Origin of the sequence: Pseudomonas sp., from assembly GCF_051660785.1 — a bacterium.
Classification (GTDB): domain Bacteria; phylum Pseudomonadota; class Gammaproteobacteria; order Pseudomonadales; family Pseudomonadaceae; genus Aquipseudomonas.
In genome coordinates, this window is sequence record NZ_JBOFQE010000094.1 from 1 (window position 1) to 40,599 (window position 40,599).

Consider the following 40,599-nt stretch of genomic DNA (forward strand, 5'->3'; position numbering starts at 1 on the left):
TCGCACCGTCACTCCCACATTTGGAATGTACTCCAAATGTGGGAGTGACGGTGCGACGATTCGACCTGCTCGCGATGGCGTCAGTGAGAGCAACACAATCAATCCTGATGCGCCCACGTCATGCGAAACGACGCCCCACCCCACGGCGAATCCGCCACTTCCACTTGCCCGCCATGGGATTGCGACACCCGCCGCACCAACGCCAACCCCAAGCCAAACCCGCCCGTGCGGCGATCACGGCTGGCGTCCAGCCGCGAGAACGGTTCGAAGATTTTCTCACGCCCGTTCACCGGCACGCCCGGGCCATCATCGTTCACCTGCACTTCGTAGCGATCACCGGTACGGACCAAGGACACCTCCACCCGCTCATCGGCATAGCGAATGGCATTGCGCAGCAAATTGATCACCGCGCGGGCCATGAAACGCGGTTCGATGCGCACCTCTTCGACCTGACACTCGACAATCAACAACTGCACCCCGGCGGCCTCCGCCTCCAGTGCCACGCTGCCCACCACGCTGTCCAGCCAACTGTTCGCCTGAATGTTTTCCCGAGTGATGACCGTGGCGCCGCGCTCCAGACTGGCGTAGGTCAGCAGCTCGGAAACCATTTCCTCCAGCTCGCCAAGGTCGGCGTACATGTCGGCAATCAGTTCGCGGTTCTGGGTCGGATCGGGTTGTTGCTTGAGCTGATCGAGTTCGAATGACAAGCGGGCAATCGGCGTGCGTAATTCATGGGACACCGCGTTGGTCAGCTCGCGCTGATTGGCGATCAAGCCCTCGATTCGCGCCGCCATCAGGTTGAAGTGCTCGGACAAATCACGAATGTTCGAACGCTTGGACAGCTGGATCCGCGACGCCAGGTCGTTATCGCCAAAACGCTCGGCCGCCAGGCGCAGCTTCTCCAGGTCGCGCCAATGCGGCCGGACCCAGAACATCAACACGAAACCGATCATCACCGCGATCATCAGGTACGCCGCGGCTATGTAGAACGGCATCAGGCTGGGCTCGGCCGGCAGCTTGATGCTGAGCAACTGAGAACCGTCGTCGATGCGCGAGATGAACTGCGTGTACTTGTCGCGAATCACCAGCAGCCCCTGGTCCAACTCGGCTTTCTCCTGCTCAGTCAGGGACAGTTGATTTTTCTCGACCAGGGTCAGGCCCAAACCATAGTGCGGGCGCACTGCCTCCAGTTGGCGCTCCCGGTCCGAGCCGTCCAGATCGCGCAACTGCTCGGACAGCGTCCAGGCCTGGCCACGCACGGCCTCACGGTTGTAGCTCTGCATCTGACCGTCGAGCAGCGCGTCGAACGTGCGCTCGACCGTTTGCAGGCCCAGCACCAGGCCAACCGTCATGACCAGAAACAGCCCAAGAAATAACCGCAGCATTTACAGCTCCCAAGCAAACGGATTGAACAGGTAACCCTTGCCCCAGATGGTCTTGATGCACACCGGTTCGCGTGGGTTGTCCTTGAGCTTGCCGCGCAACTTGCTGATGTAGACGTCAACACTGCGGTTGAGGCCGTCGAAGGCGATACCGCGCATGCGGTTGAGAATGTCGTCGCGGGACAGGATCTTGCCGGCGGCGCTGGCCAGCAACCACAGCAGTTCGAATTCCATGGTGGTCATTTCGATGACCTCACCTGCCAGCCGAACCTCGCGACAGCTGCGGTCGATGCTCAAGCTGCCGAATTCCAGAGCGCTGCACACGCTGCTGTCCGGCGCTTGGCGCCGTTGCAAGGCACGCAGGCGGGCCAGCAGCACCGGCGGTTTGATCGGTTTGATCACGTAGTCGTCGGCGCCCGATTCCAGGCCGAGGATGTGATCGAGATCATCTTCCTTGGCCGTGAGAATGACGATCGGCGTGTCCGACACGCTGCGGATCTCGCGGCACACGTGCAGGCCGCTCTGTCCCGGCAACATCAGGTCGAGCACGACAATTTTCGGTTTGAATTCGAGGAACGCAGCCAACGCGAGGTCGCCACGGTGCACCTGCCGGACCTCAAAACCGTGTTGGGACAGGAAATGCGCGATCAGCCCGGCGAGCTTCTCGTCGTCTTCCACCAGCAATACTTTGCCAAAACCCAGGTTGTCCATAACGACCGTCTGCTGCCCCTTGTGTGAAGTGGCCGGCATTATGGCGCCAATCGGTGACGGGACGGTGATGACGGGCAGCAAAAACCGGCCACACGGGCCGGTTTTGGGCGATGTTTCATACTCTTAAGAGTTTTTAACAATTCAGACGTAGAAGACGCAGCCTCGTTTCACTCGACAGCTGCTACAGGGGATACCCAGTTCTATGTAGCAGCTGTCGAGTAAAACGAGGCTGCGTTCTGTTGATCTTCACGCCGCTACCGGAACACCGCTGTGGAAACGGAACTCTACGTCCGGTGATTCAATCAATTCCTGCTCGGCAGCGCGAACCTTGTCGATCACCTGGGCAATATCCTTCGCGTCACCGTACTGATAAGCCAGTTTCAGGTAACCCTGGAAATGCCGCGCTTCGCTTTTCAGCAAGCCGAAATAGAACTTGCCCAGTTCTTCGTCCAGATGCGGCACCAATGCCTCAAAACGCTCGCAGCTGCGGGCCTCGATAAACGCGCCAACCACCAGCGTGTCCACCAGTTTGACCGGCTCGTGGCTGCGCACCACTTTGCGCAGGCCCGAGGCGTAACGCCCGGCGGACAGCTGACGCAGCTCGACCTTGCGCTTTTTCATCAGGCGCATGACCTGCTCGTGGTGCACCAGCTCTTCCCGGGCCAGGCGCGACATCAGGTTGATCAGGTCGACATGGGAGTGATACTTGGCGATCAGGCTCAACGCCGTGCTGGCCGCCTTGAACTCACAGTTCTTGTGGTCGATCAGCAGGGTTTCCTGATCGGCAAGCGCGGCCTGGACCCAGCCATCGGGGGTGCGGCAGCCGAGGAACTCGTGAATTTCGGGAAGGATCATGGGGCTCACGGAATAAAAGGTATAAATCGAAGGGCGCCGATTATACCGGCCTGCCGCCAGACCACCAGCCGCGACCGTTGATATGCATCAAGTACCGGGTTCGCGGCGAAGAACTATAGTTGTCCAACGCAGTATTTTTTACCTTCCTGGAGATCCCGATCATGCAAGCCATACGCAGCATTCTGGTGGTCATCGAACCCGAACACTCGGAAAGCCTGGCGCTCAAACGGGCCAAACTGATTGCTGGCGTGACCCAGGCGCATCTGCATCTGCTGGTGTGCGATCGCAAGCATGACCATAGCGGCATGTTGGGCGTGCTCAAGGCGGCCCTGATCGAGGACGGCTATAGCGTCACCACCGAGCAGGCCTGGAACGAAAGCCTGCACGAAACCATCGTCGATGTGCAGCAGGCGGAAGGTTGCGGGCTGGTGGTCAAACAGCACTTTCCCGACAGTTCGCTAAAAAAAGCACTGCTGACCCCTGGGGACTGGAAATTGCTGCGCCACTGCCCGACCCCGGTGCTGCTGGTCAAAACCTCAAAGCCCTGGACGGGTGGCGTGATTCTGGCGGCGATCGATGTCGGTAATACCGATATCGAACACCGCCACCTGCACAACACCATCATCGATCACGGTTACGACATCGCCAGCCTGGCCAAGGCTCATCTGCACGTGGTCAGCGCCCACCCGTCACCGATGCTGTCGGCGGCCGACCCGACGTTGCAGCTCAGCGAAACCATCGAGGCGCGCTATCGCGAACAGTGCAAGGCGTTTCAGGCCGAGTTCGACATTGACGATGAGCACCTGCATATCGCCGAAGGTCCGGCGGATGTGTTGATTCCGTACATGGTCCACAAATTGGGCGCATCGGTGACGGTGATTGGCACGGTGGCGCGCAGCGGGTTGTCCGGGACGTTGATCGGGAATACGGCAGAAGTCGTACTGGATGCAGTGGAAAGCGATGTGCTGGTGCTCAAGCCGCAGGAGATTGAGGATCATCTGGAGGAGATTGCCGGCAAGCATTGAGATCTGTGGCGAGGGGATTTATCCCCGTTGGGTTGCGAAGCGACCCCAAGATCAGGCGACCCAGATGAATGAGACATACCGCGTGCGCCGGTTTTGCGGCGACTGCGTCGCCGAACGGGGCGGTGCGACGTTTCGATAAATCCCCTCGCCACACGTTATGTGCTCAACCGCCGAAGGCGTCTCTCAGGAACCCCGGGGCGATGTAGCGCTGGTAATGCGCCTCCGACAGCAAAAAGAATTCCCGATCAATGGCATCGCGCAATTCCGGCAGGTTCCAGTCGCGAAACTCCGGCATCAGCACCATCCCGTAGGCTTCCAGGTTGTTGATCACCCGCGCCCCCCGGGCGATCAGCTGATAAGCCCAGCAATACTCGGACTGATGCGGCACAAAGCGGATTTTGCGCTGTTCCAGCTGCAAGCGCAGGCGCTGGGGATCAAACACTTCGAGCTTGCTGGCCATCACCTGGGACAACAGCTGCTCAAGACGCAGCCACACCGCGCGCTTTTCCTCCTCGTTGTAACCATTCCAGTTGATCACTTCATGGTGGAAACGCTTGCAGCCACGGCACACCAGATCACCGTAAACGGTGGAGCAGAGGCCGACGCAGGGAGTCTTGATGGTCTGATTGGGCATAGGTAGGCAAAACACGGGAAAGCAGGACAGGCCGGCATGTTAGCCCTTTGTCCGGCATTCATCACCCCTCAAAATGCAGGGGCTCAGCGTCTGTCGGGCTTAGGTGAAGACCGCGACGGGGCTCCGCGCCTTGCCGCGCACACGTTCGCCCGGCAACGCGGCTCGCCACCAAAGTCCAATAGCCCCCGACTTACCTTTAATTTTTTTTTGCCGTAGAATCAGCCAGCCTTTTTAAGGCGCCAATGTCCGTTAGAAGCTGTTTTCAAAGCGTCACGAGCACAGTCGTTCCTTCAGAGCGGTGTTGGCGATGGGTTTTTCCAGCGGGGAAAAGCCCAACGCCAACCCTCATCAGCTCCCCGTTCTGCAGGCGTAAAACTTTGAAAGCAGCTTCTGTAAGGAATTGTCGGTAATTCTGGCTAAGTGGCCCACAACGCCACGCAGCGCATGAGTACGGCAATTTCGGGATGAGCGTCCCGGACACCCATTTGGGACCACTGATGAGGGTAATAACTGTGCTTGAAGCCTACCGCAAACATATCGAAGAGCGCGCAGCACTGGGTATCGTTCCCCAGCCGCTAAACGCCGAACAAACTGCAGGCCTGGTCGAGCTGCTGAAGAATCCCCCGGCTGGCGAAGAAGCTTTCCTCGTTGACCTGATCACCAATCGCATTCCACCGGGTGTGGACGAAGCAGCCTATGTAAAGGCCGGTTTCCTCTCCGCCCTCGCCAAAGGCGAAGCAACCTCCCCTCTGATCGACAAGAAGCGCGCTGTTGAACTGCTCGGCACCATGCAGGGCGGCTACAACATCGTGACCCTGGTTGACCTGCTCGACAGCGCCGAACTGGCCCCTGTCGCTGCCGCTCAACTCAAGCACACCCTGCTGATGTTCGATGCGTTCCACGACGTCGCTGAAAAAGCCAAGAACGGTAACGTTCACGCTAAAGGCGTGCTGCAATCCTGGGCTGACGGCGAGTGGTTCAAAAACCGCCCTGTCCTGGCCGACAAGATCAGCCTGCGCGTGTTCAAGGTCACCGGCGAAACCAACACCGACGACCTGTCCCCTGCTCCGGACGCCTGGTCCCGCCCGGACATCCCGCTGCACGCCCTCGCCATGCTGAAAATGGCCCGTGAAGGCATCGTGCCTGACGTCCAGGGCGTCACCGGTCCGATGAAGCAGATCGAAGAAATGCGCGGTCAAGGTTTCCCTATCGCCTACGTCGGTGACGTGGTCGGTACCGGTTCTTCGCGTAAATCCGCCACCAACTCGGTGCTGTGGTTCTTCGGCGACGACGTTCCTTACGTGCCGAACAAGCGTGCCGGCGGTTTCTGCTTCGGCAGCAAGATCGCTCCGATCTTCTACAACACCATGGAAGATGCCGGCGCACTGCCAATCGAATTCGACGTGACCAACATGAACATGGGCGACGTGATCGACCTGTACCCGCATGCTGGCAAAGTCTGCAAACACGGCACCGACGAAGTCCTGACCACCTTCGAAATGAAGACCCCGGTGCTGTTGGACGAAGTGCGCGCCGGCGGCCGTATCCCGCTGATCATCGGCCGTGGCCTGACCGACAAGGCCCGTGCCGAACTGGGCCTGGGCCCTACCGATCTGTTCAAACTGCCTGAAGCACCTGTCGACACTGGCAAGGGCTACACCCTGGCACAGAAAATGGTCGGCAAGGCGTGCGGTCTGCCAGAAGGCAAAGGTGTTCGTCCAGGTACTTACTGCGAACCGAAAATGACCACCGTGGGTTCTCAGGACACCACCGGTCCGATGACCCGTGACGAACTGAAAGACCTGGCGTGCCTGGGCTTCTCGACCGATCTGGTGATGCAGTCCTTCTGCCACACCGCGGCTTACCCAAAGCCGATCGACGTGACCACCCACCACACCCTGCCAGACTTCATCATGACCCGCGGCGGCGTTTCCCTGCGTCCGGGCGACGGCATCATCCACAGCTGGCTGAACCGCATGCTGCTGCCGGACACCGTCGGTACCGGTGGTGACTCGCACACCCGTTTCCCGATGGGCATTTCGTTCCCGGCCGGTTCCGGTCTGGTAGCGTTCGCCGCAGCCACCGGCGTTATGCCGCTGGACATGCCGGAATCGATCCTGGTGCGCTTCAAAGGCAAGATGCAACCGGGCGTCACCCTGCGTGACCTGGTTCACGCCATTCCTTACTTCGCGATTCAGGCTGGCCTGTTGACCGTTGAGAAGAAAGGCAAGAAGAACGCATTCTCCGGCCGCATCCTGGAAATCGAAGGCCTGGACGACCTGAGCATCGAGCAGGCTTTCGAGCTGTCCGACGCCTCGGCTGAACGTTCCGCTGCCGGTTGCACGATCAAGCTGTCGAAAGATTCGATCACCGAGTACCTGAACTCCAACATCACCCTGCTGCGCTGGATGATCGGCGAAGGCTACGGCGATGCACGTACCCTGGAACGTCGCGCTCAAGCGATGGAAGCCTGGGTTGCCAACCCTGAGCTGATGGTTGCCGATGCTGACGCCGAATACGCTGAAATCATCGAAATCGACCTGGCCGACATCAAGGAGCCTGTGCTCTGCGCGCCGAACGATCCGGACGACGCCCGTCTGCTGTCCAGCGTTGCTGGCGAGAAGATTGACGAAGTGTTCATCGGTTCGTGCATGACCAACATCGGTCACTTCCGCGCTGCCGGTAAACTGCTGGATCAGGTCAAGGGCCAGCTTCCAACCCGTCTGTGGCTGTCGCCGCCGACCAAAATGGACGCTCACCAGCTGACCGAAGAAGGCTACTACGGCATCTACGGCAAGGCCGGCGCTCGCATGGAAATGCCGGGTTGCTCGCTGTGCATGGGTAACCAGGCACGTGTAGAGCCGAACTCGACTGTGGTGTCGACGTCGACCCGTAACTTCCCGAACCGTCTGGGTGACGGCGCGAACGTCTACCTGGCTTCGGCCGAGCTGGCGTCCGTTGCTTCCATCCTGGGTCGCCTGCCGACCGTCGAGGAGTACATGGAATACGCTGGCAAGATCGACAGCATGGCGGCCGATGTCTACCGCTACTTGTCCTTCGACCAGATCGCCGAGTTCCGTGAAGCTGCTGCGAACGCCAACATCCCGGTCGTTCAAGCCTAACGCTGCAACGCAATAAAAAACGCCGCCCATCGTGAGATGAGCGGCGTTTTTTTTATGCCTGAACAAATGGGGCGGCTCACTGCTCGGCTGACTTGAGGACCGAGTCGCTCCCATCGCGAGCAGGCTCGCTCCCACAGGTTCTGCGCGGTCCTTGTGGGAGCGAGTCTGCTCGCGATAGCGGACTCATGGCCGCAAAAGATCTATCAGGCCGTCAGGGAATAGATCAACGCCGTTATCGCCACCAGGCCCACCGCCGTCACGAAGACGTTAGAGGCTTGACCACGAAAACGCGCCATCGCCGGAACCTTGCGGATTGCATACATCGGCATCAGGAACAGGATGGCCGCGATAACCGGGCCGCCAAGGGTTTCGATCATGCCGAGGATGCTCGGGTTCAGGGTCGCGACAATCCAGCACACCACCAGCATGAACGCGGCCGTCATGCGGTCCAGGGTCTTCGGTGCCGGGCGTTTGCCACTTTTCACGATCAGGCCTTTGAGGCCCTCGCTGGCGCCGATGTAGTGCCCCAGGAACGACTTGGATATAGCCACAAAAGCAATCAACGGCGCCGCGAAGGCGATGGTCGGGTTGCTGAAGTGGTTGGCCAGGTACGACAGGATCGACAGGTTTTGTGCCTTGGCTTCGGCCAGTTGCGCTGGAGACAGGGTCAGCACGCAACTGAAGACGAAGAACAGCACCATCACCACCATCAAGGCGTGGGCGCGGGACAGGATTTGCGAGCTGCGTTCTTCGGCGTGTTCGCCGTAACGACGCTTCTGGTCCACCGCAAACGCCGAGATGATCGGCGAGTGGTTGAACGAGAACACCATCACCGGAATCGCCAGCCACAGCGTGTGCAGCAGCGCGGACGGTTCAGGCAGGGTCGACGCCGTGGCCAGGATGCCGCCGTTCCAGTGCGGAATCAGAAACACAGCGAGGAACAGCAGCGCCACAATGAACGGATACACCATCAGGCTCATGGCCTTGACGATCACCTGCTCGCCGCAGCGCACCACGGCCAGCAAGCCGAGGATCAGCACCAACGACAGCACGGCGCGCGGTGGCGGCATGATGTGCAGTTGATGCTCGAGGAAACTGCCCACGGTATTGGTCAGGGCCACGCTGTAGATCAGCAGGATCGGGAAGATCGCGAAGAAGTACAGCAAAGTGATCAGCGCACCGGCCTTGATGCCGAAGTGTTCTTCAACCACTTCGGTGATGTCCGCGCCTTCGCGTCCGGACAACACAAAGCGGGTCAGGCCACGGTGCGCATAAAAAGTCATGGGGAACGCCAGCACCGCGAGAATCAGCAACGGCCAGAAGCCGCCCAGGCCCGCGTTGATCGGCAAAAACAGGGTACCGGCTCCGATTGCCGTGCCAAACAGGCCCAGCATCCAGGTGGTGTCATGGCGATTCCAGCTTGTGAGAGTCGCTGGTGTCGCCGCTACATAGCGTTCGTCGACGCTATTGGCCTGATCATTCATCCGGTGGGATCTCCGCATTCCGGTCATTTGCTACCCGGTCAGGACGAGTCGAAAAATCCGACGGGCAGCGCCCTGGCCGAAACAGGGGCGCGATTGTCCGGGATTAATGAACAGAAGCAAAGACTTAGCTGAGGAATGGTTGTGCGGATCAGATTCTCCGACCCTCGCATTAAATAGATGTTTTGAAAAATCTATTTAACAAAAGAGTAGCGTCAGGTACTTTCGAGCCTGCTGCTGACCGGCAGCCTTCTTCTGCGGAGACCTTCCATGCCACTCGTTCGCGTCGACATTAAAAAGAACCAGGACCCGACCTTCGCCAAGCGCATCGGCAAACTGATCTACACTGCCATGCACGCCACCATAGGCGTCCCCGAGAACGACAACTTCCAGATCCTCGCCGAACACGACGAGAACCACTTCATTTTTGACCCCGTTTATATGGGCATCAATCGCACGGACAATCTGGTGATCATCCAGATCACCCTGCGGGAAGGCCGCACCCTCGAGCAGAAAAAACTGCTCTACAAAACCATCGCCGAAAGCCTCAACGCTGAACTGGCTATTCGCCTGGAAGATGTCTTCATCAATCTGGTGGAAGGCAAGCCCGAGAACTGGTCATTCGGCAATGGCATCGCTCAATACGCCAGCTGATGGTCACCACGCTGGGCGTTTTACAAGGTCCGGGGAGGACATCTCATGAGACAGGCCGCGTATATCGCGTTCGCTCTGCTCGGCCTGATCTGGGGCACCAACTTCATCTTCATGAAGTGGGCGGCCGAATGGATTACTCCCACCCAAATTGTGTTCTTGCGCGTGTTATTCGGGTTCTTGCCGATCCTGGCATTTGCCCTCGCGCGTCGAAGCCTGAGTTGGTCGCACCTGCGCTACAGCCATCATTTTCTGGTGATGGCGCTGCTGGCGACGGTGGTCTACTACTACGCCTTCGCCAAAGGCACCTCGTTATTGCTGTCCAGCGTGGCCGGGATGCTCAGCGGTGCGATTCCGCTGTTTTCCTTCATCACTGCGTGGCTTTTCCTGCGCGCCGAGCCGCTTAATTCCCGCACGGCTTTCGGCATTTTCCTTGGTTTTGTCGGGGTGATTCTGATTGCACGCCCCTGGAACAGCCTGGCCGCCGGTGTCGATGTCAGCGGCGTGCTGTACATGATCGCCGGCTCGCTGAGTGTCGGCTGCTCGTTTGTCTACGCTCGACGCTTCATCACACCACTGGGTTTGTCGCCACTGGCGCTGTCGACCTATCAGATCGGTTTCGCCTTGGTGCTCATCACGCTCGTTACCGACATGCACGGCATGGCGCGTATCTCGCTGGACCCGGTGGCGCTGGTGGGCGTGATATTGGGCCTGGGGCTGGCCGGAACCGGTGTCGCCTACATCCTTTATTACTTCATCGTGCAACGACTGGGCGCCCTCGCCGCTTCGGGCGTCACCTATGTTCCGCCGGTGATTGCCTTGCTGATCGGCACGTTGCTGGTCGGCGAGCCGATCAAGAGTCTCGACCTGCTCGCGATGCTGCTGATCCTCGGCGGCGTCTACGTGCTGCAATCGGGAAATAAAAACCCTGCCACGAAAGCCAAAGGTGCGGTGAAAGTGACGAACTGACAGAACACCGACAGTTCCCTATGATGCCGGTCATCTATAACCCTCTACACCTGAGAGCCAGCATGCCTCGAGTCTCCCGCAAACAAGCCGAACTCAACCGCGAGATTATCGTCGAAGCCGCCACGCGGCTGTTTCGCGAGCGCGGCCTGCACGGGATCAGCGTCGTCGATGTGATGGGCGCGGCCGGCCTCACCCATGGCGGGTTCTACGGTCATTTCGAGTCGAAGGAAGCGCTGGCGAAAGAGGCTTGTACCCGGGCGTTCACTCAGTCGATGGAACGCTGGAAACAAAAAATCGACACCACCGACGACAGCCTCTCCGCTCGCACGAGCATCATCGCGCCCTACCTGTCGGCGGCCAATCGCGACAATCCAGGCGAAAGCTGTCCGGTGACTGCGTTTGCCGGGGACATGTGTCATGAAACCGCCGAAAGCGGTTTGCACCAGACCTACACCCAAGGGCTGGAAGCCTTGCTGCAGATACTAATACCCTTGATGGGTGCCGATCACCCCGAAGCCAATCGCAAACAAGCCCTGGTGGATTATTCGTTGATGGTTGGCGCCCTGACCCTCGCCCGTGCGACCCGAGGGGACGGGTTATCCGATGAGATTCTCGACGCCGCCCGGCAGTTTCTGACATCACAAGGTAAAACAATCTGATCAACAGCGTGTGCATTCCTCCGGCATTGCTAAACTCCTCTGAAATCAGCACTCTGAAGCAACATTCGAGATCCGACATTCAATTCCACAGGAGCCCAGCATGCCTGCAACCGTTCTGGTACTGGTTGAAACCATCAATGACTACCTGCCGATTCTCGAACATCAGGGATTTCACCTGATTCTGGCCCCGACGCCTGCCGAGCGCGCCGAAGCCATCACACGGCACGGTGCTCAAATCGATGCGGTATTGACCCGCGGCCCGTTGGGTCTGTACGCCGACGAAATCGCCTCACTGCCCAATCTCAAAATCATCTGCGTGATCGGCGCCGGTTACGAGCACGTCGACCTGCAAGCCGCCGCCGACCGCGACATCACCGTCACCAATGGTGCCGGCGTCAATGCCTCGTCAGTCGCCGACCATGCCATGGCGATGCTGCTGGCACTGGTCCGCGACATTCCCCGCTGTGACGCCGCCGTACGCCGTGGCGAGTGGCCGAAGATCATGCGCCCTTCCCTGGCCGGCAAGCGCCTGGGGATTCTCGGCCTGGGCGCGGTCGGCATCGCCATCGCCAAACGCGCCTCCGCTGGCTTCGACATGAGCGTGTGCTACCACAACCGCCAGCACCGCAGCGACGTCCCTTATACCTTCTGCTCGACACCGACTGAACTGGCACGCGCCTCGGACTTTCTGGTCGTCGCCACGCCCGGTGGCCTGGGCACCAAACACCTGATCAACAAACAGGTGCTCGACGCCTTGGGTCCCAACGGCTTTGTCGTGAACATCGCCCGAGCCTCGGTGATTTCCACCACCGACCTGGTCAGCGCGCTTGAACAACGACGCATTGCCGGTGCCGCACTGGATGTATTCGATGCCGAGCCTCATGTGCCAGATGCTCTCAAGGCTCTGACCAACGTGATCCTGACGCCGCATGTCGCGGGGTTGTCCCCGGAAGCGACCCAAGGCACCGTTGAACTGGTGGGGAAAAACCTGGTGGCGTTCTTCACTGGGCAGCCGGTATTGACGCCCATTGAGTTACCCGCGCCGGCCACCGCCGTACTCGCTCGTTAACTAAAGGACGCTGAACAGAATAGCGTCCAGAGCCGGGGCGCCGGTCGCCCCCAGAGTAAGCCTGAAGGCCTGCTCGCGATGAGGCCTGGACATCCAGTAGCAATGTCCGAGGATGAGCATCTGCGTCTGCCTTGCGCACAGCCCATTTCACACCTCCTTTCTGGAAGCACCCTCTCCCCTTGAGCCACAGTCCACACTGCTGGTTCGCGCGCATCAGGAACGCTGATTATCCTGCAACACGCTAACCTATAAGACCGTGCCGCGCTTGTGGCGACTCCGGCGCACCATTAGATTAGCCAATGATGTCTGGCCTCCAAAATAAGCAGAAGGGATAAGCATGGCGCTTACTGACCAGTCCACCCGTATCCGTACCGGCGAAGAACTCGATGCCAGCCTGATCGATCCGTACCTCAAGGCCCACATTCCGGGCTTGAATGGCTTGCCTGTGATCAGCCAGTTTCCCGGCGGCGCGTCGAACCTGACCTACCTGCTGGAATACCCGGAGCAAGAGTTCGTCCTGCGTCGGCCGCCGTTTGGCCACAAGGCCAAGTCCGCACACGACATGGGCCGCGAATTTCGCATCCTCAATCAGCTGCGCGACGGTTTTCCGTATTGCCCCAAAGCCTATGTGCACTGCACCGACGAATCGGTGATCGGCGCCGAGTTCTATGTGATGGAACGGGTCAACGGGATCATCCTGCGCTCCGAACTGCCGCCGGAACTTGGCCTGGATTCAGCGCAAACCGAAGCCCTGTGCAAAAGCTTCATCGACAAGTTCGTTGAACTGCATCGGGTCGACTACAAGGCTTATGGCCTGGGCGACCTCGGCAAGCCCGAAGGCTATGTGGCACGGCAGATCAAGGGCTGGAGCGATCGCTACGAAAAAGCCCTGACCCCGGACGCGCCGAAGTGGGAAGCGGTCAAGGCCTGGCTCAACGACAAGATGCCGGCCGATCACCCGACCTCCAGCATCGTCCACAACGACTACCGCTTCGACAACGTGATCCTGGACCCCAACAACCCGATGCAAATCATCGGCGTGCTGGACTGGGAACTCACCACCCTCGGCGACCCGCTGATGGACCTCGGCAACACCCTCGCCTACTGGATCGAAGCCGCTGACCCCGCGCCGGTGCAACTGATGCGTCGTCAACCGAGCCACGCCCCGGGCATGCTCACCCGCCGCGAATTCGTCGATTATTACGCCGAGCGCTCGGGCATCCAGATCGACAATTTCGACTTCTACTACACCTATGGCCTGTTCCGCCTGGCCGGCATCGTGCAGCAGATCTACTACCGCTTCTTCCACGGGCAGACCCAGGACAAACGCTTCGCGCAGTTCATTCATATGAACAAGCTGCTGGAGCAGATGAGCCTGCAAGTCATCCAGAAATCTACGCTCTGATCGCGGCGCTGATTGCACCCATGGCCCCAATAACAATACTTTTTATAAGAGAATCCCATGTCCAAGACTCAGTTGTTCGACCTCGACGGCAAAATCGCATTCGTCTCCGGCGCCAGCCGCGGCATCGGTGAGGCCATCGCCAAACTCCTGGCCCAGCAAGGCGCCCACGTCATCGTCTCGAGCCGCAAGCTCGACGGCTGCCAACACGTGGCGGATGCGATCATCGCCGCCGGCGGCAAAGCCACCGCCGTCGCTTGCCACATCGGTGAAATGGAACAGATCAGCCAGGTCTTCGCCGGCATCAAGGAACAGTTCGGACGCCTGGACATCCTGGTCAACAACGCCGCGACCAACCCACAGTTCTGCAACGTGCTGGACACCGACCTCAGCGCCTTCCAGAAAACCGTCGACGTCAACATCCGCGGCTACTTCTTCATGTCGGTCGAAGCCGGCAAACTGATGCGCGAAAACGGCGGCGGCAGCATCATCAATGTCGCGTCGATCAATGGCATCTCGCCAGGCATCTTCCAGGGCATCTACTCGGTGACCAAGGCCGCCGTGATCAACATGACCAAGGTATTCGCCAAGGAATGCGCGCAGTTCAATATCCGCTGCAATGCCCTGCTGCCTGGCCTCACTGACACCAAATTCGCCTCGGCACTGGTGAAGAACGAGGCGATCCTGAACACCGCGTTGCAGCAGATTCCGCTCAAGCGCGTGGCGGATCCGAGCGAGATGGCCGGTGCGGTGCTGTATCTCGCCAGCGATGCGTCGAGCTACACCACCGGTGTTTCGTTGAACGTAGATGGCGGGTTCCTGTCCTGATTCAGTTCTGCGGATGAACAAAAGGCAGCCTTGGGGCTGCCTTTTTTGTTCACGCCAACCTGAAGCGTCTTGCGAGTTAATTCAGGGCTGATTTCAGAAACTACTGATCACGCACGAACTCAACTGGCTTCCCGGTCAAATCAAGAACTCTAAAATAGCCTTTGATACTCTTCACGTTACGGATCGCCAGCTGAACATGCGTTTCATGCATAAAATCCGTGCCGGGATAAAGACATTCTCCCTCCCAGAAGGGTGAACGAACAGAATCGTACGCAGGTGCTTCGGTAAGCTCCCGGAAAGTATGTAACGCATCGATGACCTGACAATCGAGACGACGTAGATAGGGCTTATTTTTCTTCAGGGGCTGACCGCCCTCTTCTTTTGAGGCTGCTTCAAGCCAGAGATAAGTCTGGCGGATCTCGCGTAATGCACTTTCGCTTGTGAAATCCAGGCAACGGCCCAAATCAATCACAGCCCCAATCACAAACGGATTTTTTATTGAACGCCGCTTTTGTGCGTTAGTCGCAAAACTGAGTGCGCGTTGTGGGTTGTTTTCCCAAAAGTAGGCGCCGCGGCCGAGCCAATCATAATCATTGGTGCTATCAAGAAGCGTCTCCTCACCCGCCAGCACACGCTCTCCAATGTCGCGCTCACACCCATGAAAACCGAGGACGAAGGAAGGAGAAATGCAATACATCAGCGAGCCTTGGCTTCCCCGTTCACACGTTTGAAAAACTCACGAACCTTGTGCGGATCCTTGAGCATCTCAGTTGCATATTCATCGATACGTACCGAGGCGCATGTGGCGGCCGATATCCTGGTTCCGTTTGAACCGACCATAATCCAGCTGCCCTCCGCTGAGGTTTTGAGTCCTTCACTGTCCATATCGAGCGTTACTCCTGATCCACTTTTTGCAACGGCGGCAGCGATAAGTCCGTATGTCTTATCGGGGTTTATTTTGGCAGCACTGGCCCGACCGCTAACAATTTTCCCGCTTGATAGCCGAATGATGCCTCCGTGCTGAAATCCGGCAGAATCACGCACAGCCTTCGCTTCGAGACGGTCACCCTCAACGAAAAGACAGATTGTTTTCTCGAAATCCTTCGACATGGCCACCTCTATTCGAGCGTCGTAGCATCGCTCAAATTTGATTAGTTAGTGGCCAATATAGTCTGCGGTGTATGTCCCGTCATCAAAGCCGGCGCTTTGTCGCTGATTTGCACACCAGAAACGATATAGGCACATGCCAGGAGGCTCAAGCCAGTGAATTCCTGCTTATTTGTAGGCAATGGCCTATGTCGCTGTAGCCATTTTGCCGATGGTTCGAATCATCAAAACAATGAATATTTTTTCTACTTATTGCGCAAGGGGAATTTTTATTCCATAAATAGCCATACCAAAACCACAATTCCAAAAGGCCCCCTGCTATGCGAGAACTCGGTATCGGACTTATCGGCACAGGTTTCATGGGCCGCGCCCACGCCCTGGCCTTTCGCAACGTCAGCGCGGTGTTCGAGCTCCCGCTGAAGCTCAAACTCGCCGCCCTCGCCGATGCCGATCCGCAGCGCGCGCGGCAATGTGCCGATGCCTGGGGCTTCGAAACAGCGCACACTGACTGGCAACAGCTTATCGATGACCCGAAGGTCAATCTGATCGCCATCACCACCCCCAATCACCTCCACTACCCCATGGCCATGGCCGCCCTCGCCGCTGGCAAACCGGTGTATTGCGAGAAGCCTTTGGCGGTGAATCTGCAGCAAGCCACTGCCATGCGCCAGGCCGCCAAGGCTGCGGGCGTGGTGACGCGGGTGGGTTACAACTATCAGCACAACCCGATGATCGGGCTGGCCCGGGAGCTGATCGACAGTGGCAAGCTGGGGCAGATCATCAGTTTTCAGGGTGAGTTCAGCGAAGACTTCATGGCCGATCCTGCGTCACCGTGGTCATGGCGTTGCGATGCCGATCACGCGGGCGGTGCGCTGGCGGATCTGGGCAGTCATTTGCTGGCGATGGCGCGCTATCTGGTGGGTGATGTCGAATCCGTATGTGCCGACACTCAGACCGTCCACCGGCAGCGTTCCGCCACGGTGGGCAGCCAGGAACAACTGCACATTGCGGTCGACGATCAAGTCCACGCGCTGCTGCGGTTTGCCAACGGCGCGCGCGGTACGTTCAGCAGCAGTTGGCTCAAGCAAGGTTACAAGAATCACCTGAGCTTCGAGATCAGCGGCACTGAAGGCACGCTGGCGTTCGACCAGGAACGCTTGAACGAGCTGCGGCTGTATCGCACCGGCCAGGACGGTTTCCAGCGTTTGCTCGCCGGGCCGAACCTGCCGGGTTACGCGGCGTTCAGTCCGGCGGCGGGTCATCAGCTGGGATACAACGAACTCAAGACCCTGGAGGTGCATGACCTGGTGATGGCGCTGGCCGGCCTTTCCCAGGGTGGCACTGACTTTGAGCAAGCGTGGGAAGTCGAGCGTCTGGCGACGGCCATCCGCGTGGCGGCAAACGAGTCACGCTGGGTCCGGATCGAGGAAGTCTGAGGTGCAGACGCACACGGCTCCCGGCACCTGTAATGGTGCCGGGCCGTTGCGCCATTCGACACGACGACGGTAACGATGCAGTCGCCTTGGCTTACTGCGTAACGCAACGGGTCAGCGTCGTCTCCCGCGTCACTTCCTCCGTCACCCTGGCGTCGCCCATCACTTCGGTTTGCTCAGAGGTTTCGCAGGTGCGCTGGGGAACAGGAGGTGGTGCGGCAGGCGGCGGAGGCGGCGGACTGGCGCACCCACTGATAATCGCTACGCAGAAGGCGAGCGACAATGGCGAAAAAACACATTTCCCAAGACTGTTCATAGGCTGTCCCGCGATAAGTAATCGACACTTTCCGCGACCCGACACACCTACCGCGAAGCCGCGGATTGGTCACAGAAAATAATACCCTCGCATTTCTTATAGTCTAGCCAGCCGCCAATGCCAGCAAACAAGGCACTTTGCTCCGTTTCAACCCGGAAAAACGACAGCTCCTACAAAACAGGATCGGGTCGATGCAAGCTGTTGCTTTCCAGCTCATATCGCAGTTCTTCAACCAGCGCCTCCACCGCTTCGGGAGTTCTGAGGTTCGTGACATTCAGCCCGCTGACCACCAGATCTACCTGTCCCGACACGGGGTGATAGAGCTTCACTGTGACCGAGTTGTCACCCGAGACACTGCATTCACAAGCCCGTGGAGAAAACTGCTGCTCCAGTTGCGCGCGCAATTGCGCCAAATGAATCATCGCGACTCACCAATGGGCTGGCTGGCAACCCCGTCGACTGAAACGGTGTGGAATGGGTGAAGCATGCGGCTGTTCCTTAAGCTGTTTCGTAGAGGACACGACACCGGCAAAAGACCCGTGTCGCACCCTCACAGATTAGGAATTGCCACCGTCCGCCAGAACATCCATTTGCACTGGCCGGCCTAGTGCATTTGCACCTTAGCTCTGCCCCTTCGGCCGCCACTCGCTGGAGAACAAACCGCGCTCCCGCGCCCACACAATCGCCTCGCTGCGACTGTGCACATCCAGCTTGGAATACACGGTCGACACATGGTTGCGCACAGTATTGGGTGCCAGTTTCAGGCGTGCTGCGATTTCCTTGTCCGCCAGGCCTTCGCAGATCAGGCCCAGCACATCGCGCTCGCGGGCGGTCAGGTCAGTGAAAGACACACTAGGCAACTGCGGCGAGTTGACGCTCTTCACATTGGCCAGTTTCTCAATGAGCGTTCGGCTGAACCAGGAGGCATCTTTCATCACCTCCTCGATCGCCGCCACCAACTCAAGCTCTGTGCGTTTACGTTCGGTGATATCCATCAACACCAACAGATAGCAGGGATTGTCTTGGATGTTAACGGTGTCGGCCGACACCGCGCAGTCGATCAGCGCCGTGTCTTTCTTGCGGATCCGGACATCGATGCGGTCCAGGCTTGCGGCCTTCTCCAGCGCCGCAAACAGTCGGCTGCGCGCGACTTTTTCCTCGATAAAATCGATTTCGGCGACGGTCTTGCCGAGCACTTCTTCACTGGGATACCCGAGGGTATCCAGGAAGGCTTCGTTGACGTCGATCACCACCTGATCCTGTGCATTGCAGATCAGGGTCGGCACCGGCATCAGGCGAAACGCCTTGGCAAAGCGCTCTTCGCTCTGGCGTAGAGCGGTTTCGGCCTTGCGCCGTGGTTCCATGTCGACGAAGGAAAACAGCATGCAGTCTTCCTCATTGAACTCCAGCGGTTGACCGGCGACGATCACCTGCTTGCTGCCGCCGTCAGCCATTTTCAGCTCTGCCTGCATCTGCGGGATCGTGTCGTGCTCGCGCAGGCGCTCGATCGCCAGGTCTTTTTTTTCGGCCCCCTCAAGGATGTCCAGCTCATAGGTCGATACCCCGATCACTTGATCGCGGGTGTAGCCGGTCATTTCCAGAAAACCCGAATTGACCTTGATGTAACGCAAGTCACTGAGACGACAGATCACTGCGGGCGCAGGGTTGGCGTTGAAGGTCCTTTCGAAACGCTGCTCGGCGCTCGCCCACTCGGTGACGTCGTCCATGATCAGCACCAGTGACTCAGGCTCGCCAGCACTGTCGGTCAGCACCAGACTGCGCACGTTGTGGACCCACATGCGTTCTTCGTCGTCGACCGGCGTGACCTCAACCAGCACATCGCTGAACGTCTCACCCTTGGCGACGCGGCTGATCGGGTAGTTGTCCGGCGGCACCGGGTGATTATTGCGATAGCGCAAGTTAAAGCGCTTGGCGTACGCCTGGACATTTACACCCAACTCGCCGATCCGAGTGACACCGTGCATGGCCAGCGCGGCCTCATTAGCCCACAGGATGGTCTGATCAAGCTCCAGCAAAATCACCCCATCGGACAAACCGGCGATGATCTGCTGCAACTGACGGCGATTGGTTTCGGTGGTCAGGACGTCCTGGCTCATTGCATCTCCAACGGTGCAGCGGCGCAGTTACGCGCCGCCCTGTGAAGATTACGACCGCAGGGGGTTGGGATAGTGCGAAGCAGGTGTAACCGCTGGATACGTGTAGCAGCTGTCGAGCCTGCGAGCCTGCGAGGCTGCGTTCGGCGACGCAGTCGTCGTAAATCCTGAATGCTGGGTCTGCCTGATACGCCGCTGTGCCTGATCGAGCGACGACTTCGTCGCCGAACGCAGCCTCGCAGGCTCGACAGCTGCTACGGGCGGTGTGAAGCATGACGATTGAGGCATCGGGTTTGTGACGGGCGCTGAAAGTTTCAGCGCACGTCACCGGTTTCAGGCTGCCAACTGACCGCTGGCAATCGCCGCCGACGCCGCCAGCATCGCCCGCAACAACACCGCACACCCGGCTGCCAGATCATCCGGCGCGGCGTTTTCGATTTCGTTGTGGCTGATGCCGCCTTCGCAGGGCACGAAGATCATTCCGGCCGGGCCAAGCTCGGCGAGGAAGATCGCGTCGTGCCCTGCTCCGCTGACGATGTCCATGTGTGACAGCCCCAGACCCTGGGCGGCGCCGCGTACCGCTTCAACGCAACCCTTGTCGAAATACAGCGGCGGAAAGTCGGCGGTGGGCGTGAGTTCGAAGGTCAGGCCGTGTTCCTCGCAGGTGGTTTCGATGACTTCGCGGACTTCGGCGATCATCGAATCCAGGCGCGCCGGTTCCAGATGACGGAAGTCCAGGGTCATGCGCACTTCGCCGGGGATGACATTGCGTGAGCCGGGATAGGCTTGCAGGCAACCGACGGTGCCGCAGGCATGAGGTTGATGGCCGAGGGCGGCGCGGTTGACGGCACCGACGATCACCGCGGCGCCAACCAGGGCGTCCTTGCGCAGGTGCATCGGCGTCGGGCCGGCGTGGGCCTCGACGCCGCGCAGTTTCAAGTCGAACCATTTCTGGCCGAGGGCGCCCATGACGACGCCGATGGTTTTGTGTTCGTCTTCGAGGATCGGGCCTTGCTCGATGTGCGCCTCGAAATAGGCACCGACGGCGTGGCCGCTGACCTTGCGCGGGCCGGCATAGCCGATGGCATTCAGCGCTTCGCCCACGGTGACGCCATCGGCATCGACTTTGGCCAGGGTTTCTTCGAGGGTGAATTTTTCCGCGAACACGCCGGAGCCCATCATGCACGGGGCGAAACGCGAGCCTTCTTCGTTGGTCCAGACCACCACTTCCAGCGGCGCTTCGGTTTCCACGCCGAGGTCATTGAGGGTGCGCAGTACTTCGACGCCGGCCAGCACGCCGAAGCAGCCATCGAACTTGCCGCCGGTGGGTTGAGTGTCGATGTGGCTGCCGGTCATGACGGGAGGCAAGTCCGGATTGCGTCCGGGGCGGCGGGCGAAGATGTTGCCGACGGCGTCGACGCTGACGGTGCAACCGGCCTCTTCGCACCAGTTGACGAAGATGTCACGGGCCTGGCGATCCAGATCGGTCAAGGCCAGGCGGCACACGCCGCCCTTGACCGTGGCGCCAAGCTTGGCGAGTTCCATGAGCGACTCCCACAGGCGGTCGCGGTTGATGTGCTGATGGGTGGACTGCAGAACGTCTACAGCAGCGTTCATGGTGATCTCCTCAGGCAGTTCTTATGGATTTCTTCAGGCATTTTCTTGGTGTTTCCAAGGCCGTCATCGCGAGCAGGCTCGCTCCCACAGGGGAATGCATTCCAAATGTGGGAGCGAGCCTGCTCGCGATGGCGCCAGTATTCACACCGCAGATTTCGCAACAGACGGGTCAGGCCGCATCGAACACAGCCCGTAATAAATCAACCCACCCAACGCCGAGCCGGTAAACCAGCCATAGCTGTAGAACCAGCTGAACGCATCGCTGCCCAACGACAGCAGCGTCAACGCCACCGGCACGCCAAACGCGATAAACCCGAACCAGTTCCACGCCGGGTACACGTCATCGCGGTACAACCCGGCCAGGTCCAGTTGCTGTTTCTTGATCAGGAAATAGTCCACCACCATGATCCCGGCGATCGGGCCCAACAGGCTCGAATAACCCAGCAACCAGTTGGAATACACCGTCTCCAGGCTTAAATCCGAGACGATCAATCCAAGCTTCTTCAACAGCTCGTGGGCCATCAACGCCAGACCGACCAGGCCGGTGAGCAACACCGCTGTGGTGCGGTTGATGAGTTTGGGCGCGACGTTCTGGAAGTCGTTGGTCGGCGACACGATGTTGGCCGCGGTGTTGGTCGACAGCGTGGCGATGATGATCAGCGCCATGGCCAATGCGACCCAGACCGGGCTCTGGATGTGGCCGATCAGGGTGACCGGATCGGAGACAGTGACGCCCACCAGTTTGACCGAGGCGGCGGTCATCACCACACCCAGCGAGGCGAACAGGAACATGGTCAGGGGCAAGCCGATGATCTGCCCGACGATCTGGTCCTTCTGGCTTTTTGCATAACGGCTGAAGTCCGGAATATTGAGCGACAACGTGGCCCAGAACCCGACCATGGCGGTCAGCCCGGCGGCAAAGTAACTGACCACACTGGCCCCTTCCGGACGCTTGGGCGGGATCGCCATCAATTCGGTCATTGATACGTTCGGCATGGCCCAGACCAGCAGCCCCACGCCCACCAGTACCAATAAAGGCGCGGAAAGGGTTTCGAGCCATTTGATCGAGTCCGCGCCGCGAATCACCACCCACAGGTTCAAGGCCCAGAACACCATGAAGCCGATCACTTCACCGGTCCCGCCGAGGGCTTTCCAGCCATCGAACACCGAGCCGAGGAACAAGTGAATGGCCAGCCCGCCGAACATCGTCTGAATGCCGAACCAGCCACACGCCACCAGCGCCCGGATCAGGCACGGAACGTTGGAGCCGAGGATGCCGAAGGACGAACGCAGCAACACCGGAAACGGAATGCCGTACTTGGTGCCGGGAAAGGCGTTGAGGGTCAGCGGGATCAGCACGATGATGTTGGCGAACAGAATCGCCAGCAGCGCTTCGCCGACGCTGAGGCCGAAATAGGCGGTGAGCACACCGCCGAGGGTGTAGGTCGGCACGCAGATCGCCATGCCAACCCACAACGCGGTGATGTGCCATTTGTTCCAGGTTCGTTCGCGCACCTTGGTCGGTGCCATGTCGTGGTTGTAACGGGGACTGTCGAGGACGTCGCTGCCGGCTTCGAGCTCGAACAAGCCGTCGCGCTCGGTCACTTGCGATCTGATCTGTTGCATGGCCGCTCCACTGTTCTTTGAATTATTTTTTGCTCATCAGGGGCTGGCGGCATCAATAAACGTGCCGGGCACTCCGTCTGCGCATCGGGCAGTTCCACAAAAACTTCGCAACCAACTGATGTTTATCAGTTTTTATATACAGTCCGGATAAGTCCTCGGTGACTTGCCTGTTCACTCAGGCCGAATGCCTGGCAAGTTGTCCGAACAGTCAGGGCTCAATCTGGTGCATACGTCTTTTTTTCAAAGTTGCGCATCAACCATAGACGATCCTCAAGCAGCTGATTTCACATAAGAAATCTCGTTCATTTTTAGAACCTGTCAAGTGCGTCAAAATGGTTCGAGGCCACACCATTTTGGTGATTTTCAGTTTTAATCGTTAATTTTCAATGTGTTAAAACAGTCATAAGCATATAAAAAATATTCTTGCTCATTCCATAAACTCAGACTAGCTTCTATTCCTGACAGCGTTGACAGGAATACACCTGTTTGCGTCGGCTTCATATAAAACATTTAGAACCGACATAAGTCGGTCATTGCCTGCGAGGAACTCGGAATGTCTCTGTTGATCCGTGGCGCCACCGTTATTACCCATGATGAAAGTTATCGCGCCGACGTCTATTGCGCCGACGGCGTGATTAAAGCCATCGGCGAAAATCTTGATGTTCCGGCCGGCGCCGAAGTGCTAGACGGCAGTGGCCAATACCTGATGCCCGGCGGCATCGACCCGCACACTCATATGCAACTACCGTTCATGGGCACCGTCGCCAGTGAAGACTTTTTCAGTGGCACGGCGGCAGGCCTTGCCGGTGGCACCACGTCGATCATCGATTTCGTGATTCCCAATCCGCAGCAATCTTTGATGGAAGCTTTTCATCAATGGCGCGGCTGGGCTGAGAAGTCGGCGTCGGATTACGGTTTCCACGTCGCCATTACCTGGTGGAGCGAACAGGTTCGCGAGGACATGGCGGAGCTGGTCAGCCAGCACGGGGTCAACAGCTTCAAGCATTTCATGGCGTACAAGAACGCGATCATGGCGGCCGATGACACCCTGGTGGCTAGTTTCGAGCGTTGCCTGGAATTGGGCGCAGTGCCGACGGTACACGCGGAAAACGGCGAACTGGTCTATCACCTGCAACGCAAGTTAATGGCTCAGGGCATGACCGGCCCTGAAGCCCATCCGCTGTCGCGGCCTTCTCAAGTGGAAGGCGAAGCCGCGAGCCGGGCCATCCGCATTGCCGAAACCCTGGGCACGCCGCTGTACCTGGTGCATGTCTCGACCAAGGAAGCGCTGGACGAAATCACCTATGCCCGCAGCAAGGGCCAGCAAGTCTACGGCGAAGTGCTGGCCGGGCATTTGCTGCTGGACGACAGCGTCTATCAACACCCGGACTGGCAGACTGCCGCCGGTTATGTGATGAGCCCGCCCTTCCGTCCTCGCGGCCATCAGGAAGCGCTTTGGCACGGTCTGCAATCCGGCAATCTGCACACCACCGCCACCGACCATTGCTGCTTCTGCGCCGAGCAGAAAGCCGCCGGCCGCGATGATTTCAGCAAGATCCCCAACGGCACCGCCGGTATCGAAGACCGCATGGCCGTGCTCTGGGATGAAGGGGTGAACACCGGGCGTTTGTCGATGCAGCACTTCGTCGCGCTGACCTCCACCAACACCGCGAAGATCTTCAACCTGTACCCGCGTAAAGGGGCGATTCGCGTGGGCGCGGATGCGGACCTGGTGCTGTGGGATCCGGAAGGGACGCGCACCATTTCGGCTAAAACTCACCACCAGCAGGTCGACTTCAACATCTTCGAAGGCAAGACCGTGCGCGGTGTACCGAGCCATACCGTGAGCCAGGGCCGTGTGGTGTGGGCGGACGGTGATCTGCGGGCGGAGCGTGGGGCCGGGCGGTATGTCGAACGGCCGGCGTATCCGGCGGTGTTTGATTTGCTGAGCAAGCGGGCTGAGTTGAACAGGCCGACGGCAGTGAAACGCTGAGATCGAGGCCTTCGGCCATCGCCAGCAGGCTGGCTCCCACAGGGGAATGCATTCCAAATGTGGGAGCCAGCCTGCTGGCGATGAGGCCCGCATAGGCAACACAAAATCAATGCCCACCAGAGGCATCACCTCAAATAACCGTGAGGCCAACACCGTGATCAAGACCCTGAACCACCTCCCGCACCCCTATGAGAATGCGGCCGCCCTCGCTGGCCATTTCACCGACCTGGCGCCGCCGCTCAACGACCGTCAGGCGCATCTGGAAGCCTCGCGCTGCCTGTATTGCTACGACGCGCCGTGCGTGAATGCCTGTCCGAGCGAGATCGATATTCCGTCGTTCATCCGCAATATCCATCAGGAAAACGTTCAGGGCGCCGCGCAGAAAATCCTCTCGGCGAATATCCTCGGCGGCAGCTGCGCCCGGGTATGCCCGACGGAAATCCTCTGCCAGCAAGCCTGCGTGCGCAACAACGATCACGAGTGCGCACCGGTGCTGATCGGTCTGTTGCAGCGTTACGCCGTCGACAACGCGCACTTCAGCGAACACCCCTTCCAGCGCGCCGCCGCCACCGGCAAACGCATCGCCGTGGTCGGTGCCGGCCCGGCTGGGTTGTCCTGCGCTCACCGCAGTGCCATGCATGGTCATGACGTGGTGATTTTCGAGGCCCGGGAAAAGGCTGGCGGCCTCAACGAATACGGGATCGCCAAGTACAAATTGGTGGATGACTACGCACAGAAGGAACTGGATTTTCTCTTGGCGATTGGCGGCATCGAAATCCGCCACGGGCAGAAACTCGGCGAGAACCTGACCCTCAGCGAACTGCATCAGCAATTCGACGCGGTGTTCCTCGGCCTCGGCCTGGCCGCCAGCAAACAACTCGGCTTGCCTCACGAAGATGCGCCCGGTCTGCTCGCTGCCACCGACTACATCCGTGAACTGCGTCAGGCGGATGACCTGAGCCAACTGCCGCTCGCGGATCATTGCATCGTCCTCGGCGCCGGCAACACGGCCATCGACATGGCTGTGCAAATGGCTCGCCTTGGGGCTCGCGACGTGAATCTGGTGTACCGCCGTGGTGTCGAGGACATGGGCGCCACCGGCCACGAACAGGACATCGCCAAAGCCAATCAAGTGCGCTTGCTGACCTGGGCACAGCCCGAAGAGCTGCTGCTCGACGACCAAGGCAACGTGCGCGGCATGCGTTTCGCCCGCACGCATCTGGTCGAGGGTCGCCTGCAAACCACTGGCGAAACCTTCGAGTTGGCCGCCGACGCAATTTTCAAAGCCATCGGCCAAGCCTTCGATGCCAGCGCCCTCACCGATCCTCTGGCGCGCGAACTCATGCGCCAGGGCGATCGAATCCAGGTCGATGAACAGCTGCGCACCAGCATCCCCGGCGTGTATGCCGGTGGTGACTGCACCAGCCTCGATCAGGACCTCACCGTGCAAGCCGTGCAGCATGGCAAACGGGCTGCCGAAGCCATCAACGCTCAACTGATGCTCAACGTGGAGGCTGCGTAAATGGCCGATCTCTCGATAGTCTTCGCCGGCATCAAATCCCCCAATCCATTTTGGCTAGCCTCTGCGCCGCCGACCGACAAGGCCTACAACGTGGTTCGCGCGTTCGAGGCCGGCTGGGGCGGCGTGGTCTGGAAAACCCTGGGTGAAGACCCGGCGGCAGTCAACGTGTCTTCGCGCTACTCCGCGCTCTTCGGTGCCAACCGTGAAGTGGTGGGTTTCAACAACATTGAGCTGATCACCGACCGTTCGCTGGAGATCAACCTGCGGGAAATCACCCAGGTCAAAAAGGACTGGCCGGACCGCGCACTGATCGTTTCGCTGATGGTGCCCTGCGTCGAAGAATCGTGGAAATTCATCCTGCCGCTGGTGGAAGCCACCGGCGCCGACGGCATCGAACTGAACTTCGGTTGCCCCCACGGCATGCCGGAACGCGGCATGGGCGCGGCGGTCGGCCAGGTGCCGGAGTACGTCGAGCAGGTCACACGCTGGTGCAAGACGTATTGTTCGTTGCCGGTGATCGTCAAACTCACGCCGAACATCACCGACATCCGCGTCGCTGCCCGTGCGGCCCATCGCGGCGGTGCCGATGCGGTGTCGCTGATCAACACCATCAACTCGATCACCAGCGTCAACCTGGAGCGCATGGTTGCCAACCCTGCCGTTGGCAGCCAAAGCACCCATGGCGGTTATTGCGGTTCGGCGGTGAAGCCGATTGCGCTGAACATGGTCGCTGAGATCGCCCGTGATCCGCAGACCCAAGGCCTGCCGATCTCCGGCATTGGCGGCATCGGCAGTTGGCGCGATGCGGCGGAATTCATCGCCCTGGGCAGCGGCTCGGTGCAGGTGTGCACAGCGGCGATGCTGCATGGCTTCCGGATTGTCGAGGAGATGAAGGACGGGTTGTCACGCTGGATGGACAGTCAGGGCTACGCCAGTATTTCGGAGTTTTCCGGGCGTGCGGTGGGCAACACCACGGACTGGAAGTACCTGGACATCAATTATCAGGTGATCGCTAAGATTGACCAGGAAGCGTGCATTGGCTGCGGGCGTTGCCATATCGCTTGCGAAGATACTTCACACCAGGCGGTGGCCAGCCTGAAGCAGGCGGACGGGACGCATAAGTATGAAGTGATTGATGACGAATGCGTGGGCTGCAACCTGTGCCAGATCACTTGCCCGGTGGAGGATTGCATTGAGATGGTGCCAATGGAGAATGGGAAGCCGTTTCTGGATTGGAATCATGATCCGAGGAATCCGTACCATGTCGCCCTTTAGATTGGGTACTGATCCTGAAACCGCCCCTCACCCTAACCCTCTCCCCAGGGGGTAGAGGGGACTGACCGATGTGTTTGTTCGAAAAACTGCGACCTGAGATACCGAGTCGAATTCAGGTTTTGAACAACATGGAGATCGGCCCCTCTCCCCACTGGGGCGGTCCGACGTTTCGGGAGGGCTGGGGTGAGGGGAAAGAACACCGATATTCTCAAGGCTCCAACCCGATCCCCCGCAATATCACACTCGTCACCGTCTGCACCGCCCGCTCGAACTGCATGTCCGACAGCGGCTGATGATCGTTGAGAATATTCACCTGATGATCAAAGTCAGCGTAATGCTGGGTCGACGCCCAGATCATGTACAGCAGGCTTGAAGGCTCCACCGGCAGAATGCGTCTGTCGTCCACCCACTGACGGATTTTCGCTTCCTTCATCTTGGCCCAGTCGTACAGGCTCGCGTCCAGCGCCACGCCCAACGTGGGGGCGCCGTGGATGATTTCGTTGGCCCAGACTTTCGAGCCATAAGGCCGGCTGCGGGAGTGGTTCATCTTGGCGCGGATGTAACTGCTGAGCACCACGCGCGGATCATCGAACATCTCAAAGCACAACGCGTCCTGCTTCCACACCTCCAGCAGATCGAACAACACCGCGCTGTACAGCTCGGTCTTGGTGCTGAAGTAGTAATGCAGATTGGAGCGCGGCAGTTGCACTTCGGCGGCAATGTCGGCCATGGCGGTGCCACCGAAGCCTTTTTCGGCGAAGACCTTCTCGGCCCCCAGCAAAATCTTCTCGACGTTACTGCGACGAATCTCGATCTTGTGATTGCCCATGAGGGCTCCCTGACAACTGCGAAGGCCCAGACTAGCATCCGCTCTACCTCGCGGCGACAAGGGAAAACGAAACTTCGTGCACCCAGGTTCTCGAAGGTAAACTGACGCGTCTTCGAACCTGCCTCCGAGGTCTTCACGATGCTGCTCAAGAAAGCCCTGACCACCGCCTCCCTGCTCGGCTCGCTGCTCGCCGCTTCGTCGGTATTTGCCCATGCCCATCTGAAAAGCCAGACCCCGGCTGCCGACAGCACCGTAGTCGCGCCAACGGAACTGCGCCTGGTGTTTTCCGAAGGCGTCGAAGCGACCTTCACCAAGGTCACCATCAGCAAGGACGGAACCGAGGCGCCGGTGAAAAACCTGGCCACCGAAGGCAGTGACAAGAAAACCCTGATCGTCACACCCGCCGCACCACTGGCGGCCGGTGCTTATAAAGTCGAATGGCATGCGGTGTCGGTCGATACCCACAAAAGTGAAGGCGCTTACAGCTTTAAGGTTGGCCAGTAATTCATGACCAGCGCGATGGTGCTGTGCCGCTTTCTGCATTTCGCCGTGGTGTTGATGCTGTTCGGGGCCTCGGTGTTCAGGCCTTTGCTGTTGGGCCGTGATATGGCGCTGGATCAACCGCTGGCGCGAGTGACCCGATTGCTCGCGGCGGTGGCGCTGGTCACTGGTGTCTGCTGGTTGCTGCTGATCACCGCCAGCATGGCCGGGGCCTGGGATGCGGCCTTCGATCCGTCGACCCTGGGGCTGGTGCTGGGCAATACGTTTTTCGGGCAGGTCTGGCGCTGGCATCTGCTGTTCAATGTTCTGTTAGTGGCGCTGCTACTGACGCCATTGCGTTCCAGCATGCCCCTGCGGTTCAGCCTTGCGAGCCTGCTGTTGGCGACCCTCGCCCCGGTCGGCCACGGTGCCATGCTCGACGGCGTACAAGGCCAATTGCTGATCCTCAATCAAATTATTCACCTGACCTGCGTCGGTGCCTGGCTCGGCGGTTTGATGCTGTTGGTGATGATCCTGCGGCAACCGACGGGCCCTGCCATCCGCGCAATATTGCTGCGATTCAGTGGCGTCGGTTACGCGTTGGTCGCGGGGTTGCTGGTGACCGGATTGATCAACGTTCGCGTCCTCACCGGGCAATTCTGGCCGACCCCGTTGCTGTCCGGGTTTGCGTTGATTTTGCTGATCAAAGTGGTGTTAGTGGCCATGATGCTGGGGTTGGCGTTGTTCAATCGGCTGCGGATCAAGGCGTGTGAGCAACGCCTGGTGACGCTGAGAACCAGCGTGATCGTGGAATGGTTACTGGGAATTGTCGCGGTCGCGGCGGTTTCCCTGCTGGGCACCCTGCCCCCGATGATCGTGAGCTAATACCGGATCCCCCTGTGGGAGCGAGCCTGCTCGCAATATCGGAGTGTCAGACACCTCAATATTGAATGTCAGGCCGCTATCGCGAGCAGGCTCGCTCCCACAGGGGATCGGGGCGCCTCGACAAGTCATCGTATAACTTCTGATTGACAATCCCTGAAAGCCCCGCAAATAATCGACCCAATGTTGTACGACGACGTATAACAAAAAATAAAAACAACAAGAAAAAAAGGGAGCGTCACTGTGAGCCAACTCGTCCGCAATTCCTTCGCCAGCACTCCTCGCCCGACCTTCGTACGCCGCCACACCCTGAGCCTGATCGGTTGCAGCAGCCTGGCCTTCGCCTTGCCCATGACCAGCAACGCAGAAGGGTTCGTCGATGACGCCAAAGCCACGCTGAACCTGCGCAACGCCTACTTCAATCGCAACTACACCAATCCGGCCTACCCACAGGGCAAGGCTGAAGAGTGGACGCAAAACTTCATCCTCGACGCCAGGTCCGGGTTCACGCCGGGGCCCGTCGGTTTCGGCGTGGACGTGCTGGGTCTGTACTCGCAAAAACTCGACGGTGGCAAAGGCACGGGCGGCACGCAGCTGCTGCCGATCCACGACGACGGCCGCCCTGCCGACAATTTCGGCCGCATGGGCGTGGCGCTCAAAGGCAAAATCTCGAAGACCGAATTGAAGGTCGGCGAATGGATGCCGGTGCTGCCGATCCTGCGCTCCGACGATGGTCGCTCGCTGCCGCAAACCTTCCGGGGCGGCCAGGTGACGTCCACCGAGATCAGCGGCCTGACGCTCTATGGCGGCCAGTTCCGCCAGAACAGCCCGCGCAACGATGCGAGCATGGAAGACATGTCAATGAACACCAAAGCCGCGTTTACCTCGGACCGCTTCAACTTCGGCGGCGGCGAATACGCTTTCAACGACAAGCGCACCCAGGTCGGCGTCTGGTACTCGGAACTCAGCGACATCTATCAGCAGCAGTATTTCAACCTGAGCCACAGCCAGCCCCTCGGCGACTGGACCCTGGGCGCCAACCTCGGCTACTTCATCGGCAAGGAAGACGGCAGCGCCTTCGCCGGCGACCTGGACAACAAAACCGCGTTCGCCATGCTCTCGGCCAAGTACGGCGGCAACACCTTCTACGTCGGCTTGCAGAAACTCAGCGGTGACGATGTCTGGATGCGCGTCAACGGCACCAGCGGCGGCACCCTGGCCAACGACAGCTACAACTCCAGCTACGACAACGCCAAGGAAAAATCCTGGCAGCTGCGCCACGACTACAACTTCGTCGCCCTTGGCGTTCCCGGTCTGACGATGATGAACCGCTACATCAGCGGCGATAACGTGCACACAGGGGTGATCACCGACGGCAAGGAATGGGGCCGCGAATCGGAACTGGCCTACACCGTGCAGAGCGGCCCGCTGAAGAACCTCAACGTCAAATGGCGCAATGCGACCATTCGCAAGAGCTTCAGCACCAACGAATTCGACGAAAACCGGATTTTCATCAGCTACCCGATCTCGTTGCTGTAAGGCGTTTTTTGCTGGCTGGCTCAAACCTGTTTTCAGGTCTTACCCAATCAATGTGGGAGCGAGCCTGCTCGCGAAAGCGGTGTACCAGACAACTTATATGTCGACTGACACTCCGTCTTCGCGAGCAGGCTCGCTCCTACAGGGTCGGTGTGATTCTCAGATAGACGTGTCACTGCGATGACCCTCCGTCATTTTCAACCAAAGTCGCGTTGACAAGACTCGGGAAGCCTTACGATACTTCGACAAAGTCATACGACAACCTACAACAATAATTGCGTATACAGGGACTTCCATGACGACCACTCCTACAGCCCCTTTCAATCGCCTGCTGCTGACCGGTGCGGCCGGTGGACTCGGGAAAGTCTTGCGCGAAAGCCTGCGCCCTTTTGCCAACGTCATTCGTCTGTCAGACATCGCCAACATGGCACCGGCCGTCGATGACCGCGAAGAAGTCGTCACCTGCGATCTGGCCGACAAACTGGCTGTGCACCAACTGGTCGAAGGCGTGGACGCGATCCTGCATTTTGGTGGCGTATCGACCGAGCACGCGTTTGAAGAAATCCTCGGTGCCAACATCTGCGGCATCTTCCACATCTACGAAGCCGCGCGCCGCCATGGCGTGAAGCGGGTGATCTTCGCCAGTTCCAACCATGTCATCGGTTTCTACAAGCAAGGCGAAATCATCGACGCCCACTGCCCTCGCCGCCCGGACGGCTACTACGGCCTGTCCAAGTCCTACGGTGAAGACATGGCCAGTTTCTATTTCGATCGCTACGGCATCGAGACCGTCAGCATCCGCATTGGCTCCTCGTTCCCGGAACCGCAAAACCGCCGAATGATGAGCACCTGGCTGAGCTTCGGCGACCTGACCCACTTGCTCGAACGCGCGCTGTACGCGCCGAACGTCGGCCACACCGTGGTCTACGGCATGTCCGACAACAAGAACGTCTGGTGGGACAACCGTTTCGCGACCGCCTTGGGCTTTGCGCCTCAGGACAGCTCCGAAGTGTTCCGCGAAAAAGTCGAAGCCCAGCCGATGCCCGCCGCTGACGACCCGGCCATGGTTTACCAGGGTGGCGCTTTTGTGGCCGCCGGCCCGTTCGGTGACTGAATCCGCTGACTTCACTTGATCCCCACAACAAAAACCCAAGGGAATGAGTTGCCATGCAAGCCGAATTGATTGTCGATGCCCGAAACGCGGTCGGTGAAAGCCCGGTCTGGGTCCCCGAGGAAAATGCCCTGTACTGGGTCGATATTCCAGCCGGTGGACTGCAGCGCTGGAGCGCCGACAGCGGTCATGTCCATGCCTGGACCGCCCCGGAAATGCTCGCCTGCATCGCCCGTCACAGCGATGGCGGCTGGGTGGCCGGGATGGAAAGCGGCTTCTTCCATTTGCAGCCACACAACGACGGCAGCCTTGACGCCGAACTGCTTGCGCACGTCGATCATGCCCGCGCTGACATGCGCCTGAACGACGGTCGCTGTGATCGTCAGGGGCGTTTCTGGGCTGGCAGCATGGTGCTGAACATGGGCGCCAACGCTGCCGACGGCACGTTGTATCGCTACAGCGCCGGGCAGCGTGGGCCGCTTGACGCACGACTCGACGGCTTCATCGTGCCCAACGGTCTGGGCTTCAGCCCGGATGGCCGGACGATGTACTTGTCGGATTCCCATCCCAACGTCCAGCAGATCTGGGCCTTCGATTACGACATCGACAGCGGCACACCGTCCAATCGGCGTCTGTTCGTCGACATGAATCAGTTCCCCGGCCGTCCCGACGGCGCCGCCGTTGATGCCGAAGGCGGTTACTGGATCTGTGCCAACGACGCCGGGCTGATTCACCGTTTCACCCCGGACGGTCGACTGGACCGTTCCCTCGCCGTCCCCGTGAAAAAACCCACCATGTGCGCCTTCGGTGGCAGTCGACTGGACACGCTGTTCGTGACCTCGATCCGCCCCGGTGACGACCATGACCCTCAGTCCTTGGCCGGCGGCGTGTTCGCCCTCGATCCCGGCGTCAAAGGTTTACCCGAACCGTTGTTCAACGATCTGCTTTAAACCGCTTCTGCTGCACCGCTGCGCCTTGAATACAAAAAAAATAACAAACTGGAGACACCCCCATGGACTTCAAACGCACCTTGCTCGCCGCTGCACTCCCCCTGGCCTTCACCCTCAGCAGCGCCGCCCAGGCGCTGGAAATCAAATTCGCCGACATCCACCCTGCCGGCTACCCGACCGTGGTCGCCGAAGAACAACTGGGCAAAACCCTGGTGGCCGACAGCAACGGCGCACTGACTTTCAAGATGTTCGCCGGCGGTGTGCTCGGCTCGGAAAAAGAAGTGGTTGAACAGGCCCAGGTCGGCGCCATTCAGATGGCCCGGGTCAGCCTTGGCATCGTCGGGCCGGTGGTGCCGGATGTGAACGTGTTCAACATGCCGTTCGTGTTCCGCGATCAGGCGCACATGCGCAAAGTCATCGATGGTGACGTCGGCGACGAGATCCTCGACAAGATCACCAACTCCGAATTCAACCTGGTAGCCCTGGCCTGGATGGACGGCGGCACGCGGAACATCTACACCAAGAAACCGGTGCGCAGCCTCGCTGACCTCAAGGGCATGAAAATCCGCGTGCAAGGCAACCCGATGTTCATCGAGACCATCAACGCCATGGGCGGCAACGGTATTGCTATGGACACTGGCGAGATCTTCAGCGCCTTGCAGACCGGCGTAATCGACGGCGCGGAAAACAACCCGCCGACCCTGCTTGAACACAACCACTACCAGAACGCCAAGTTCTACAGCCTGACCGGGCACCTGATCCTGCCTGAGCCGATCGTGATGTCGAAAATCACCTGGGACAAACTCACACCCGAGCAGCAAGTGCTGGTGAAGAAAACCGCCAAGGCCGCACAGGCGCAGGAGCGCACGTTGTGGGACGCGAAATCCGCCAGCAGCGAAGAGAAACTCAAGGCCGCGGGCGTCGAGTTCATCACCGTCGACAAGAAACCTTTCTATGAGGCCACCGCCTCGATCCGCGAAAAATACGGCGCGCCTTACGCCGACCTGATCAAGCGTATCGAAGCCGTTCAATAACCCTCCCTGCCCTCATGAAAGGCCCGGCGCCGTTGACGTTGGTGTATGTCAGCGCGCGCCCGGTTACGGTGGAACCCGATGAAGAATCTGCTGCTACGCATCAACGACCGGATTTACATGACCTGCATCTGGGTCGCCGGTCTGTCGGTCCTGACGATTTCCCTGATCATTCCCTGGGGTGTCTTCGCCCGTTACGTGCTCGGCACCGGCTCAAGCTGGCCTGAGCCCACCGCCATCTTGCTGATGATGGTCTTCACCTTCATCGGCGCCGCCGCCAGTTACCGTGCCGGTGCGCACATGGCGGTGGCGATGCTCACTGATCGCATGGCGCCCGAGTTGCGCAAAGCCATGAGTATTTTCTCCCAGCTGTTGATGGCGACCATTTGCCTGTTCATGGCGATCTGGGGCACAAAGCTGTGCCTGTCGACCTGGAATCAGTTCATGAGCGCGATGCCTGGATTGCGCGTCGGCATCACCTACATGCCGATTCCGATTGGCGGATTACTGACACTGATCTTTGTGCTGGAAAAACTCTTGCTCGGTGACCAGAGCAACCGTCGGGTCGTGCGTTTCGACCTGGTTGAAGAAAGCGAAGGGGCTGCCTGAATGGACGCGTTGATTCTGTTGGGCAGTTTTATTGCGTTGATCCTGATCGGCATGCCGGTTGCGTACGCACTGGGGCTTTCCGCCCTGATCGGCGCGTGGTGGATCGACATCCCGTTCCAGGCGCTGATGATTCAGGTCGCGGGCGGCGTGAACAAATTCTCCTTGCTGGCGATTCCGTTCTTTGTCCTGGCGGGCGCGATCATGGCCGAGGGTGGCATGTCCCGGCGGCTGGTGGCGTTTGCCGGCGTGTTGGTCGGGTTTGTCCGTGGCGGTTTGTCGCTGGTTAACATCATGGCCTCGACCTTCTTCGGCGCGATCTCGGGCTCTTCGGTGGCCGACACGGCCTCGGTCGGTTCGGTGCTGATTCCGGAAATGGAACGCCGTGGTTATCCCCGGGAATTCGCTACGGCGGTCACCGTCAGCGGCTCGGTACAAGCCCTGCTGACGCCCCCAAGCCACAACTCGGTGCTCTACTCGCTGGCGGCGGGCGGCACGGTGTCGATTGCGTCGCTATTCATGGCCGGCGTAGTGCCGGGCCTGTTGATGAGCGCGTGCCTGATGGTGCTGTGCCTGATCTTCGCGAAAAAGCGCAACTACCCCAAGGGCGAAGTCATTCCTCTCAAGCAAGCGCTGAAAATCTGCGGCGAAGCGATGTGGGGCCTGATGGCCATGGTCATCATTCTCGGCGGGATTCTCTCGGGCATTTTTACTGCCACTGAATCGGCGGCGATTGCGGTGCTGTGGTCGTTCTTTGTGACCATGTTCATCTACCGCGACTACAAGTGGAGCGAGCTGCCGAAACTGATGCACCGTACGGTGCGGACAATTTCGATCGTGATGATCCTGATCGGCTTCGCGGCGAGCTTCGGCTACATCATGACCCTGATGCAGATTCCGGCGAAGATCACCACGATGTTCCTGACCCTGTCGGACAACCGTTACGTGATCCTGATGTGCATCAACGTCATGCTGCTGTTGCTCGGCACTGTGATGGACATGGCGCCGCTGATCCTGATCCTGACACCGATCCTGATGCCTGTGATTCTGGGCATTGGCGTGGACCCGGTGCAGTTCGGCATGATCATGCTGGTGAACCTGGGGATTGGATTGATCACGCCGCCGGTGGGCGCGGTATTGTTTGTGGGGTCGGCCGTGGGCAAAGTCAGCATCGAAAAAACCGTGAAAGCGCTGCTGCCGTTCTACGGCGTGCTGTTCCTGGTGCTGATGGCCGTGACCTACATTCCGGCGCTGTCGCTGTGGTTGCCGCATTTGGTGTTGTAAAAGCGGTTGGTGAGCAAGACTCCCTGTGGCGAGGGAGCTTGCTCCCGCTGGGTCGCGCAGCGGCCCCCTGCAATTTTTCAGGAAGACCGAGTTGCCTGACTTTGCGACTGCTGCGCAGCCGAGCGGGAGCAAGCTCCCTCGCCACAAAAGCACTTTCACATTCCTTTGCAGAACGCCATGAAAACGACTCTCATCGAACTCAAAGACGATCTCACCCATCTCACCCTCGCCCCCGAGCTCGGCGGCAGCCTCGTCAACTGGACCGTTCGCAGCACCGGGCAGCCGCTGTTACGCCACAACGACGCCCACGCGCTGAACACCGGCCTGCCAGGCAAACTCGGCTGCTACCCGCTGGTGCCATGGTCAAACCGCATCGCCGCAGGAGGTTTCGACTGCCCCGAGGGCTGGCTCGCCTTGACGCCCAACAGCCTTACCGACCCACTGCCGATTCACGGCAGCGCCTGGCAACAACCGTGGCAGGTGGTGTCGCAGACCCAGGACGAAGTCGTCCTGCAACTCAATAGCAAAAGCCCCTTCGCCTATCGCGCCCGGCAGCGGTTTCATCTGAACGAGGGCCGATTGAGCATCGAATTGCACGTCACGCACCTGGCCAAACACCCCGCGTGGCATGGGCTCGGACTGCATCCGTACTTTCCGCGCACAGCGAACACCCGGCTACAGGCCAAAGCTGAAAAAACCTGGTTGTGCGACGGATCGAAGCTACCGACCGAGCTGATGGGGCTGCCCGCCGAGTGGGACTTTCGGCAACTCAAAGCGCTGCCCGACACACTGATCGATAACGGTTTCTGCGAATGGGACGGTCATTGCCTGATCCAGCAACCCGAGCTCGGTTATGAACTGGAATGCCAGGCCACTGGCAGCGATTACTACCTGCTCTACTGCCCGGTGGATTTAGGCTTTTTCTGCATCGAACCGGTGAGCCATCCCGTCAATGCACACCACTTGCCCGGCCGTCCGGGGTTGCGTTTGCTGGAGCAAGGTCAATCGGTCGAACTCGGCTTCAGCCTGCACTATCGCCCGCTTGATCAGCCCAGCATCTGACTCAACACCGCGCGCAATTTGCCGGGTTTCACCGGTTTGTTCAGCAGCGGCGCGTCGAGTCGCTGCAACGAACGCCGGCACTGGTCGGTGCGATCGGCGGTGATGATCACCGCTGGAATCGCCTGATTGAAATGCTCGCGCAAATGCCGCACCACATCACAGCCGACGATCCCGTGATCGAGGTGGTAATCCGCGAGAATCAATTCCGGCGCCCGCCCCTTCAAAGCGGCCAGCGCTGAGTGCTCATCCGTGGCGATGACCACCTCGCAGCCCCACTGCCCGAGCAGCGCGCTCATGCTCTCCAGAATGCTCACTTCGTTGTCCAGCACCAGCAGTCGCCGGCCCGGCAATGGATTGCCCGCGCCCGGCTGCGGCGCGGCCAGACTGATCGGCAGCGGAATCTCATGGGAAATTGGCACGTCGATGCTGAACACCGAGCCGTGCCCCGGCCGTGAGTGGACCTGGATCCGGTAGTTGAGGATCTTGGCGATCCGCTCAACGATGGCCAGCCCCAGCCCCACGCCCTTGCGGTCGGCGGCGCGCCCGACATCCAGCTGGTTGAACTCGAGGAAGATCGAATGCAGTCGATCCGCCGCGATCCCGCGCCCGGTGTCCCACACTTCCAGACGCAACATATCGCCACGCCGTCTGGCCCCCAGCAGAATGCTGCCCTCATCTGTATAACGGCAGGCATTGCTAAGGAAGTTGCGCAGGATCCGCGTCATCAAGCGCAAGTCGGTATGAATGGCGTAATCGCCCATGTGCACCCGCAGGTTCAACCCGGCGGCCTCGGCCACCGACTGGAATTCCGAGACCAGCGGCGCGAGCAATTCGTCGAGGCGGTACAACGCAACGTCCGGTTTGACCGCTGCTTGATCGAGTCGGGAAATATCCAGCAAATCGGTAAGTAGATCTTCTGCGCCTTCCAGAGCCTGATGCGTTCGCTCCACCAACACCTGCTCGACTTCCGGCAACTTGCGCTCGCGCAACGTCGAGATCAGCAAACGCGCGGCGTTGAGCGGCTGCAAGAGGTCATGACTGGCGGCGGCGAGGTATTTGTCCTTGCTGCGGTTGGCCGCCTCGGCGGCGTCCCGCGCATCGCGCAAGGCTTCGGCGATCTGTTTGCGCTGGGTGATCTGCTGTTGCAGGTTTCGGTTGGCTTCCAGCAATTCATTGGTGCGCGCGGTAACCCGCTGCTCCAGTTCGTCATTGAGTTGTTGCAGGCGTTGCTGGGCGAGTTTGCGTTCGGTGATGTCGGCGACAAAGCCCTCCACCAGCCCTTCCTGATCGGGTTTGAGCAGCAGGTTCATCAGCACGTCGAGGCTGCTGCCGTCCTTGCGCCGCAACTGGGTTTCATAGCCGTGCAAGCTGCCCTGGTGACGGAGGATTTCGCCGATGTTTTCCAGCTCCGGGGCACCGCCAATAAACAGGTTGCTCGCCAGGTCCGCCAGCGAAAACAGCACCTCTTGTGGGTCCTGGTAGCCGAGCATCCGTGCCAGCGCCGGGTTGGCGGCGCGCATGCCTTGCGTGAGGCTGGCCTGGAAGATCCCGTGCACGGCGTTTTCGAACAGCCACTTGTAGCGATTGCGCTCGGCTTCCAGCTCGTCCAGCCGTGCGGAGAGTTCCGGATAATGACTCTTGCGCGCCGAGTGGCTGCCTAATCCCAGTAGCCCGGCGAGCGCGCGCTGCTGCTCGTCAGAGGGCTTCGCCATAGACGACCTCGACATCGCGCTGGCTGGATTCGCGCGGGTTGGTGAGGATGCACGGGTCGTGCATGGCGTGTTGCGACAGGAACGGAATGTCTGCGGTGCTGACCCCGTGCAAACCGAGGGTTTCATGGAAGCCGATCGCATGTTTCAGGGCAATCAGGTGTTCGACCAGACGCCCGCAAATCTGCCGGTGATTGAGGCCACGGCAATCGATGCCGAAGGTCTCGGCGATCACCTTGAAGCGATCCGGTGCCGAGCTGTAGTTGAACGCCACCACGTGTTCCACCAGCACCGCGTTACACAATCCATGCGGTAGGTCGAGAAAGCCGCCGAGGCTGTGGGACATCGCGTGCACCGCGCCGAGGATCGCGTTGGAGAACGCCAGGCCGGCCTGCATGCTGCCGAGCATGATCTTCTCGCGCAGGGCAATGTCCGTAGGGTTGGCGATCATTTGCACCAGGTTGCCGTTGATCAAGCGCATGGCTTCCAGCGCATGCGGGTCGGTCAGCGGTCCGTGCCCGGTGGAGACGAACGCTTCGATGGCATGCACCAGCGCATCGATGCCGGTACAGGCCGACAGGAACGGGTCCATGCTCAGGGTGGTTTCCGGGTCAATCAGCGACACGTCCGGCACCACGGCCTTGCTGACGATGGAGAATTTCATGCGTTCTTGCTGGTTGGAAATGATCACGAATTGCGAGACATCGGCCGAGGTGCCGGCGGTGGTCGGAATCAGGATCAACGGCGGGCTGGGCACGCGGATCGTGTCAACGCCTTCGAACTCAAGGATGTTGCGTCCGTGGGCGACGACGATGCCGATGCCTTTGCCGCAATCCATCGGGCTACCACCGCCGACCGCGACGATCACATCGCAGTGGTTTTCCTTGTACAGCTCGGCACCGCGCATGACTTCCTCGACCCGCGGGTTGGGCGAAACGTCGCTATAGAGAAAGTAATCGATGCCCTGGGCTTGCAGGCTGGCTTCGACATCGGCCACCCAACCGGCGGCAATCACACCGGGGTCGCTGACCACCAGCACCTTGCGCGCACCAAAGGTCTTGGCGCAGTTGCCGACGTTATGCCGGCAACCGGCACCGAAGATGATTTCAGGCGAAACGAATTTACGCAGCTGGCTGAGACTCTGGCTCATTGGAAAGCCTGTTTTTATTGTTTTGGAAGGTAGAACCACACTAACCCATCCCGTCGCGAATGCAATCAGACCAATGGCTGGTCCCCATTCACCGCTGATTCCCTGTAGGAGCCGGCTTGCTGGCGATGGCGGCCGCACTGGCGACGTATGGCTCGCGGACCTCATCGCCAGCAAGCCG

The 40,599-nt window shown here is 59.5% G+C and carries 35 protein-coding genes; 21 read left to right on the forward strand and 14 right to left on the reverse strand.

The window, feature by feature from the left end; translation table 11 throughout:
* Positions 1–98 precede the first annotated feature (98 nt).
* The 3 genes from ACRC4F_RS27125 to ACRC4F_RS27135 all read right to left on the reverse strand — a co-directional run bounded on the left by ACRC4F_RS27125 (position 99) and on the right by ACRC4F_RS27135 (position 2,948).
* Complete coding sequence (locus ACRC4F_RS27125) at positions 99–1,385, reverse strand: ATP-binding protein (protein ID WP_438662116.1); 1,287 nt, start codon at positions 1,383–1,385, stop codon at positions 99–101.
* Positions 1,386–2,093 carry a response regulator gene (locus ACRC4F_RS27130; RefSeq protein ID WP_438662147.1) on the reverse strand — a complete coding sequence of 236 codons (708 nt, stop codon included), beginning with the start codon at positions 2,091–2,093 and terminating at the stop codon, positions 1,386–1,388. It lies immediately after the preceding gene.
* Between the two features lie 246 nt (positions 2,094–2,339).
* Entirely contained in the window at positions 2,340–2,948 is a 609-nt protein-coding gene (locus tag ACRC4F_RS27135) for a tRNA-(ms[2]io[6]A)-hydroxylase (RefSeq protein WP_438662117.1), read from the reverse strand.
* A 161-nt stretch (positions 2,949–3,109) separates the two neighbouring features.
* Here ACRC4F_RS27135 and ACRC4F_RS27140 point away from each other — a divergent pair, with 161 nt between their 5' ends.
* On the forward strand, positions 3,110–3,973 hold the full coding sequence (locus ACRC4F_RS27140) for a universal stress protein (protein ID WP_438662118.1): 864 nt from the start codon (positions 3,110–3,112) through the stop codon (positions 3,971–3,973).
* Between the two features lie 163 nt (positions 3,974–4,136).
* Here ACRC4F_RS27140 and ACRC4F_RS27145 read toward each other — a convergent pair whose 3' ends face one another.
* Complete coding sequence (locus ACRC4F_RS27145) at positions 4,137–4,607, reverse strand: DUF1289 domain-containing protein (RefSeq protein WP_109630366.1); 471 nt, start codon at positions 4,605–4,607, stop codon at positions 4,137–4,139.
* Between the two features lie 512 nt (positions 4,608–5,119).
* On the opposite strand from ACRC4F_RS27145, the gene acnB reads away from it, so the two are divergent.
* Positions 5,120–7,729 carry a bifunctional aconitate hydratase 2/2-methylisocitrate dehydratase gene (acnB, locus tag ACRC4F_RS27150; RefSeq protein WP_438662148.1) on the forward strand — a complete coding sequence of 870 codons (2,610 nt, stop codon included), beginning with the start codon at positions 5,120–5,122 and terminating at the stop codon, positions 7,727–7,729.
* A gap of 203 nt (positions 7,730–7,932) precedes the next feature.
* On the opposite strand, the gene ACRC4F_RS27155 is transcribed toward acnB, so the two are convergent.
* On the reverse strand, positions 7,933–9,213 hold the full coding sequence (locus ACRC4F_RS27155; RefSeq protein ID WP_438662119.1) for a serine/threonine transporter: 1,281 nt from the start codon (positions 9,211–9,213) through the stop codon (positions 7,933–7,935).
* A 267-nt stretch (positions 9,214–9,480) separates the two neighbouring features.
* Here ACRC4F_RS27155 and ACRC4F_RS27160 point away from each other — a divergent pair, with 267 nt between their 5' ends.
* The 6 genes from ACRC4F_RS27160 (at position 9,481) to ACRC4F_RS27185 (ending at position 14,788) form a co-directional block, all read left to right on the forward strand.
* On the forward strand, positions 9,481–9,864 hold the full coding sequence (locus tag ACRC4F_RS27160) for a tautomerase family protein (RefSeq protein ID WP_438662120.1): 384 nt from the start codon (positions 9,481–9,483) through the stop codon (positions 9,862–9,864).
* Between the two features lie 45 nt (positions 9,865–9,909).
* Positions 9,910–10,830 carry a DMT family transporter gene (locus ACRC4F_RS27165; protein WP_438662121.1) on the forward strand — a complete coding sequence of 307 codons (921 nt, stop codon included), beginning with the start codon at positions 9,910–9,912 and terminating at the stop codon, positions 10,828–10,830.
* Between the two features lie 62 nt (positions 10,831–10,892).
* Positions 10,893–11,489, forward strand: coding sequence for a TetR/AcrR family transcriptional regulator (locus ACRC4F_RS27170; protein WP_438662122.1), 597 nt, complete (start codon positions 10,893–10,895; stop codon positions 11,487–11,489).
* Between the two features lie 100 nt (positions 11,490–11,589).
* Positions 11,590–12,558: a 2-hydroxyacid dehydrogenase gene (locus ACRC4F_RS27175; protein ID WP_438662123.1), complete on the forward strand. Its 969-nt coding sequence runs from the start codon at positions 11,590–11,592 to the stop codon at positions 12,556–12,558.
* Between the two features lie 337 nt (positions 12,559–12,895).
* A complete protein-coding gene (locus ACRC4F_RS27180) occupies positions 12,896–13,963 on the forward strand; it encodes a phosphotransferase family protein (RefSeq protein WP_438662124.1) in 1,068 nt (355 codons plus the stop codon).
* A 57-nt stretch (positions 13,964–14,020) separates the two neighbouring features.
* Complete coding sequence (locus tag ACRC4F_RS27185) at positions 14,021–14,788, forward strand: SDR family oxidoreductase (protein ID WP_438662125.1); 768 nt, start codon at positions 14,021–14,023, stop codon at positions 14,786–14,788.
* Positions 14,789–14,888: 100 nt separating this feature from the next.
* Here ACRC4F_RS27185 and ACRC4F_RS27190 read toward each other — a convergent pair whose 3' ends face one another.
* Together ACRC4F_RS27190 and ACRC4F_RS27195 are read right to left on the reverse strand one after the other, a co-directional pair.
* The gene (locus tag ACRC4F_RS27190; RefSeq protein ID WP_438662126.1) at positions 14,889–15,485 is read right to left on the reverse strand and encodes a hypothetical protein; all 597 of its coding nucleotides are present in this window, start codon (positions 15,483–15,485) and stop codon (positions 14,889–14,891) included.
* Positions 15,485–15,898 carry a hypothetical protein gene (locus ACRC4F_RS27195; protein ID WP_438662127.1) on the reverse strand — a complete coding sequence of 138 codons (414 nt, stop codon included), beginning with the start codon at positions 15,896–15,898 and terminating at the stop codon, positions 15,485–15,487. Before ACRC4F_RS27195 ends, ACRC4F_RS27190 begins: the two co-directional genes overlap by 1 nt.
* Positions 15,899–16,215: 317 nt before the next feature.
* On the opposite strand from ACRC4F_RS27195, the gene ACRC4F_RS27200 reads away from it, so the two are divergent.
* Complete coding sequence (locus ACRC4F_RS27200) at positions 16,216–17,331, forward strand: Gfo/Idh/MocA family protein (RefSeq protein ID WP_438662128.1); 1,116 nt, start codon at positions 16,216–16,218, stop codon at positions 17,329–17,331.
* Between the two features lie 483 nt (positions 17,332–17,814).
* On the opposite strand, the gene ACRC4F_RS27205 is transcribed toward ACRC4F_RS27200, so the two are convergent.
* The 4 genes from ACRC4F_RS27205 to ACRC4F_RS27220 all read right to left on the reverse strand — a co-directional run bounded on the left by ACRC4F_RS27205 (position 17,815) and on the right by ACRC4F_RS27220 (position 23,001).
* Complete coding sequence (locus ACRC4F_RS27205; RefSeq protein WP_438662129.1) at positions 17,815–18,066, reverse strand: DUF1652 domain-containing protein; 252 nt, start codon at positions 18,064–18,066, stop codon at positions 17,815–17,817.
* A gap of 198 nt (positions 18,067–18,264) precedes the next feature.
* Positions 18,265–19,761 carry a PAS domain S-box protein gene (locus ACRC4F_RS27210; protein ID WP_438662130.1) on the reverse strand — a complete coding sequence of 499 codons (1,497 nt, stop codon included), beginning with the start codon at positions 19,759–19,761 and terminating at the stop codon, positions 18,265–18,267.
* 330 nt (positions 19,762–20,091) lie between these two features.
* Positions 20,092–21,375 carry a Zn-dependent hydrolase gene (locus tag ACRC4F_RS27215; RefSeq protein ID WP_438662131.1) on the reverse strand — a complete coding sequence of 428 codons (1,284 nt, stop codon included), beginning with the start codon at positions 21,373–21,375 and terminating at the stop codon, positions 20,092–20,094.
* Between the two features lie 141 nt (positions 21,376–21,516).
* Positions 21,517–23,001 carry an NCS1 family nucleobase:cation symporter-1 gene (locus ACRC4F_RS27220; RefSeq protein ID WP_438662132.1) on the reverse strand — a complete coding sequence of 495 codons (1,485 nt, stop codon included), beginning with the start codon at positions 22,999–23,001 and terminating at the stop codon, positions 21,517–21,519.
* A 553-nt stretch (positions 23,002–23,554) separates the two neighbouring features.
* Between ACRC4F_RS27220 and hydA the strand changes: the two genes are divergently transcribed.
* The 3 genes from hydA to preA all read left to right on the forward strand — a co-directional run bounded on the left by hydA (position 23,555) and on the right by preA (position 27,791).
* On the forward strand, positions 23,555–24,994 hold the full coding sequence (gene hydA, locus ACRC4F_RS27225; protein ID WP_438662133.1) for a dihydropyrimidinase: 1,440 nt from the start codon (positions 23,555–23,557) through the stop codon (positions 24,992–24,994).
* Positions 24,995–25,148: 154 nt separating this feature from the next.
* Positions 25,149–26,516, forward strand: a complete 1,368-nt coding sequence (locus ACRC4F_RS27230; protein WP_438662149.1) for an NAD(P)-dependent oxidoreductase — start codon at positions 25,149–25,151, stop codon at positions 26,514–26,516.
* Positions 26,517–27,791 carry an NAD-dependent dihydropyrimidine dehydrogenase subunit PreA gene (gene preA / locus ACRC4F_RS27235; RefSeq protein WP_438662134.1) on the forward strand — a complete coding sequence of 425 codons (1,275 nt, stop codon included), beginning with the start codon at positions 26,517–26,519 and terminating at the stop codon, positions 27,789–27,791. It begins immediately after the preceding gene.
* Positions 27,792–27,999: 208 nt separating this feature from the next.
* Here preA and ACRC4F_RS27240 read toward each other — a convergent pair whose 3' ends face one another.
* A complete protein-coding gene (locus tag ACRC4F_RS27240) occupies positions 28,000–28,620 on the reverse strand; it encodes a TetR/AcrR family transcriptional regulator (RefSeq protein WP_438662135.1) in 621 nt (206 codons plus the stop codon).
* Positions 28,621–28,758: 138 nt separating this feature from the next.
* Between ACRC4F_RS27240 and copC the strand changes: the two genes are divergently transcribed.
* The 9 genes from copC (at position 28,759) to ACRC4F_RS27285 (ending at position 37,562) form a co-directional block, all read left to right on the forward strand.
* On the forward strand, positions 28,759–29,124 hold the full coding sequence (copC, locus tag ACRC4F_RS27245; protein ID WP_438662136.1) for a copper homeostasis periplasmic binding protein CopC: 366 nt from the start codon (positions 28,759–28,761) through the stop codon (positions 29,122–29,124).
* A 3-nt stretch (positions 29,125–29,127) separates the two neighbouring features.
* Positions 29,128–29,985 (forward strand): copper homeostasis membrane protein CopD, encoded by an 858-nt coding sequence (copD, locus tag ACRC4F_RS27250; protein ID WP_438662137.1) that lies wholly within the window; start codon positions 29,128–29,130, stop codon positions 29,983–29,985.
* Positions 29,986–30,225: 240 nt separating this feature from the next.
* Positions 30,226–31,521 (forward strand): OprD family porin, encoded by a 1,296-nt coding sequence (locus ACRC4F_RS27255; RefSeq protein WP_438662138.1) that lies wholly within the window; start codon positions 30,226–30,228, stop codon positions 31,519–31,521.
* Positions 31,522–31,813: 292 nt separating this feature from the next.
* On the forward strand, positions 31,814–32,632 hold the full coding sequence (locus ACRC4F_RS27260; protein WP_438662139.1) for an NAD-dependent epimerase/dehydratase family protein: 819 nt from the start codon (positions 31,814–31,816) through the stop codon (positions 32,630–32,632).
* A 53-nt stretch (positions 32,633–32,685) separates the two neighbouring features.
* Positions 32,686–33,579 (forward strand): SMP-30/gluconolactonase/LRE family protein, encoded by an 894-nt coding sequence (locus ACRC4F_RS27265; protein WP_438662140.1) that lies wholly within the window; start codon positions 32,686–32,688, stop codon positions 33,577–33,579.
* A gap of 62 nt (positions 33,580–33,641) precedes the next feature.
* Positions 33,642–34,613, forward strand: coding sequence for a TRAP transporter substrate-binding protein (locus ACRC4F_RS27270; protein ID WP_438662141.1), 972 nt, complete (start codon positions 33,642–33,644; stop codon positions 34,611–34,613).
* Between the two features lie 78 nt (positions 34,614–34,691).
* Positions 34,692–35,219, forward strand: a complete 528-nt coding sequence (locus ACRC4F_RS27275; protein WP_438662142.1) for a TRAP transporter small permease — start codon at positions 34,692–34,694, stop codon at positions 35,217–35,219.
* Complete coding sequence (locus ACRC4F_RS27280) at positions 35,220–36,500, forward strand: TRAP transporter large permease (RefSeq protein ID WP_438662143.1); 1,281 nt, start codon at positions 35,220–35,222, stop codon at positions 36,498–36,500.
* Positions 36,501–36,677: 177 nt separating this feature from the next.
* Entirely contained in the window at positions 36,678–37,562 is an 885-nt protein-coding gene (locus tag ACRC4F_RS27285; RefSeq protein WP_438662144.1) for an aldose 1-epimerase, read from the forward strand.
* Here ACRC4F_RS27285 and ACRC4F_RS27290 read toward each other — a convergent pair.
* Both ACRC4F_RS27290 and ercA read right to left on the reverse strand, forming a co-directional pair.
* On the reverse strand, positions 37,547–39,274 hold the full coding sequence (locus ACRC4F_RS27290) for a PAS domain-containing hybrid sensor histidine kinase/response regulator (RefSeq protein ID WP_438662145.1): 1,728 nt from the start codon (positions 39,272–39,274) through the stop codon (positions 37,547–37,549). The two genes, ACRC4F_RS27285 and ACRC4F_RS27290, sit on opposite strands and share 16 nt — an antisense overlap.
* A complete protein-coding gene (gene ercA, locus ACRC4F_RS27295; RefSeq protein WP_438662146.1) occupies positions 39,258–40,421 on the reverse strand; it encodes an alcohol dehydrogenase-like regulatory protein ErcA in 1,164 nt (387 codons plus the stop codon). Before ercA ends, ACRC4F_RS27290 begins: the two co-directional genes overlap by 17 nt.
* Positions 40,422–40,599: the final 178 nt, after the last annotated feature.

What these genes read in the sequence shown, in the direction of transcription:
- ACRC4F_RS27125 (WP_438662116.1), bottom strand. Translation starts at nt 1,385, where the DNA reads ATGCTGCGGTTATTTCTTGGGCTGTTTCTGGTCATGACGGTTGGCCTG.
- ACRC4F_RS27130 (WP_438662147.1), bottom strand. Translation starts at nt 2,093, where the DNA reads ATGGACAACCTGGGTTTTGGCAAAGTATTGCTGGTGGAAGACGACGAG.
- ACRC4F_RS27135 (WP_438662117.1), bottom strand. Translation starts at nt 2,948, where the DNA reads ATGATCCTTCCCGAAATTCACGAGTTCCTCGGCTGCCGCACCCCCGAT.
- ACRC4F_RS27140 (WP_438662118.1), top strand. Translation starts at nt 3,110, where the DNA reads ATGCAAGCCATACGCAGCATTCTGGTGGTCATCGAACCCGAACACTCG.
- ACRC4F_RS27145 (WP_109630366.1), bottom strand. Translation starts at nt 4,607, where the DNA reads ATGCCCAATCAGACCATCAAGACTCCCTGCGTCGGCCTCTGCTCCACC.
- ACRC4F_RS27155 (WP_438662119.1), bottom strand. Translation starts at nt 9,213, where the DNA reads ATGAATGATCAGGCCAATAGCGTCGACGAACGCTATGTAGCGGCGACA.
- ACRC4F_RS27160 (WP_438662120.1), top strand. Translation starts at nt 9,481, where the DNA reads ATGCCACTCGTTCGCGTCGACATTAAAAAGAACCAGGACCCGACCTTC.
- ACRC4F_RS27165 (WP_438662121.1), top strand. Translation starts at nt 9,910, where the DNA reads ATGAGACAGGCCGCGTATATCGCGTTCGCTCTGCTCGGCCTGATCTGG.
- ACRC4F_RS27170 (WP_438662122.1), top strand. Translation starts at nt 10,893, where the DNA reads ATGCCTCGAGTCTCCCGCAAACAAGCCGAACTCAACCGCGAGATTATC.
- ACRC4F_RS27175 (WP_438662123.1), top strand. Translation starts at nt 11,590, where the DNA reads ATGCCTGCAACCGTTCTGGTACTGGTTGAAACCATCAATGACTACCTG.
- ACRC4F_RS27180 (WP_438662124.1), top strand. Translation starts at nt 12,896, where the DNA reads ATGGCGCTTACTGACCAGTCCACCCGTATCCGTACCGGCGAAGAACTC.
- ACRC4F_RS27185 (WP_438662125.1), top strand. Translation starts at nt 14,021, where the DNA reads ATGTCCAAGACTCAGTTGTTCGACCTCGACGGCAAAATCGCATTCGTC.
- ACRC4F_RS27190 (WP_438662126.1), bottom strand. Translation starts at nt 15,485, where the DNA reads ATGTATTGCATTTCTCCTTCCTTCGTCCTCGGTTTTCATGGGTGTGAG.
- ACRC4F_RS27195 (WP_438662127.1), bottom strand. Translation starts at nt 15,898, where the DNA reads ATGTCGAAGGATTTCGAGAAAACAATCTGTCTTTTCGTTGAGGGTGAC.
- ACRC4F_RS27200 (WP_438662128.1), top strand. Translation starts at nt 16,216, where the DNA reads ATGCGAGAACTCGGTATCGGACTTATCGGCACAGGTTTCATGGGCCGC.
- ACRC4F_RS27205 (WP_438662129.1), bottom strand. Translation starts at nt 18,066, where the DNA reads ATGATTCATTTGGCGCAATTGCGCGCGCAACTGGAGCAGCAGTTTTCT.
- ACRC4F_RS27210 (WP_438662130.1), bottom strand. Translation starts at nt 19,761, where the DNA reads ATGAGCCAGGACGTCCTGACCACCGAAACCAATCGCCGTCAGTTGCAG.
- ACRC4F_RS27215 (WP_438662131.1), bottom strand. Translation starts at nt 21,375, where the DNA reads ATGAACGCTGCTGTAGACGTTCTGCAGTCCACCCATCAGCACATCAAC.
- ACRC4F_RS27220 (WP_438662132.1), bottom strand. Translation starts at nt 23,001, where the DNA reads ATGCAACAGATCAGATCGCAAGTGACCGAGCGCGACGGCTTGTTCGAG.
- hydA (WP_438662133.1), top strand. Translation starts at nt 23,555, where the DNA reads ATGTCTCTGTTGATCCGTGGCGCCACCGTTATTACCCATGATGAAAGT.
- preA (WP_438662134.1), top strand. Translation starts at nt 26,517, where the DNA reads ATGGCCGATCTCTCGATAGTCTTCGCCGGCATCAAATCCCCCAATCCA.
- ACRC4F_RS27240 (WP_438662135.1), bottom strand. Translation starts at nt 28,620, where the DNA reads ATGGGCAATCACAAGATCGAGATTCGTCGCAGTAACGTCGAGAAGATT.
- copC (WP_438662136.1), top strand. Translation starts at nt 28,759, where the DNA reads ATGCTGCTCAAGAAAGCCCTGACCACCGCCTCCCTGCTCGGCTCGCTG.
- copD (WP_438662137.1), top strand. Translation starts at nt 29,128, where the DNA reads ATGACCAGCGCGATGGTGCTGTGCCGCTTTCTGCATTTCGCCGTGGTG.
- ACRC4F_RS27260 (WP_438662139.1), top strand. Translation starts at nt 31,814, where the DNA reads ATGACGACCACTCCTACAGCCCCTTTCAATCGCCTGCTGCTGACCGGT.
- ACRC4F_RS27265 (WP_438662140.1), top strand. Translation starts at nt 32,686, where the DNA reads ATGCAAGCCGAATTGATTGTCGATGCCCGAAACGCGGTCGGTGAAAGC.
- ACRC4F_RS27270 (WP_438662141.1), top strand. Translation starts at nt 33,642, where the DNA reads ATGGACTTCAAACGCACCTTGCTCGCCGCTGCACTCCCCCTGGCCTTC.
- ACRC4F_RS27275 (WP_438662142.1), top strand. Translation starts at nt 34,692, where the DNA reads ATGAAGAATCTGCTGCTACGCATCAACGACCGGATTTACATGACCTGC.
- ACRC4F_RS27280 (WP_438662143.1), top strand. Translation starts at nt 35,220, where the DNA reads ATGGACGCGTTGATTCTGTTGGGCAGTTTTATTGCGTTGATCCTGATC.
- ACRC4F_RS27285 (WP_438662144.1), top strand. Translation starts at nt 36,678, where the DNA reads ATGAAAACGACTCTCATCGAACTCAAAGACGATCTCACCCATCTCACC.
- ACRC4F_RS27290 (WP_438662145.1), bottom strand. Translation starts at nt 39,274, where the DNA reads ATGGCGAAGCCCTCTGACGAGCAGCAGCGCGCGCTCGCCGGGCTACTG.
- ercA (WP_438662146.1), bottom strand. Translation starts at nt 40,421, where the DNA reads ATGAGCCAGAGTCTCAGCCAGCTGCGTAAATTCGTTTCGCCTGAAATC.